Origin of the sequence: Halomonas qinghailakensis (assembly GCF_025820815.1) — a bacterium.
In the GTDB taxonomy this organism is placed as follows: domain Bacteria; phylum Pseudomonadota; class Gammaproteobacteria; order Pseudomonadales; family Halomonadaceae; genus Vreelandella; species Vreelandella qaidamensis.
In genome coordinates this window covers 1,838,332-1,896,002 of sequence record NZ_CP096973.1, presented here as the reverse complement: position 1 = coordinate 1,896,002, position 57,671 = coordinate 1,838,332, and the positions used below count along the sequence as shown (strand labels likewise).

General features: G+C 53.9%; 55 protein-coding genes (2 of these 55 only partly in view). 21 read left to right on the top strand and 34 right to left on the bottom strand.

Features of this window, described 5'->3' with window-relative positions; translation table 11 throughout:
* The 12 genes from ileS to fliD (M0220_RS08900) form a co-directional block, all read right to left on the bottom strand.
* Positions 1–2,091 carry the 5' portion of an isoleucine--tRNA ligase gene (gene ileS, locus M0220_RS08955; RefSeq protein WP_264019187.1) on the bottom strand. 741 nt of this gene lie to the left of the window's left edge, so the window shows 2,091 of its 2,832 coding nt (coding positions 1–2,091); its start codon is at positions 2,089–2,091; its stop codon lies off the left edge, out of view.
* Positions 2,092–2,098: 7 nt separating this feature from the next.
* Positions 2,099–3,136 carry a bifunctional riboflavin kinase/FAD synthetase gene (ribF, locus tag M0220_RS08950; protein ID WP_264019186.1) on the bottom strand — a complete coding sequence of 346 codons (1,038 nt, stop codon included), beginning with the start codon at positions 3,134–3,136 and terminating at the stop codon, positions 2,099–2,101.
* Positions 3,137–3,287: 151 nt separating this feature from the next.
* Positions 3,288–4,865: a murein biosynthesis integral membrane protein MurJ gene (murJ, locus tag M0220_RS08945; RefSeq protein WP_030071180.1), complete on the bottom strand. Its 1,578-nt coding sequence runs from the start codon at positions 4,863–4,865 to the stop codon at positions 3,288–3,290.
* Positions 4,866–4,959: 94 nt separating this feature from the next.
* Positions 4,960–5,226, bottom strand: a complete 267-nt coding sequence (gene rpsT, locus M0220_RS08940) for a 30S ribosomal protein S20 (RefSeq protein WP_009722795.1) — start codon at positions 5,224–5,226, stop codon at positions 4,960–4,962.
* A gap of 374 nt (positions 5,227–5,600) precedes the next feature.
* Entirely contained in the window at positions 5,601–6,293 is a 693-nt protein-coding gene (locus M0220_RS08935) for a P-loop NTPase family protein (RefSeq protein ID WP_264019185.1), read from the bottom strand.
* A 745-nt stretch (positions 6,294–7,038) separates the two neighbouring features.
* Positions 7,039–7,233: a hypothetical protein gene (locus tag M0220_RS08930; RefSeq protein WP_264019184.1), complete on the bottom strand. Its 195-nt coding sequence runs from the start codon at positions 7,231–7,233 to the stop codon at positions 7,039–7,041.
* A 90-nt stretch (positions 7,234–7,323) separates the two neighbouring features.
* Positions 7,324–7,374 carry a hypothetical protein gene (locus M0220_RS17400; protein ID WP_404813859.1) on the bottom strand — a complete coding sequence of 17 codons (51 nt, stop codon included), beginning with the start codon at positions 7,372–7,374 and terminating at the stop codon, positions 7,324–7,326.
* 83 nt (positions 7,375–7,457) lie between these two features.
* Positions 7,458–8,057, bottom strand: coding sequence for a hypothetical protein (locus tag M0220_RS08925; RefSeq protein ID WP_264019183.1), 600 nt, complete (start codon positions 8,055–8,057; stop codon positions 7,458–7,460).
* A 170-nt stretch (positions 8,058–8,227) separates the two neighbouring features.
* Positions 8,228–8,407, bottom strand: a complete 180-nt coding sequence (locus M0220_RS08920) for a hypothetical protein (protein WP_264019182.1) — start codon at positions 8,405–8,407, stop codon at positions 8,228–8,230.
* A gap of 93 nt (positions 8,408–8,500) precedes the next feature.
* Positions 8,501–10,216, bottom strand: a complete 1,716-nt coding sequence (locus M0220_RS17355) for a flagellin N-terminal helical domain-containing protein (protein WP_318784694.1) — start codon at positions 10,214–10,216, stop codon at positions 8,501–8,503.
* Positions 10,217–10,594: 378 nt separating this feature from the next.
* The gene (fliD, locus tag M0220_RS08905; RefSeq protein ID WP_264019181.1) at positions 10,595–12,013 is read right to left on the bottom strand and encodes a flagellar filament capping protein FliD; all 1,419 of its coding nucleotides are present in this window, start codon (positions 12,011–12,013) and stop codon (positions 10,595–10,597) included.
* Positions 12,014–12,251: 238 nt separating this feature from the next.
* Complete coding sequence (gene fliD / locus M0220_RS08900; protein ID WP_264019180.1) at positions 12,252–13,604, bottom strand: flagellar filament capping protein FliD; 1,353 nt, start codon at positions 13,602–13,604, stop codon at positions 12,252–12,254.
* A 304-nt stretch (positions 13,605–13,908) separates the two neighbouring features.
* On the opposite strand from fliD (M0220_RS08900), the gene M0220_RS08895 reads away from it, so the two are divergent.
* Together M0220_RS08895 and M0220_RS08890 are read left to right on the top strand one after the other, a co-directional pair.
* On the top strand, positions 13,909–14,238 hold the full coding sequence (locus M0220_RS08895; protein ID WP_264019179.1) for a hypothetical protein: 330 nt from the start codon (positions 13,909–13,911) through the stop codon (positions 14,236–14,238).
* A gap of 580 nt (positions 14,239–14,818) precedes the next feature.
* Positions 14,819–15,820, top strand: a complete 1,002-nt coding sequence (locus tag M0220_RS08890) for a serine hydrolase domain-containing protein (protein ID WP_264019178.1) — start codon at positions 14,819–14,821, stop codon at positions 15,818–15,820.
* 15 nt (positions 15,821–15,835) lie between these two features.
* Here the strand turns inward: M0220_RS08890 and M0220_RS08885 are convergent, their stop codons facing one another.
* The 13 genes from M0220_RS08885 to M0220_RS08825 all read right to left on the bottom strand — a co-directional run bounded on the left by M0220_RS08885 (position 15,836) and on the right by M0220_RS08825 (position 27,022).
* Positions 15,836–16,474 (bottom strand): YqhA family protein, encoded by a 639-nt coding sequence (locus M0220_RS08885; RefSeq protein ID WP_264019177.1) that lies wholly within the window; start codon positions 16,472–16,474, stop codon positions 15,836–15,838.
* Between the two features lie 65 nt (positions 16,475–16,539).
* A complete protein-coding gene (locus tag M0220_RS08880) occupies positions 16,540–17,133 on the bottom strand; it encodes an exopolysaccharide biosynthesis protein (protein ID WP_030071211.1) in 594 nt (197 codons plus the stop codon).
* Between the two features lie 50 nt (positions 17,134–17,183).
* Positions 17,184–17,639: a tellurite resistance TerB family protein gene (locus M0220_RS08875; protein WP_264019176.1), complete on the bottom strand. Its 456-nt coding sequence runs from the start codon at positions 17,637–17,639 to the stop codon at positions 17,184–17,186.
* Between the two features lie 130 nt (positions 17,640–17,769).
* A complete protein-coding gene (yejK, locus tag M0220_RS08870; protein WP_030071216.1) occupies positions 17,770–18,783 on the bottom strand; it encodes a nucleoid-associated protein YejK in 1,014 nt (337 codons plus the stop codon).
* Positions 18,784–18,979: 196 nt separating this feature from the next.
* Positions 18,980–19,741 (bottom strand): ABC transporter permease, encoded by a 762-nt coding sequence (locus M0220_RS08865; RefSeq protein WP_030071218.1) that lies wholly within the window; start codon positions 19,739–19,741, stop codon positions 18,980–18,982.
* The gene (locus tag M0220_RS08860; protein ID WP_030071220.1) at positions 19,738–20,673 is read right to left on the bottom strand and encodes an ABC transporter ATP-binding protein; all 936 of its coding nucleotides are present in this window, start codon (positions 20,671–20,673) and stop codon (positions 19,738–19,740) included. Before M0220_RS08860 ends, M0220_RS08865 begins: the two co-directional genes overlap by 4 nt.
* A gap of 58 nt (positions 20,674–20,731) precedes the next feature.
* Positions 20,732–21,010: a peptidylprolyl isomerase gene (locus M0220_RS08855; protein ID WP_030071222.1), complete on the bottom strand. Its 279-nt coding sequence runs from the start codon at positions 21,008–21,010 to the stop codon at positions 20,732–20,734.
* Between the two features lie 82 nt (positions 21,011–21,092).
* Positions 21,093–22,157: a serine hydrolase gene (locus M0220_RS08850; protein ID WP_404813858.1), complete on the bottom strand. Its 1,065-nt coding sequence runs from the start codon at positions 22,155–22,157 to the stop codon at positions 21,093–21,095.
* A gap of 61 nt (positions 22,158–22,218) precedes the next feature.
* The gene (locus tag M0220_RS08845) at positions 22,219–23,325 is read right to left on the bottom strand and encodes a heparan-alpha-glucosaminide N-acetyltransferase domain-containing protein (RefSeq protein WP_404813851.1); all 1,107 of its coding nucleotides are present in this window, start codon (positions 23,323–23,325) and stop codon (positions 22,219–22,221) included.
* Between the two features lie 169 nt (positions 23,326–23,494).
* A complete protein-coding gene (locus M0220_RS08840; RefSeq protein WP_264019174.1) occupies positions 23,495–23,809 on the bottom strand; it encodes a hypothetical protein in 315 nt (104 codons plus the stop codon).
* A 301-nt stretch (positions 23,810–24,110) separates the two neighbouring features.
* Positions 24,111–25,406, bottom strand: coding sequence for a TRAP transporter large permease (locus M0220_RS08835; RefSeq protein ID WP_030071229.1), 1,296 nt, complete (start codon positions 25,404–25,406; stop codon positions 24,111–24,113).
* Positions 25,403–25,933, bottom strand: coding sequence for a TRAP transporter small permease (locus M0220_RS08830; RefSeq protein ID WP_404813857.1), 531 nt, complete (start codon positions 25,931–25,933; stop codon positions 25,403–25,405). The genes M0220_RS08835 and M0220_RS08830 overlap by 4 nt, the downstream gene beginning before the upstream one ends.
* 108 nt (positions 25,934–26,041) lie before the next feature.
* Positions 26,042–27,022, bottom strand: coding sequence for a TRAP transporter substrate-binding protein (locus M0220_RS08825; protein WP_030071233.1), 981 nt, complete (start codon positions 27,020–27,022; stop codon positions 26,042–26,044).
* A 309-nt stretch (positions 27,023–27,331) separates the two neighbouring features.
* Between M0220_RS08825 and M0220_RS08820 the strand changes: the two genes are divergently transcribed.
* Positions 27,332–28,099: an SDR family NAD(P)-dependent oxidoreductase gene (locus tag M0220_RS08820; RefSeq protein WP_030071235.1), complete on the top strand. Its 768-nt coding sequence runs from the start codon at positions 27,332–27,334 to the stop codon at positions 28,097–28,099.
* An 18-nt stretch (positions 28,100–28,117) separates the two neighbouring features.
* Here the strand turns inward: M0220_RS08820 and M0220_RS08815 are convergent, their stop codons facing one another.
* Positions 28,118–29,020 (bottom strand): LysR family transcriptional regulator, encoded by a 903-nt coding sequence (locus M0220_RS08815; protein ID WP_264019173.1) that lies wholly within the window; start codon positions 29,018–29,020, stop codon positions 28,118–28,120.
* Between the two features lie 151 nt (positions 29,021–29,171).
* Here M0220_RS08815 and M0220_RS08810 point away from each other — a divergent pair, with 151 nt between their 5' ends.
* A complete protein-coding gene (locus tag M0220_RS08810) occupies positions 29,172–30,377 on the top strand; it encodes a CaiB/BaiF CoA transferase family protein (protein ID WP_264019172.1) in 1,206 nt (401 codons plus the stop codon).
* A gap of 10 nt (positions 30,378–30,387) precedes the next feature.
* Positions 30,388–31,350: a hydroxymethylglutaryl-CoA lyase gene (locus M0220_RS08805; RefSeq protein WP_264019171.1), complete on the top strand. Its 963-nt coding sequence runs from the start codon at positions 30,388–30,390 to the stop codon at positions 31,348–31,350.
* 2 nt (positions 31,351–31,352) lie between these two features.
* On the opposite strand, the gene M0220_RS08800 is transcribed toward M0220_RS08805, so the two are convergent.
* The 4 genes from M0220_RS08800 to speB all read right to left on the bottom strand — a co-directional run bounded on the left by M0220_RS08800 (position 31,353) and on the right by speB (position 36,944).
* On the bottom strand, positions 31,353–32,813 hold the full coding sequence (locus tag M0220_RS08800) for an aldehyde dehydrogenase family protein (protein ID WP_264019170.1): 1,461 nt from the start codon (positions 32,811–32,813) through the stop codon (positions 31,353–31,355).
* A complete protein-coding gene (locus tag M0220_RS08795) occupies positions 32,814–34,466 on the bottom strand; it encodes a 5-guanidino-2-oxopentanoate decarboxylase (RefSeq protein WP_264019169.1) in 1,653 nt (550 codons plus the stop codon).
* Between the two features lie 11 nt (positions 34,467–34,477).
* On the bottom strand, positions 34,478–35,860 hold the full coding sequence (locus M0220_RS08790) for a YjiH family protein (protein WP_030071247.1): 1,383 nt from the start codon (positions 35,858–35,860) through the stop codon (positions 34,478–34,480).
* Between the two features lie 133 nt (positions 35,861–35,993).
* Positions 35,994–36,944: an agmatinase gene (speB, locus tag M0220_RS08785; protein ID WP_030071249.1), complete on the bottom strand. Its 951-nt coding sequence runs from the start codon at positions 36,942–36,944 to the stop codon at positions 35,994–35,996.
* Positions 36,945–37,154: 210 nt separating this feature from the next.
* On the opposite strand from speB, the gene M0220_RS08780 reads away from it, so the two are divergent.
* From M0220_RS08780 to M0220_RS08750, 7 genes are all read left to right on the top strand, one after another.
* Positions 37,155–38,573, top strand: a complete 1,419-nt coding sequence (locus M0220_RS08780; protein WP_264019168.1) for a sigma-54 interaction domain-containing protein — start codon at positions 37,155–37,157, stop codon at positions 38,571–38,573.
* Between the two features lie 98 nt (positions 38,574–38,671).
* The gene (locus tag M0220_RS08775; protein WP_264019167.1) at positions 38,672–39,799 is read left to right on the top strand and encodes an ABC transporter ATP-binding protein; all 1,128 of its coding nucleotides are present in this window, start codon (positions 38,672–38,674) and stop codon (positions 39,797–39,799) included.
* Between the two features lie 29 nt (positions 39,800–39,828).
* The gene (locus M0220_RS08770; RefSeq protein ID WP_264019166.1) at positions 39,829–41,109 is read left to right on the top strand and encodes an ABC transporter substrate-binding protein; all 1,281 of its coding nucleotides are present in this window, start codon (positions 39,829–39,831) and stop codon (positions 41,107–41,109) included.
* Between the two features lie 62 nt (positions 41,110–41,171).
* Positions 41,172–42,056, top strand: coding sequence for a carbohydrate ABC transporter permease (locus tag M0220_RS08765; RefSeq protein ID WP_264019165.1), 885 nt, complete (start codon positions 41,172–41,174; stop codon positions 42,054–42,056).
* Complete coding sequence (locus tag M0220_RS08760) at positions 42,053–42,907, top strand: carbohydrate ABC transporter permease (RefSeq protein WP_264019164.1); 855 nt, start codon at positions 42,053–42,055, stop codon at positions 42,905–42,907. The genes M0220_RS08765 and M0220_RS08760 overlap by 4 nt, the downstream gene beginning before the upstream one ends.
* 71 nt (positions 42,908–42,978) lie before the next feature.
* Positions 42,979–43,380: an MbcA/ParS/Xre antitoxin family protein gene (locus M0220_RS08755; protein WP_030071259.1), complete on the top strand. Its 402-nt coding sequence runs from the start codon at positions 42,979–42,981 to the stop codon at positions 43,378–43,380.
* A complete protein-coding gene (locus M0220_RS08750) occupies positions 43,377–44,057 on the top strand; it encodes an RES family NAD+ phosphorylase (protein ID WP_030071261.1) in 681 nt (226 codons plus the stop codon). The genes M0220_RS08755 and M0220_RS08750 overlap by 4 nt, the downstream gene beginning before the upstream one ends.
* A 27-nt stretch (positions 44,058–44,084) precedes the next feature.
* Here M0220_RS08750 and mtnA read toward each other — a convergent pair whose 3' ends face one another.
* Positions 44,085–45,104 (bottom strand): S-methyl-5-thioribose-1-phosphate isomerase, encoded by a 1,020-nt coding sequence (mtnA, locus tag M0220_RS08745; RefSeq protein ID WP_264019163.1) that lies wholly within the window; start codon positions 45,102–45,104, stop codon positions 44,085–44,087.
* Positions 45,105–45,215: 111 nt separating this feature from the next.
* Between mtnA and mtnB the strand changes: the two genes are divergently transcribed.
* The 3 genes from mtnB to M0220_RS08730 are packed head-to-tail and all read left to right on the top strand — an operon-like array spanning position 45,216 to position 47,072.
* Entirely contained in the window at positions 45,216–45,806 is a 591-nt protein-coding gene (gene mtnB, locus M0220_RS08740; protein WP_264019162.1) for a methylthioribulose 1-phosphate dehydratase, read from the top strand.
* Positions 45,803–46,489: an acireductone synthase gene (gene mtnC / locus M0220_RS08735; protein WP_264019161.1), complete on the top strand. Its 687-nt coding sequence runs from the start codon at positions 45,803–45,805 to the stop codon at positions 46,487–46,489. The genes mtnB and mtnC overlap by 4 nt, the downstream gene beginning before the upstream one ends.
* Positions 46,490–46,523: 34 nt before the next feature.
* The gene (locus tag M0220_RS08730; protein WP_030071273.1) at positions 46,524–47,072 is read left to right on the top strand and encodes a 1,2-dihydroxy-3-keto-5-methylthiopentene dioxygenase; all 549 of its coding nucleotides are present in this window, start codon (positions 46,524–46,526) and stop codon (positions 47,070–47,072) included.
* 604 nt (positions 47,073–47,676) lie between these two features.
* On the opposite strand, the gene mtnK is transcribed toward M0220_RS08730, so the two are convergent.
* Positions 47,677–48,939 carry an S-methyl-5-thioribose kinase gene (gene mtnK, locus M0220_RS08725; RefSeq protein ID WP_264019160.1) on the bottom strand — a complete coding sequence of 421 codons (1,263 nt, stop codon included), beginning with the start codon at positions 48,937–48,939 and terminating at the stop codon, positions 47,677–47,679.
* A 139-nt stretch (positions 48,940–49,078) separates the two neighbouring features.
* Entirely contained in the window at positions 49,079–49,831 is a 753-nt protein-coding gene (locus M0220_RS08720; RefSeq protein WP_035536469.1) for a DeoR/GlpR family DNA-binding transcription regulator, read from the bottom strand.
* A 148-nt stretch (positions 49,832–49,979) separates the two neighbouring features.
* Here M0220_RS08720 and M0220_RS08715 point away from each other — a divergent pair, with 148 nt between their 5' ends.
* From M0220_RS08715 to M0220_RS08695, 5 genes are read left to right on the top strand one after another with little or no spacing between them, the layout of a single operon-like run.
* Positions 49,980–50,960 (top strand): ABC transporter substrate-binding protein, encoded by a 981-nt coding sequence (locus tag M0220_RS08715; RefSeq protein WP_264019159.1) that lies wholly within the window; start codon positions 49,980–49,982, stop codon positions 50,958–50,960.
* A 2-nt stretch (positions 50,961–50,962) separates the two neighbouring features.
* On the top strand, positions 50,963–52,663 hold the full coding sequence (locus M0220_RS08710; protein WP_264019158.1) for an ABC transporter permease: 1,701 nt from the start codon (positions 50,963–50,965) through the stop codon (positions 52,661–52,663).
* Positions 52,651–53,703 (top strand): ABC transporter ATP-binding protein, encoded by a 1,053-nt coding sequence (locus M0220_RS08705; RefSeq protein ID WP_264019157.1) that lies wholly within the window; start codon positions 52,651–52,653, stop codon positions 53,701–53,703. Before M0220_RS08710 ends, M0220_RS08705 begins: the two co-directional genes overlap by 13 nt.
* On the top strand, positions 53,700–54,782 hold the full coding sequence (locus M0220_RS08700) for an MBL fold metallo-hydrolase (protein WP_264019156.1): 1,083 nt from the start codon (positions 53,700–53,702) through the stop codon (positions 54,780–54,782). The genes M0220_RS08705 and M0220_RS08700 overlap by 4 nt, the downstream gene beginning before the upstream one ends.
* A 10-nt stretch (positions 54,783–54,792) precedes the next feature.
* Positions 54,793–55,239, top strand: coding sequence for a phosphatase domain-containing protein (locus M0220_RS08695; RefSeq protein ID WP_030071288.1), 447 nt, complete (start codon positions 54,793–54,795; stop codon positions 55,237–55,239).
* A gap of 71 nt (positions 55,240–55,310) precedes the next feature.
* Here M0220_RS08695 and M0220_RS08690 read toward each other — a convergent pair whose 3' ends face one another.
* A complete protein-coding gene (locus tag M0220_RS08690; protein WP_030071290.1) occupies positions 55,311–56,906 on the bottom strand; it encodes a solute:sodium symporter family transporter in 1,596 nt (531 codons plus the stop codon).
* A gap of 387 nt (positions 56,907–57,293) precedes the next feature.
* Between M0220_RS08690 and M0220_RS08685 the strand changes: the two genes are divergently transcribed.
* A protein-coding gene (locus M0220_RS08685) for a methyl-accepting chemotaxis protein (RefSeq protein ID WP_264019155.1) crosses the window boundary here: on the top strand, positions 57,294–57,671 show its beginning. Its footprint extends 1,650 nt past the window's final position; the window shows 378 of its 2,028 coding nt (coding positions 1–378); its start codon is at positions 57,294–57,296; its stop codon lies beyond the right edge, outside the window.

Genomic DNA, 57,671 nt, shown 5'->3' with positions numbered 1-57,671 from the left:
GCGGTCGACCACCCACTGATCCAGCGCCAGCATATCGCCAAAGGCCACCTGATCTTTAACCGGATCAAAACCGTTCAGGTTAGAAAGCAAGAAGCGCGCGGTGTTACGAATGCGGCGGTACACATCGGCGGTGCGCTTAAGAATTTCATCTGACACCGCCATTTCACCAGAGTAATCGGTAGACGCGACCCACAGGCGAAGAATATCGGCACCCAGCTTATCCATTACTGTTTGCGGCGCAACCACATTGCCGATGGACTTCGACATCTTGCGGCCCTGGGCATCGACCGTGAAACCGTGGGTCAGCAGCTGACGGTACGGCGGGTGGCCGTCAATCGCGGAGCCGGTCAGTAGCGACGAATGGAACCAACCACGGTGCTGATCCGAGCCTTCCAGGTACAGGTCAGCACGCGGGCCGCTTTCATGGCCATGGGGGTGCGAGCCGCGCAGTACGTGACGGTGCGTGGTGCCGGAATCAAACCAAACATCCAAGGTATCGGTGACTTTATCGTACTCAGACGCTTCAGCACCTAATAGCTCTGCAGGGTCGAGTTTAAACCACGCCTCAATGCCCTCTTGCTCCACGCGCTTAGCGGCTTCTTCCATTAGCTCAACCGTATTCGGGTGAAGCTCGCCGGTTTGCTTATGCAGGAAGAACGGAATCGGCACGCCCCAGTTACGCTGGCGAGAGATACACCAATCAGGGCGATTAGCGATCATGCTATGCAAGCGCGCCTGCCCCCATGCGGGAGTAAACTCAGTGGCTTCAATACCTTCTAGCGCCCGCTCGCGCAGGGTTTTGCCGTCTTTACCTTGAATATCCATGCCCACAAACCACTGGGCAGTAGCGCGGTAAATCACCGGTGACTTATGCCGCCAGCAGTGCATATAGCTGTGCTTGATGGGCGTATGCGCCATCAGCGCGTTCACTTCGCGCAATTTCTCAACGATATTCGGGTTGGCTTTCCAAATCATCTGGCCGCCGAAGAACGGCAGATCATCGGCATAAACACCGTTGCCCTGCACCGGGTTGAGCATGTCGTCAAAGCTCATGTCATGCTCACGACAGGTGATAAAGTCATCCATGCCGTAGGAAGGGGCAGAGTGAACAATACCCGTGCTGCCCACTTCCGACTCAACGTAATCCGCTAGATACACCGGCGAAAGACGATCATAGAACGGGTGACGGAAGTTGATCAGGTCCAGCGCTTTACCTTGCGCAGTAGCCATCACGCTACCGGTCAATCCATAGCGCTCTAAACAGCTTTCTACCAGCTCTTCCGCGAGCAGCAGCAGGCGTTCGCCGGTATCCACTAGCGCGTAGGTAAACTCAGGATGAACGTTCAGTGCCTGGTTGGCAGGAATTGTCCAAGGCGTGGTGGTCCAGATCACCACTGCCGCTGGCTTGGGCAATTCGCTTAAACCAAAGGCCGCTGCCAGCTTGTCGGCATCTTCTACCGGAAAAGCCACATCGATAGCATCGGATTTCTTATCAGCGTACTCAACTTCCGCTTCGGCCAGCGCCGAGCCACAATCAAAGCACCAGTTAACTGGTTTTAAGCCTTTGAACACGTAGCCCGCATCGACCATATCGGCCAACGCACGGATTTCCCCCGCCTCGTTGGCGTAGTCCATCGAACGGTACGGGTGGTCCCAGTCACCAATAATACCCAGACGCACAAAGTCCGCTAGCTGGGTTTCGATCTGTGCACCAGCGTACTCACGGCATAGCTCACGGGCTTTATCGGCAGCCAAATGTTTACCGTGGGTAGTTTCTACCTTGTGCTCAATAGGCAGACCGTGGCAATCCCAACCCGGCACGTAAGGGGCATCAAAACCCGCCAGGTTTTTTGATTTAACGATAATATCTTTAAGAATTTTATTAACGGCGTGACCGATATGAATGCTGCCGTTGGCGTAGGGAGGGCCATCGTGCAACACAAACAGCGGCGCGCCCGCGCGGGTGTCGCGCAAGCGCTGGTACAGGTCCATATCCTGCCATTTAGAAACGCGCCCTGGCTCCTGCTTCGGCAGCATGCCGCGCATGGGAAAGTCGGTTTCTGGCAAGTTTAGCGTGTGCTTATAATCCATAGTCCGGTCAGCCGTCGTTAGCATCGGCGGCGTTATCCGCCGAAGAGAAATCAGAAGAAGCGGTCTCACGCCCAAGCGGGGCCGAGGCCAGCGGAAGAGCATTCATGCAGCCAGTACCCGCTGTCGCAAAGTAGCGGCGCGCTCTGGCTTGATCGTGTTCAATTTGCGTTTTCAACGCATCAAAATCATCAAACTTCACTTCCCCGCGTAGCCGCGCGCAGGGGTAAACCGTCAGCCGCTGACCATAAAGGTCGCCTGAAAATTCCAATAAATGAACTTCCAGCGTCGGGCGCTTAGACCCCACCGTTGGCCGAAAGCCAACATTTGCTACTGCAGGGTAACGCTGGCCATTAGCCAGTTCAGCCACCACGGCAAACACACCGCGCAGCGTTAACGGCTGGGGCAATAGCGGCAAGTTAGCAGTAGGCACACCAATGGTGCGCCCTAGCTGTTGGTCACGCACCACGCGGCCATGCAGTGAATAAGGCCGACCTAGCAGGCGCGCCGCAACCTCGAAATTGCCGCTGGCAAGTAAGGTGCGCACCCGCGTGCTGGATACCCGCTCGTCATCGACCTTAAAGGTGCGGGTGTGCTCTACACCAAACCCTTCCACCAGCCCGACGGTTTCCAGCAGATTGAAGTCGCCACGGCGGTCACAGCCAAAGCGGAAGTCGTCGCCCACCACCAAATGCTTTACCCCTAGACCATCAATCAGCACCTGATCGATAAACTCGCGCCCGGTCAGGCTGCGCAAGGCATCGTTGAAGGGTAGGCATAGCACCTGCTCGGCCCCATGATCGCGCAGCAGGCGCACTTTTTCGCGCAGGCGGGTTAGCCGTGGCGGCGCTTGCTCACCGGCAAAAAACTCCCGCGGCTGAGGTTCAAACACCACCACCGTCAACGGCACATTCAAGCGCGCCGAATGCTCACGGCACTGCTGCAGGATCGCCTGATGGCCGCGATGCACACCATCAAAATTACCGATGGTAGCAACGCAGCCACGATGAGCCGCTGTCAGATTGTGCAGACCTCGTATGACGTGCATGGCACCTCTTTTTTAAAAGCGTTTGCCGTTTTAAAAGCGTTTACCGTTTAAAAGCCTTCGATTATAACGAACGCGCTGTTCCGGTGCAGGGGAAGATTACCTTCGTCCTGGCATTAGCTACTCGTTCACCTTAATGCTGGCTGTTTGCGCATTAGCTATTCATCTTAAAGTGGCGCAGCCGCAGGCCAAATGCGGTCAGCCAAGCGAAATAAAGCCCGCCGCCCAGCACGACTAATCCTGCCACCCAGTAAATACGTTGCCACAGCTCAAACTCAAGCCATGCCTGCCAATCAGGGGCTACCAGATAAAGCGCACTGCTCATTAACGCGCTGCCGCCCACTAATTGAACGGCGTAACGTCCCCACCCTGGCTGAAAGATCAACACCTTCTGGCGATAGAGCAGATACCCCAGCAACCCAGCATTTAAAAATGCCGACAGTGCGGTCGCCAGCGCCAAACCCGCGTGGGCAAGCGGCCAAATCAACAGCAGGTTGAACACCATGTTAGCCACCATGGCGATAATGCCCACTTTCACCGGCGTTTTAGTATCCTGGCGAGCAAAGAAACCCGGCGCTAACACTTTAATCAACATAAACGCCACCAGCCCAAACGCGTAGGCACGTAGGCTCATGGCAGCCATTTGAATATCGTTATCGGTCATTGCCCCGTAGTGGAACAGGGTAATCAAAAACGGTTCCGCCAACACGGCCAACGCCAGCGCAGCGGGCACTCCTAACAACAGCACCACACGAATGGCCCAGTCCAGCATGGCCGAAAAGTGTTCGGTGGACTGCTCCGCATGGCGCTTAGAAAGCGCTGGCAAAATGATCGTACCAATCGCCACACCAAACACCCCAAGCGGCAGCTCGACCAACCTATCCGAATAGTACAGCCATGACACGCTACCCGCCGTTAATAACGACGCCAATACGGTGTCCAGCAGCAGATTAATCTGCGAGACCGACACCCCAAACAGCGCGGGGGCCATCAGCTTCAGAATGCGCTTCACCCCTTCATGGGCAAAATTTGGCCACGGGGTTGGCAACAGCCCCAGGCGCAGCAAAAACGGCACCTGAAACACTAATTGGGCAGCCCCGGCAATCAACACCCCCCAAGCCAGCGCCATGGCGGGCTCTTCCATTAACGGCATGAGCAGCAGCGCCGCGCCAATCAGCGAAAGATTCAGCAGCACCGGGGTAAAGGCGGGCACCGCAAAGCGGTTCCAGGTGTTCAGCACGCTACCCGAAAACGCCGTTAACGAAATCAACAGCAAATAGGGAAACGTCAGCCGCAGCATATCGGCAGTCATCGCTAACTTTTCGGGGTCACGCCCGAAGCCAGGGGCAAACACCCACACCAGCCACGGGGCACCCAACATCGCCAACGCGGTTATTAGCGCTAAAATGGCCGTTAGGCTGCCCGCCACCGCATTTAGTAACTCACGAATTTCCTGCTTACTGCGCTGGGTAGAGTACTCGGAAAGCACCGGCACAAAGGCTTGGTTAAACGCCCCTTCAGCAAACAAACGGCGCAGAAAGTTAGGAATTTTAAACGCGACAAAAAACGCATCGGCCCCGCTTCCCGCCCCCAAAAAGGTCGCCACCACCACATCGCGCACCAGCCCCATCACTCGCGACAGCATGGTCATCGCGCTGACCACTAACCCAGAGCGCATCAACCCGCGGCGCGGGGGAGACATATTGGCTTGCGGAGGCGTGTTCGTGGTCATGACTCAATCCATAAGCTCACAGTGCATCGCTACAGGCGATGTTCAGACACAAAAAAACCGGCCGCAGCCGGTTTTTTTTATGGCGCCTGCCGGCTTACGCCGCCAGAGCCTTAATGCGCTTGTTCAAGCGGCTTTTCAGACGTGCAGCTTTCTTCTTAGAAAGAACGTCTTTATCAGCGATGCGGTCGACAACCGGCTGCATAGCCCGGAACTCTTCCATCGCTTTGCCATGATCGCCAGTGCTGATCGCTTTGATCACACGCTTGATGTAGGTGCGGACCATGCTGCGCTGGCTGGCTTTCAGGACGCGACGAGTCTCGGCCTGGCGGGCGCGCTTGCGTGCTTGCTTGCTGTTCGCCACAGGTATCTCCTTGGAGAATAAAGGTTGCCAATCAACGGCAACGAATTAACTATGTATTTGTCGGTCGGCTTTTATCTCTAGGTTTTCACCTCTAGGTTTTCGCCACGACACGACCTTTCCGTCAGTATCTTTCCACAACAACCAATTGATTTGGAAGCAATTAAAATGCTGCCAAATAGTGTAACGAGCAGTTCAAAATCTGCCCGCCCACGGGTCTTGTCTGAGAGGATGGCATAGTCTATCACGCGTTAAGCGGGCTTGCCAGCGCTTGTCAATGCTTTTCTACCTGCAGCATCACGCTTAATTCAGCACCTCTTTCGCTCTACAGGCTGTATCAAACGCTATTTCTTCAAAGACTATTTCTTCTTCAAACGCTATTTCTTCGAGTCCAAGAAATCAACCTGCGCATACGCGTTGCGTAGCCATACCTTCATGCGCTGACGCTCGGCAATATTCATAAGGCTACGGTCGTTGGCCACCGCCCAAAAGCTGCTGTTGTTGAAGTCAATTTTCTGGGTCAGTTTGGCATGTAGCTTGGGCAGCTCTATCAACGTAGCGCCCTGGGCGCTGGCCTGTTGATAAACATCAGAGCGCTGGAAGCGCGTGAAATTCTCACCCCGCCCCAAGTTTTGCACCACCACTAGCTCAACCGGCTGGGCACTGTAACGTTCCAGCACCTCGGCAAGCAGTGCAACAGAATCCGCTCCATCATCCATCACGTGCCACCACACCACCTGCATGCCTAGCTCATTCAACAGCCCAAACACATCGGTATCTTCAATCCAGCGGTTAATCGGCTGGGCAGACTGTGCCGCCAAATCAATAATTAAGTCCCGCTCGGGGTGCTCTTCCAGCGCCGTCAGTATGCCGTCTAGGCTATCGTCGTCGCCCACCACCACGGGGGAGGCATAATCCTGATAAAAGCGCGAAAACGTCCCGTGGGAAGCATCGCAATCAAACCCCAAGAATGGCATCTCGTGATCGATGTAATACTGCGCCAACACCCGCGCCGTCATCGACTTACCCACCCCACCTTTCTCACCGCCAATAAAGTGCACCCTGCCCATACCTGTTTCTCCAGTGTGGTAAATACCCAGCCCTTAGCGAATTTAGCAGGAAATGGCAAAAGCGGAAGACATAACAAGAGTGTTAATACGCAGGCAAAACCATGGATTCCTGCTAAGGGCATGCGGAAATGACGAACCTGGGGCGTCATCTCTGTGAGTGGCGGGTGTCATCTACCCCAACATCACTCCCGAATGCACCACACCGTCATGCCCGAGTGGGGTCATCGGGAATCCATTTCGACCGTTGCCCGATACGACTCAACTGCCCGCCTCACCATGGATTCCCGCTAAGGGCATGCGGGAATGACGGACCTGGGGCGTCACCTCAGTAAGTGGCGGGTGTCAGCCGCCCCACGATCACTCCCGAGTAAACCACCGCACCGTCATTCCCGAGTGGGGTTATCGGGAATCCATTTCGACCGTTGCCCGATACGACTCAACTGCCCGCCTCACCATGGATTCCCGCTAAGGGCATGCGGGAATGACGGACCTGGGGCGTCACCTCAGTAAGTGGCGGGTGTTAGCTACCCCAACATCACTCCCGAATGCACCGCATCGTCATTCCCGAGCTAACCACCACACCGCTATGCCCGAGTAAACCACCGCACCGTCATTCCCGAGTGGGGTTATCGGGAATCCATTTTGACCTTTGCCCGATGATACTCAACTACCTGCCTCACCATGGATTCCCGCTAAGGGCATGCGAATTACAGACTTGGGGCGTAACCTCTGTGAGTGGCGGGTGTCAGTCGCCCAACATCACCTTGGTATGCTCACGCTGCTGTTTCACCGCATCATCTAGCAGATCCAGCAGCTTTTCATAGTCCGCAGGCATCTCTTTATCCATGCCGGTGTCTTCAAAGCGTTGTAGTGTAGCTTGAGTGTCCGCTATGACTGTTTGTAGCTCGTCGATAACGTGTTGTTGTTCTTCATTGGTCATATTGCCCCTCATAAAAAAACCGACCCCAAAGGGAGTCGGTTGAGTGTACCGCTTAGCTATCAAGAATTCGCTGTATCGTGAAGCTCTAGATTAACCCAGCAGAGAAAGCACGTTCTGCGGGATCTGTTTAGCCTGTACCAGTACGGAAGTACCTGTCTGTTAAGAAAACACCCAGTCCTTAGCAAAGTGAACGACAAAGCGAGCAACAATGATGCTTTGAATAACTAAATCTTTGCCTTACCAGAAATAACGGCTTTAAAACCAGCTTTAGTGATCGGCTGTTGATTAGCATCAACTACCTTACCGCCTAAACGGGCCAACGATTTCGCAAGAGAAACCAGCCGCGCAAGCTGGAGCTTACTAGGTGAAAGAGAACGGCTATTTTCATTCACTTTAATAGCGATACCCTTAATCAAGTACTGGCTATTATCGTCTGTAAACGAAGGAAGCTGCCCAGGAGGAAAAGCGTTTTCAATAACGATTGGGTTAAGGGAAGACTCCCCCGTCACCGTAAAAGCTTTTGTATTAGGTTCATACACCGCGCCAGCAGATGCCAGCGCCACACTTAAGCGCTCGTTTAGCCCAGGGGAAGGGGTTTCAAACACCACCTGCACACCCCAAGACGTACTGCCTTCATTTGCCAACGTGGGGACATCTTCTACTTGCGCTTTTGTACCCATCGAAAGCTTTCGGGGTTTATTAGCCGGTTGGAGAGCGCCTCTAGCCCCATCGCTAAGAATTAAATACATAGCGACAAAACCACAGGTCAGGCTGACCCACATCGTAACAATCGCCACCATCAACGTAAGCGTATAAGTATCCATACTAGTTTCTCATCCCTGGCACCCACCGCGCCTTCACGCCCTCGCCTTATAAAAGTACTCTATTGTCAGAAGCATAGCCAACAAATAAGCATGCTAATAGATTATGGCAAAAAAGTCCGCAATCGCCAGCAAACCTTGGTCTAAAGCAACGGCTCTTCACCCCTCCAACATCACCTAGTATGCTCACGCTGCTGTTTCACCGCGCCGTCTAAAATATCCAGCAGCTTTTCATAGTCCTCCGGCATCTCTTTATCCATGCCGGTGTCTTCAAAGCGTTGTAGCGTGGCTTGAGTGTCCGCTATGACTGTTTGCAGCTCGTCGATAACGTGTTGTTGTTCTTCATTGGTCATATTACCCCCAACAAAAAACCGACCCCCAATGGGAGCCGGTTCATTGTGCTGCTTAGTGATAGAGAAAGTTTCCTATCGAAGCTAAGCCTCAGATTAACCCAGCAGAGAAAGAACGGACTGCGGGATCTGGTTGGCCTGTGCTAATACAGACGTACCGGCCTGCTGCAGGATCTGCGCGCGGGTCATGTTGGCTACTTCTGTTGCGTAGTCGGCATCTTCGATGCGCGAACGGGCAGAAGACAGGTTGGTTTCGTTGGTGCTTAAGTTCTCGATGGCAGACTCAAAACGGTTCTGCACGGCACCCAACTCGGAACGTAGGCTGTCAACTTGCTTCAGTGCGTCATCAAGCTGAGCCAACGGATCAGTGGTCTGAGCCAAAGATACCTGAGCAACATTTTCAGCTGTTTGGAGGTCTTCACCATTCAATGCTTCAGATGAATAGTTGGTGTCATTACCTTCAGCGTCAGTCACTGTGACATAACCAGTAACACCATCAATACCACCCAGCTGAACAGCAGAAGTCTGCTCAACGCCCGCTTCGTCAGTGTAGGTCACGGACTGTGCAGTTACTACACCGGTTGTTTCATCAACATCAGCCGCAAAGCGATCGCCATTCGCGTCTTGGATAGCATAAACCTCTGTTCCATCTTCTGCTGTTAGTTGAACTAGCTCTGGTGTATCAATGCCAGCAGTAATAGCATCTGTTGCAAAGCTAGGGGTGCTAGCACCTGGGCCAGGCACTTCAGTAACTGCAGTAAACTGAGATGCAGCTGTTGTGATATTGGTGACAGTTGAAGGTGTACCAGTCGCTGCATCAGTAGAAGTAGGTGTAGTCGTACCAGCTAAGCTAACAGTTCCATCATCAGCAATAGTTGCAGCATAGGTACCATCGTTAGCAGGTGTTGTACCATCAGTGACATCTACAAAATAGTCGCCATTATCATCTTCGACAACGGTAAACGTAGCAGCTGCACTGAACCCAGCAGCTTCAAGATCAATGCCTGAATCATCAATAGCAGTAGTGTCTGGAGTAGTTCCAGTTGTAGTTACAGTACCATCAGTATTGTCGATAGTCGCTGCGTAAAAACCATCATCAGCAGGATCAGTGTTACCTGTAATCTGAACAAAGTAATTGCCATTTCCGTCGTCAAAGACCCCTTGAGCCGTACCATCTGCTCCTGCACCAGTGGCAGTTGTAATGTCAAAATCAGCAGCAGCTTGAACAGGTACTGCATCACCACCTACCGCGTTAACAGTTTCAACCTCAACAGACTGTGCTTGACGCACATCAAAGTTAGCTAAGCCAAGGGAGTTTGCGTTAGTAGTTTTAATGTTAACGTCAATAGTCTGACCATCTTCAGCACCCACTTGAATGGTTAGCGGGCTGGCAGCTTCAGAAAGCACACGGGTACCGTTGAAATCTGTTTCTTCAGAAATACGGTTAATTTCATTCAAACGCTGAGTCACTTCGTCCTGAATGGACTGCAGGTCATTCTGGCTGTTGGTGCCGTTCTGTGCTTGGACAGTTAGCTCACGAATACGCTGCAGGTTATCGTTGATCTGGTTCAGACCGCCTTCAGTAGTCTGTGCGATGGAGATACCATCGTTAGCATTACGCTGTGCCTGAGCCAGGCCGCTGATTTGTGCGGTCATACGGTTGGCGATGGCTTGACCAGCTGCATCATCTTTGGCGCTGTTGATACGCAGGCCAGAGCTCAAGCGCTCCATAGACGTGGTCAACGCGTTTTGCGACTTGTTCAGGTTCTGCTGGCCGATCATCGATGTGATGTTGGTATTGATCACTGACATGGTGTGATTCTCCTTGCTTGGACACTGGCCTAGTAGGCCTGCTTTTCGGCCACTGTGTGTGCCGTTATGTTAATTAACGGCACGGCGGGGGGAATCTTTAGGGCGGCTGGTAAAAAAAGATGTAATTTTTGGTAACTGAAGGAGGAGGGAAGCAGCACTTTTAGGGAAGTTGAGGTTTATTCACTGTCTTCGCAGCTGAGATCGCGAGCTAAAGCTTCCTCCTACAAGATAACGTGCCACTGTTCTATTGTAGGAGGCCACTTCCAGTGGGCGATGGCGGCGTAGCCGCCCTTAGTCAGCATAAACTGCAAAGCCTAAATCATCGTCGAAGTGTCGAACCAGAGCTAACGCTGCTGCCTACAATGCACAGCACCGTGATTATTTCTTGCGGCCTAACTGATTATCCAGGGCATCGAATTGCTGGGTGAGGTAGCTGCTCATGCTGTTCATCTGGGCGATCATTGAATCTAGCTGGCTGAACTGTTTACGGTAGCGGGAGATGGTGCCTTCAATGGTTTTTTCCATGCGTTCGAAGCGGTCGTCTAGGCTTTTGACGCGGTTTTCTGCGCCGCTAATCGCTAGTTTTACTACGCCGTTGTTGCCGAGCATCTGTTCGATGGTGGTGTTCAGCCTGCCTGCCATGCCGTTTTCTGCTGCATCCCCGGCAAAAAAGGCGTTTAACGCCTGGGGGTTGTTGGCGACTAAGTTATCTAACGTTTCTTCATCGACTTTTAGCTTGCCATCCCGTTGCAGGGTGATGCCTAGCTGGTTAAGGGTCGATAACTCGCCGCCTTCTACGCCGCCGGTTAGCACGCTGCGCAGCCGGGATTCGATGGTGCGCACGGTGTTGTCGCCCACTAGCTCACCGGCAGTTTCGCTGTCGCCGGTAAAGCTGGTCAGTTTGCCAATGGTGCCTTTTAGGTCGTTAAACGCTTTTACAAAACCGTTAATTGCTTCGCGCTGTTTTAGCGTGTCGCGCTCTACGTTAACGGTGCTGGTGGCGGTTTCGCCCTCGGCAATGTTGAGTTCTGCAAGGTTTAGCGTTACGCCTTGAATCGCGCCTTCGATTTTATTGTCAGCGCTGCTAATCGCAATGCCGTTCACCGTTAACGCAGCGTTTTCACCAGGGCGCTTGGTGAGTGCATCTTCAGCAAAGGGGCCTGTCACTACGGCAGCATCGGCGTCAACAAAATTGAAGCTTTCAATAGAAGCCTCTGCACCGGTGGTTTTAGAGCTAAGCGCCAGCCGATAGCCGGTGCCGTCGTTAATAATGGTCGCGTTAACCCCGGCTTCTTTGTCGGCGTTTATAGCATCACGAATATCAGCGAGGCTGCTGCCTTCCGCAATATTGATATCAACGGTGTTGGTTGCGGCCCCTTCCCCACTGCCAAAGGTGAGCTGCAGCGCGGTCGCCCCTTGCAGGTCAAGCGCCTGGTCTTTGGTATCGACGCGGCTAGAGGCCAGCGTGCCAGAGGTCGCCAGTTGGCTGACTTCAACCCGATAGCTGCCTGGCAGCGCATCAGCGGCGGCAGTGGCTTTAATAGCTTCTCCACTACCAGTGCCACGCACATTGGCGGAAAGGCTTTGGTAGAGTTTGGGGTCGTTAATTTTGGCGACCGCATCTTGAAACGAGTTCAGCGACGTTTGCAGCTGCCCGAAAGCAGAAATTTTCGCCTGCTGCTGCTTCTTTTGAAGCGTAATCGGCGCGAGTTTACCCCGCTCGGCGGCCTGCAGCTGATCAAGCAAGCCAGTAAGGTCAAGGCCAGAACCAACGCCAAGAGAGGTTATCGTCGCCATGCGGGGTGTTCCTCAGTGCAAAAGGCTAAACCAACAAGTAAGTTAGGCGCATTGCGAGCGCCCTGTTAATAGATATTAACGTTATCGGCAGAAAAGCGCGCAACTTTAGCGCTTTTTCATGGGTTTGATATTTTCTTTTGGTGTTTTTTTTTATGCTGAGCGCCAAAAAGGGGCGTCTAATAAAAACGCCTGGGCAGTCAATGCCCAGGCGTTTAGCAACGACTTAACCGCTTAGCGTTTAGTTGCGGCCCAGCTGGGCATCAAGGGCATCAAACTGCTGGGTAAGGTAATCGCTGGTTTGGTTCATCTGAGCGATCATGCTATCTAACTGGCCGAATTGGGTGCGGTAGCGGGAAATGGTCTGCTCGATGGTTTGTTCCGTGCGGAGGTAGCGTTCACCCAGAGACTCCACGCGGTTTTCCGCGCCGCTAATAGCCCCTTTTACCGCGCCGTTGGTACCTAGCAGCTGTTCCAGGGTTTGGTTAACTTGCCCAGCCATGCCTGAATCATCCGCATCGCCTGCGAAAAACGCCGACAGCGCATCCTGATTATTGGCAATAGCGTTATCAAGTTCGCCTTCATCAATAGACAGCGTGCCGTCACGCTGTAGCGAAATACCGATATCGCTAAGCATTGAAAACTCGCCTTCAATACCGCCACTTAATACGCTGCGCATACGCGATTCGACGGTGCGCACTGCGCTGTCGCCAAGCAGTTCGCCAGCGGCACCGGTTTCCGCATTGAAGCTGGTTAACTCGCCAATGGTGCCTTTTAGGTCGTTGTAAGCATCAACAAAACCGGTAATCGCTTCACGAACAGCGCGTGTATCCTGCTCGACTGCCACGGTGCTATCACCCTCTTCTTGAAGATTAAGCGTAACGCCTTGAATTGCCCCTTCCACTTGGTTGGTGGGGCTGGTAATGGCGATGCCGTTAACGGTCAGGGCGGCATCGGTGCCTGCTTGCAGGGTGTTATCGGTGTCGGCGGCGAACGGTGCCGTGCCAGCATCGGAAAAGCTAAAGCCGGTAATAGAAGCGTCTGCACCGGTTTCGCTGGAGCTAAGCGCCAGCCGATAGTTCGTGCCGTCGTTGACGATGGTGGCGTTAACGCCGGAATCTTCGCTGGCGTTAATCGCATCGCGCATAGCTTCTAAGCTGCTATCTGCGCCAATGGTGACCTCTTTGCTGGTGCCATCACCGAACGTAAACGTTAACGTTTGCTCGGCGGTGGTCAACGGCTGATCCACCGTTCCCACCCCTTCAGAGGCTAGCGTGCCACGGGTAGCCAGTGTTTCAACGCTGACATTGTAACTGCCGGGCTGCGCTTCGCCATCGGCGGTGGCGGTAATGGCGCTGCCCCCCACATTGGTGGAAAGGCTTTCGTATAGCGCGCTGTCGTTTAGCCCAGCAGAAGCTGTTTGAAACTGGGAGAGTGCACTTTGCAGCTGACCATAGGCGGAAATTTTGGTCTGCTGGGTTTCCAGTTGACGCTCAATTGGCGCAAGCTTTCCCCGCTCTGCATCTTGCAACTGATCTAACAAGCCGTTGAGATCGAGCCCTGAGCCAATACCGAGTGATGAAATGGAAGCCATAAGTTACTGCCCTTTTTTTAAAAAACGCCCATCACGCTGGCGCTGCTCATGCGTATGAATGTGATTTATTAATAAGCATTATCGGCCATTTATTCTCTAACTTGAATCTAGATGGCTTTTTCTACTGGCCAAAAGGTAAATAATTGTAAAAGATTTGGCAATTTGATCCTTCGCCAGTGAAATAGCGGGCGAACACGCTTACTAAACCTCCTTCCTAAAATCATAGACCTTGGTCTAACAGACTAATGACTGTATAATGCACTGCAACACGTCCATTTTGGCACTGTTTGCAGGAGAATGACCTATGACTCCCGAGGTGTCACACCCAGCCTCTACCGTCGCGTCTGCCACGTATCATGTGCAGCGTAGCCTACGTCACTGCCTTTCTACCGTTGCCGAGCTGCTTTATGACAACGGCCATGTACTCGAAACCGTAACGCTGCCCCAGAGTGGCCTTACTCGGCGCGAATTGATGGATTTAAATAGCCACTGCGCCAGCTGGAAAACCTGTCAGCGAGTGCTTGAAGAGAGCGGCGCCGCTGAACTTAACGACTATGGCCGCTTTGTGCTAACCCCCATGGGGCGCGAGATGATGTTTGATATGTTCGGCCAGGGTGCCGCTGACTGCGCTTGATCGCGCTCGCGTTACCAACGTTCTATCGATAAACACCTCTTATCGTTAAAACCAAATCGTTAAAACCAAGACGCCCGCACACCGTAAGGATGTGCGGGCGCCTTGCGTTTGGCGTGCTGGCCTCACATTCAGCCGTTTATTAGCGCAGTCCAAGCAACGAAAGAATAAAAAGCACGACAACGATTAGGCCAATAATATAGATAATGTTACGCATAACGGCACTCCTTGCTTTTTGCGTTTGAGGCTTTCACTTTTCAAGCTTTAGGTTTCAAAGAAGGCAACAGAATGCTTACCTTTGAAATAACACCCCAAGCCTAGCAGTGATTGGTTATGTTTGCGTACTTTAGCCACAGCTGGCGTTTACTGAGATTTATTGAACCTACCGCCGCTTGTTTCCTCAAACGTTACTCCTGTAAGAAAGTTGCAAGAGATACAGGCCTTAGACATGCACTTTAGGCATAGACCTTAGAAATAGTCCTTAGACATGGTCCTTGTAAAAAGCCTGTTTACTTATCTTTTCTCTATCTACCCTCTCTTCTCCGCCAAATTCAAGGCCAAGCTTGATGCCAAAGGGGCTGCAATGCGCGCTACTGCTTTTCCTTTACTGTTTGTTTTTACGATGGTTCCGTTGCTGCCTGCACTTGCTGCTGCAAGCCAGCCATCAGCCAGCACACTGCAAGCGCTTGACCAAAAAGCGGGTGAGCTACGCCGTGTGCATACGGTGGTGGTGGCTTATCAGGGCGATATTGTTCACGAGCGTCATCAAGGCGGGCCTGGGCCTTCCACCCCCGCTAACATCAAATCGCTTTCAAAAACCGTATTGGCAGCCATTACCGGTGCGGCCATTGAAGACGGCATTATTGCATCTACCGAGCAGCCGTTAGCGGAGCTGTTAGGCCAACTGCCTAGCGGCGTTGACCCACGGGTGAATGATATTACCGTGGCGCATCTGCTTGCTTTACAAGCAGGCCTAGAGCGGACATCGGGCAGCAACTATGGTGCCTGGGTCGCCAGTAACCACTGGGTAAACGATGCGCTCACCCGCCCGTTTGTGGATGAACCCGGTGGGCGCATGCTCTACTCCACTGGCACTAGCCATTTGCTCTCTGCCGCGCTTACCCAGGCGAGTGGTGAAAGTACCTACGCCCTTGCCCAGCGCTTGCTTGGCGAGCCGCTAGACATTGCGATTCCTACCTGGCCACAAGACCCGCAAGGTATTTACTTCGGCGGCAACGATATGCAGCTTTCCCCAAGAGCGCTCGTCGAAATCGGCGAGCTTTATCGCAATGACGGCATGGTAGATGGCAGGCGAGTATTACCGGAAGGCTGGGTAGAGGCATCGTGGACGCCAAGAGGCCAATCGCCCTGGACAGGCGATGGATACGGCTACGGCTGGTTTGTCACCAGCTTGGCGCAGGAGCCGGTTATGTACGGGCGTGGATACGGCGGGCAAGCGCTTTATGTAATTCCTGAGCGGGAGATGACCGTTGTGATCACCTCCGACCCAACGCCGCCTTCGCCCGGCGGGCAGTTTCAGCAGCAGCTCAACCAGTTAGTGGTGGGCTTGCTGGAAGGTGAATAGTGAGATGCCGCGCCTCTACTCTCCCTTATGCCCTAGGCTCATAAGATAAAGCGCTGCGGCAAGCGCCAGCACCGAAAGCGCGAGGTAAATGGCTTCCAGCGGCGTACTAAAACGGATATCTACCACGGCGCGGAAAAACTCAATAATCACCGCCAGTATCACCACGCGGGCAATTTTATCCTTGAGCTGATCCAGCGAGCCGACGTTAAACGGGTGTGTGGGATAGCGCACTTCCGCTTGGTCGATACGGGAAACAAACAGCCGGTAGATACCTAGCCCGAAGATTAGCAGCACAATCGCGATTAAATACACATCAACGGCGATGATGATGTCTGGCACCAGGGTGTCGTGGATATCTATAGAGCTATCAACGAGGTAGTAGCGCAGTACGTCGCCTACCACGGTTAAAATATCCAGCGTGCCGACGATAAACAGCATCAGTGAGCCTAGTAGGCTTGGCACTACCGCCAACATTACTAAAAAGCGCGAATTCCAAAGCGCTGTTTCAATTCGCCGCTCCCAAGGTGACTGTTCATGCGGCGCTTTAGGTGCTGGTGGCGAAGCTGAATGTGTCTGGGATGAATGTGTCTGGGATGAATGCACCTGGGATGAGTGTGGCGATGATGACGATTCAGACGGTACTGGATCAGACATAGTGCGTGCTTACTCCTGCAAAAAAGTCGCCGATTTAGGCGACATTAGGATGATAGTATTCACACTTATAGCACGTTGATCAGCACCACCGTAAACGTCACCCCAGTCAGTAGAAAACCCAGCGAGAGCATGATGCCGTCGCGGGCCACTAAGCCTAAACCAAACAGGGTAAGCGCCAGGCCTGCGCCGTTGGCACTAAACGGAATAAACTCCATCGGCGGCATGGCTAACGCAATGAGTAAACACATCACCGCGGTCACGCGTATGCCGATATAGCCGGTCATCCACGCTAAACGTACACCTAACAAGCTATCGACCCATTTGGCGGGCTTTTTCATATAGCGAATGGCTTTATCGAATTTTTCCCGTGAAATCGAGCGTTTTGTCAGCCATTTAGGTAACCAAAAAGTTTCTCTGCCGATTAATAGCTGAACAGACGTGAGCACTACCAACACCGCCATCAGTGTTGGCATACCAGGAATATCACCGATGATGGGCGCGAGCGTAATTAGCCCGGCGACCAGCAACAGTGGCCCAAATGAACGCCTGCCTACCGCGTGAACCACGTCGTCTACGCTTACCTTGGCTTTTTCACGCTCCATTCGTTCCATGGTATTAATCAATTCGGTTAAGTTCGATGCATCCTGCATATCACTCATTGGCGTCTCGGCGCTCCCTTCCTGTGGTTTAGCGTCTGTCCTGTGGGGCATTAGTCATCGTGGGGCGTGCTTTCAAGCTTGCTGCGAATAAAGTCGCTGTGGCTAACGTGTAAAAGGTCTGCCAGCCGCCGGATACGATGCTCTTCGAGCGGGTCGACGCTGCCATCGGCCCAAGCAAGCTGCCACATTAGCGCGACTAGCTCATAACGCTGCTCATAACCGTAGTGCTCTTTTATCAAGCTGACAAACTGGTAATGATCGACGGCATCATCCACTTCGGCTTCCGCTAACGTCATTAACTCGTTAACGTCACTTTCACTTAAGTGGTAGCGGTTGATAAGCATTTGCTTAAGTGCGGCGCGTTCAGCATCGCTTTTATCGTAGTCAGCACGCATGATTTCACACAGCAACGCCGCCGTTGCGAGTTCTAGCGTCAGGGTTTGGTTATCGCGCTGTTCAGGTTCTGCCAGCGCGCGTTGGAAGAAATTGCTAATGGCATCCAGCACGTTAAGCTCTCCTGCTATTGAGTCTTGCTGTTCGACTGCAGTTACCGCACTAAGTGCCTAGATACTGGCTGAAAACTGGAAGCACTTCTTACTCCTCACTCCTCATTCCTCATTCCTCACTCCTAGCTCCTCACTCTTTGCGCTTCGCCAGCTGCTCTTTTAGCTGCTTGGGCACTTGCTTGATAATCAGGCGATCCTGGTGTTCATCGTACTCGATGCTGGAACCAAGCAAGTGGGAATCAAAACTGATCGACACTCCCCCAGCGCGCCCGGTAAAACGGCGAAATTGACTGATGGTGCGCTTATCTGGCGGGATCTCCGGTGAAAGGCCGTAGTCTGCATTGCGGATATGGTCGTAAAACGCTTTGGGCTGTTTTTCGTCTACCAAGCCTGAAAGCTCTTCTAGCGTCATTGGCTCGCCACGGCGCAGCTGCTCGTTGGCGTAATCAACCAGGGTATCGGTTTTTTCTCGGCTGGCTTCGTCGTCGTAATCCTCTTTTTCGACGTAATCACTGAAGGCTTTCAGCAGCGTACGGGTTTCGGCGGGGGCATCAATGCCCTCTTCCATTCCCAACAGCGCTATCAAGCCATCGGCGAGCTTTTTGCCGCCGCGATCTTTTAAAAACGATACGTACTGCGCGCTTTCAGAATCGCTCTGCCACTGAGTCAGGTTTACCCGTGCCGCCAAGGTAAGCTGGCTGGTATTCAGCTGCGCGGCGGGCACTGCTTGGTGCTCTGCGTTAATGCCAATCCCTTCCCGCTGATGAACTAAGCCTAGAAACAGCGTCTCAGTATCGCCTTGGCGCAAGTGAGCAAACACCAAGTAGCCGCTCACCGAAAGCTGCTCTTGCAGCGTTTGCGCAAGACGTTCGGCAATGGCAATCGAAAGCTGGGTGAAATCCTGCTCTTCGGCCATGTACGCCCGCAGCCAAGCCACCAGCGGCCCAGCCTGCTCGCCCTGCTCAGCAAACCGCCCCCACCCTTTGGCTTTGGTGTTGTAGGTATCGTTTAACGAATTCACCAGGCTTGCCATCACGGGGTCTTCGTTGGCCGCAGGCGTTGACGCCGGTGCCGCCGTGACGGTTAAGCGCTCGCCATCTAGCGATGGATCAAGGCGGTGCACAATACTTTGCAGTAGCGGCATAAGCAGGAGTTACCTTTTTTCTAAAAACGATTTATCTAAGAACGAATTATCTAAAAACGCGGTTTAGCTAGGAAAGCGATTTAGCCAAGAACGCGATTTAGCTAAGAGCGCGGTTTAACCAAGAACGGTTGCTTAAAAAACAATTCATCATCAGCGCGGTGTGGCCAAAGAACCGCTCAACAGGCAATCGGCAAATTCAGGGCTTTAAGCGATAACCGGTGCGGAAAATCCAGGCGATAGTGGCAAGGCTGGCGGCTAGGAAGAGCAGGATCATCGCCACGCTGGCCGCTAAGCTGACATCGCTAATGCCGTAAAAGCTCCAACGAAACCCGCTGACCAAATAGACCACTGGGTTGGCCAGAGTGACGGTTTGCCAGAACGGCGGCAGCATATCGATGGAGTAAAAGCTGCCGCCCAAAAACGTCAGCGGGGTGATGATTAACAGTGGCACCAGCTGCAGCTTGTCGAAACCATCCGCCCAGATACCGATGATAAAGCCTAGCAGGCTGAAGGTGACGGCAGTAAGCACCAGGAAGGTCAGCATCCAAATCGGATGGGCAATCTCTAACGGCACAAAAAAGTTAGAGGTCAGCAGGATAATCAGCCCCAGCAGGATCGACTTCGAAGCAGCCGCGCCCACATAGCCCACCACCACTTCTAAATAAGAGATAGGCGCGGATAGGATTTCGTAAATGCTGCCGGAAAACTTCGGGAAGAAAATTCCAAACGAGGCGTTAGAGACACTCTGGGTCAGCAGCATCAGCATAATCAGGCCGGGCACAATAAAGGCACCGTAGCTGACCCCGTTAATCTCGCTGATGCGTGAACCAATCGCCGCGCCAAACACCACAAAGTAGAGCGAGGTAGAAATTACCGGCGACACAATGCTTTGCAGCAAGGTGCGGCGGGTGCGCGCCATTTCCGCCATATAAATGGCGCGAACGGGATAGAGGTTCATGAGCGCTCCTTTACCAAGTCAACGAAGATATCTTCCAGCGAGCTTTGTCGGGTATGCAGGTCTTTAAAGCCAATGCCGGCCTTTTCCAACTGTGTGAGCAGCGCAGAAATACCGCGCCCCTCCTCTTCCTGGCGACCGTCGTAGGTGTACACCAGCTCATAGCCGTCGGCGGTTAGGCTCAGCTCGTCTTGCTCAAGCGCGGCGGGAAGTACGGTAAGCGGCGTGTGCAGCTGAAGCGTCAGTTGTTTGCTGCCAAGCTTGTTCATCAGCGCTGCTTTCTCTTCTACCAATACAATCTCACCGCGATTGATGACGCCAATGCGGTCAGCCATCTCTTCGGCTTCTTCAATGTAATGGGTGGTGAGAATAATCGTGACACCGTTATCGCGCAGCCCGCGTACCACGTTCCACATATCACGGCGTAGCTCGACATCTACCCCAGCGGTGGGCTCATCCAAAAATAGAATGCGCGGCTCATGAGAGAGCGCTTTGGCAATCAAGACGCGGCGCTTCATACCGCCTGAAAGCGTCATCAAACGATTGTTGCGTTTATCCCACAAGGCTAGCGACTTAAGCACTTTCTCAATATGCGCTGGGTTCGGCGACTTGCCAAACAAACCTCGGCTAAAACTGACGGTGTTCCATACTGTTTCAAAGGCTTCGTTGGTCAGTTCTTGCGGCACAAGGCCAATAAGCTCACGGGCCTGGCGATAGTGGCTAACGTTATCGTAGCCATCGACGACCACATGGCCTTGGGATGGGTTTACCAGCCCGCACACCACGCTGATTAAGGTGGTTTTACCCGCCCCGTTGGGGCCAAGCAGGGCAAAAATCTCACCTCGTTGAATAGTTAAATCCACACGGGTAAGGGCTTGAAAGCCACCTTCGTAGGTTTTGTTCAAGCCTTCAATAGTAATAATGGGATCGTTCAAGGCGTGCTCCTCACACCGCGACAGTTGTGCCGCGGTGCTTAACGGATGTTCGGCGCCATTAACTGCGGCTGGTGATTTCCAACAGGTGGTAACCAAACTGGGTTTGTACTGGGCCGTGTACTTTGTTCAGGTCACCGCTGAAAACGACCTTGTCGAATTCCGGTACCATTTGGCCGGGGCCAAAGCTACCCAGGTCGCCGCCTTGACGGCCAGATGGGCAGCTAGAGTGCTGCTTAGCCACTTCTGCGAAGTCACGACCGTTTTCGATCTCTTGTTTCAGTGCGTTGCACTGCTCTTCACTGCTTACCAAAATATGACGGGCGCTGGCGCGTGCCATAACAAGCTCCTTATTAAAAAGCCCCAAAGCGGCGTATCAGTTTATCATGCTGGTACAGAGTTAGGCGCTAGCGTTAGCTTGATTAAGGGCCAGCGAGCGCGCCGCTAACACGCAGCGCGTTGCCTACACTTGCCAGGGCGCGTTCGTGGGCGCTTACCGGCAGCGGGCCTCGGCTACAGGCGACAACTACCCAAGGCCCCTGGGCTGAAGAAATACGTGAGGCAATACCCGCATCGCAGCTGCGACGGTGCTGGGTACCGGTTTTATGAGCAAAATGAACGTCACTGCCCATCCCTTGTTTCAAGCGGCGCTCACCAGAAGACGTGCGGCTCATTACCGTCAGCAGCGTTTGGCGCTGCTCGGTATTCAAATCCGTCATGCCGCCATGGTGAAGCGAGGCCAGCACATCCCCGAAGGCGCGCAGCGTGCCTACGTTCTCACCCGTGGCTTCATAGGCATCAAAGGCGCGATCGTAGTCCGGTTGCTTGAAGGCATCTTGGCGCACGTTAAGGGTTTGGGCTAACGCTACCGGCCGCTGGTTAATACTGTGCTTGCGCAATTCCATAAAGTCTAAACCACCTAAGCCCTGAGCAGCGGGATGAAGCTGGCTATAAACGCCTTGGCGTACTCCCACAAGCTTGCTAATCGGCCCTAGTGAGCTGGGCCTTCCACCGCTCGCGGCCACCATGGCCTTCGCACGTTCATTCACTGCCGGAAGCCCAACACGGTCAATCAGCATATCCGAGGCGGTGTTATCGCTAACGGTGATCATCTGTTCCAACAAATAACCAATAGAAATAGGCGTGCCTGGATCATGCCAGTTAACCGGGCCTGCGCCATCTACATAGTCGCTGCGCGCTAAGGTAATCCGCTCATCAAGCGATAGCCTGCCAGCCTGGCGCTCGGCCAACACCTGAGCAGCCACCGGTATTTTTATCAGCGATGCCAAATACCACGGCTCACCGGCTTTCCAGGAATAGGCTTCGCCACTGGCCAAATTATGCACATACACGCCTAACTGCCCGCCAAATACCTCTTCGATAGCGGCCATGCGAGCATTTAAGTCGCCCTGCCAGCGGCTCTGTTTATCGACTTCATAATACCAATCTGCATGAACAGGCAGCGCTATTAACAGCGCTACTACCATTAGCCCGCGCTGTATCCAGTGTCGCAAATCGTCAACTCCCGTCAGTTTAATCGCGCTTACCTTACCTATGAGCCGCCATCCAGCGGGTCAGCCAAATCCACAGCGCAGCACCCAGAATTAACAAGCCGCCAACGCCAAGCGCCTGTGGGTAGCTGTAGGCCCCATCGCCTTCCAATAAAAAACGCAGCACCAGAAAAATCATCACGATATGAAAAATAAACGCTTTAAGCGCATCACTACCAACGAGGGTAAGGGGCAGCAGTACTTTCGCAGCGGCTTTTCCACCGGCCAGGGCTAACCCCAGCAGCACCAGCGCGCCGCCCAAGCTAAACAGCATAAAGTTCATTCCTGGCGGGTGTTTCCCCACATTGCGTGCCACCGCCAGCATCGCACCATGAACATCGCCCTCGGCGATAGCTATGCCATAAAAAGCGGCTACCATCAGCGCACCCACCCCTACCAGCCAAAGAATTAAGCGGCGGCGTAAGGCGGCATCGAAATAGCAGCGTAGCAGCGCCTCACCGATCAATAAGCCAGACAGTATGAGTGGGGCGCGGCTAAGCTGCCCCCAGGCATAGTGCTCGTCATGGTCGACCAAAAACGCTTTTAAGAGGTCATAGCCCCCAAAGGAAAAGCCTTGTAACCACGCTGAAAGCGCCGTTAATCCTACGATGGTTATTAAACGCCCCCACAGTGGCGTTTTTGCCCACAGCGGCAATATTAACGGCACCCAAAGCAAGGCAACGGCATAGAAACCTAGAATCTCTACCCAGATAGCAAATCGCCCATAGAGCAGCGTATCAACAATATCGCTAGGCGAGCTAAAGGGCAGCATTTCTATAACAATCAGCGCCTTATACCAAAACCAAACCTCAATGGCCCTTACCCATAGCTTTAACCGCCGCTTGGGCCAATCGTCACGTTGGGTGTGCGATAAGAAGGCCACCGCCAGCGCAATACCAAACACTAAAATAAACAGCGAGGACGAGAATTTCGTCAAAAAATGGATAGGTACCATGCCCCAATCAGGCACATTACGAATACCTACTAAACCACTAACAGCATGGCTAATAATCATCAGCCCAATGGCGATACCGCGAGCGAGATCAATCGCCTCGATACGGCCTTGCGCCTTAGGAAGCTGCGGCATCTCCATCCAGTTCAACACGTCGGTAACGTCCTTGTGGCTGATGTTAATAATAGGGCTTTAACCATAGCCTATTCATTGCCCGCCCCCTACTTAACATCTTTTAACGCAAAAATGCCCCGCAACTGGCGGGGCATTTCATGGTTCATCCGTGAACCGGAATAGAAGTTAATCCTTTAGCAGTCATGAGTTACCTACCGGAATCATCTTCCTCTTCAGTTTCCCATGTGTCTTGCTCTTCTTCTTCCTCTTCATAGGTAAATTCTTGCTCTTCCTCTTCGTACTCGGTCGTTACACCTTCATTAGTAGCGCCTTCAGTGGTGGCACCTTGCTCTTGATCAGAGTCGAAAGAGTTGTAAGCGCCCTGCTCATCCTGGGTGGTTTCTTCCTGAGGAGCGGGCTCATAATCATCGTTGCCTTCCATGCCAGCAAAGGCCAGCGGGCTAGCGATCAAACCAAACGATACGCCTAAAATGCCAAGTTTCTTGAGAGCTTCCTTTTTCATGGTCATGCCTCCTGATATGGCTTCACTTTTACGTCAGTTTTCAGTAATCAAAAAAATTCGGTGATTTGAAAACGTTGGTTAGTGGCAAGAACGTTATGTCTTCCTAACATTTCGCTCTTGCCCAGACTATTGCAGCCGCCATACCAGAAAATGCCAATAAAAATAAAAACTCTATAAATACAATATCTTAAATAAAAATTACGCATGCCAACCGAATGACAAAACGATTTTTAATTAGCGATTTATTGTTTATCAATGACACATGAGCCCTGCTGTAGCATGTCAATCGAGATTTGGGTATTTAATACCCCATCACCCTGGGCAGCCACGTGGCAAGTTCAGGTATAGCGATCAACAATAAAATTGTAGCGAGAATAGGTAACAAGAACGGCAATACCGCCTTGACCACCTGCCCGTAGCGTAGTCGCGTGATTCCCACCATCAGAAACAACACTGTGCCAAAGGGCGGTGTGATAACCCCAACTGAAAGCGTAATGACCATCACAATACCGAAATGAACAGGGTCTAACCCCGCACTTAATGCGGCAGGCACAACAATCGGGGTGAAGATCAAAATGCTTTCAATCACCGACATAAAACAGCCGATCAGCAGGAAGAACAACGCAAAGCAGAGCAACAGCGCAATCGTCGGCATCTCAATGCTGGCCACCTGCCCCGCCAACGCCTGAGGAATGCCCATACGTACCAAAATCCAGCCATAAAAGCTGGAAACAGCAATAATCAGCAGGATCACGGCACTGAACATCAGGGTACGCTGGAAGGCATTAAACAAGTCGCGCAGACTTAAGTCGCGATAGATCAGGCCACCTAAAATAATCGCATAGAGCGAGGCAATAGCACCCGCTTCCGTTGGTGTAAAGAAGCCACCCCAAATACCACCGACAATAATGGCAGGCATCATGAGAGGTAAAATAGCGCGCTTGCCGGTTCGTATAACTTCGCAGGCATCAAACGGCGTAGGCTTAGGCATCACTACTTTGCCTGTTGCTCCGAGCACTACCGTCATACCCATTAGCAGGAGTGCCATCAAAATGCCGGGCAACAGCCCCGCCATAAACAGCCCACCGATACTCACATTGGCTAGCCAGCCATATACTACTAGCGCAATGCTTGGCGGCAGAATCGGCCCAATAACGCTTGACGCTGCGGTAACACCAGTCGAGTAACCCAGCTCATAGCCACGCTCTTTCATGGCTTTAATTTCAATGCTGCCAAGACCCGCCGCATCGGCCACGGCAGTACCCGACATAGTGGCAAAAATAGAGCTGGCAACCACATTGGCGTGACCAAGCCCACCCTTGGTAAAGCCTACTAATGCCGTGGCGAAATCAAAAATCCGTGTGGTCGTTGAGCCAATATTCATAATATTGGCAGCCAAAATAAACAGCGGGATGGCTAGCAAGGTAAAGTTGTTGAGTGTTTGCACCATACGCAGTGGCAGTAGCTCAACGGGCAACCCTCCCGTACCGGTGAATACCAAGGCTATAAACGAGGTGACACCGATGGCCACCACAACAGGCAACCCAATGGCCATTAGCACCAGCAGGCCGCCAACGAAAATCAGTAATTCAGTCATGGGGCCATCACCTCTTCTTCACGGGGCGCTTCAAGCCAGAAAACGGGGCCGCGCAGCGTTTTCCAAAGTGCAATGACCGCCATGCCCGCGAAGCTAAAGAAGATACCGTAGTAGAGGTAGCTGAAACTAATACTTAACGAAACGGTTTTATTGTTGGCACTCATATCCGACATAATCCATGCGCCCCATGCCGCTAGTACAAAAAAACCGCAAGAAATAAGAGAAGTAAGCCGGTACTGACTATTTTTACCGAAGCGAGAAAGCTTGTGGCTGAACAGGTCAACCACTAAATGCTCACTGCGTATCCACGCAGAAATAGAACCAAAGCCAATGGCATAAATGGCCAGCAGTGACGCAACTTCTTCTGTCCATGGCATCCCCAACCCAAGCAGGTCTCGGGCTACCACTGCTGAAACAATGAGCAGCAATATCGCGGCCATTAACGTCACTCCCACCCCATCGCAAAGACGGGTGGTGTAACGCAACACATAAAAAGCGATTCTATCCGGCCCGTTTCTGGGCGGCATAGCTGAGTCCACGGGAACGCTCCTGAGGCTTAATAAGGCTTAAATAGGTATCTTTTAAAACTACAACGACGGCCCGATAGGCCGCCGTTGATCATTTAGCACAAACAATTACTGGCTTTCATTACCTAACGCATCTTCACGCACACCATCAGCCATATCGGCCATGACACGATCAATTGCTGGCAACGCCGCTTCGCGGAAAGCGTCAATATCGGGCTCGATAATCGTCATGCCCTCTTCCTGTAGCGCCGTCAGGTAGTACTCATCAAGCTCACGCTCACGCTCTGAACCATGCTCCCTGGCGACATGAATAGCTTCCTCGATCAACGCTTGATCTTCCGCCTCTAGCCCATCCCACCAACGTGAACTGGCTACCCAGTTCCAAGGGAACTGCACGTGGCTGGTCATAATGATGTGATCCTGCACTTCCCACAGGCGGCGGGTATAGGGCGATGACAATGAATTCTCATGGCCATCGACTTGACCTGTTTGCATGGCCAAGTAAATTTCCGGCGCGGGAACGTTAACTACTTGGGCGCCGATCTCTTCCCACACCTCAAGCCATACGGGAAGCGATGGCAGACGCAAACGGAAGCCATCTAAATCTTCAGGGCTATTGATCGCCTTATTGGCGGTCATATGGCGTGGACCACGGTGTTGGGTGCCGAAATATTTAAGACCGCCCTGATTTTCAGCCTGCTCAATCAAAGCTTGGCCAGAAGGACTTTCCATGTAGGCATCTACTTCGTCCCACGTTGAGAACACAAACGGAACGGTAATAGCGTCATACTCTGGCGCATACTGCTGGCGCCAGTTGCCTCCGGTGATAGAAAGCTGGGTTTGGCCTAAATTGAGCAATTCCAGCACCGCGTTTTCACCACCGAGGGAACCTGCTAGAAAAGGACGCACGTCAAAGCGGCCCGGTGCTTGCTCTTCTAGGTATTCGGCAAAACGCTCGACTGCTGCGCTTTCAGAGCCGCCTTCACTCATAGTGTTATTAACTTGAATTTCGATCGGGTTTGCTAAGGCAAAGGGAGCCGCCGTTAGCATACCCAGGGTGGCCAGCGTGGTAAGCAATGTTGTCCGCATGGGATGACTCTCTACGGTTGTCGTTATTGGATGTGGTTACCGATATTAAGTGTGATGCTTAACACAGCATTTTTGCTGTTTGATTGATCTTGAAACAAGCAGCCAAACGGCTCAAATCGACGTTTATGAAGGCTGACTTCGTCAAATACGATGGCTAGAAACGCTGCTATAGCGCGCTAAACTGCTCACCCCATTATCACCGTACGACCAAAGATGAATATCTACTGCACTCTTAGGCTATCTCAATGGAGGTTGCTTGCTGCTTTTTAGCAGTGATTTAAAACGCCATTTTCACCAGGAGCTTTCATCATGCACGAAGCCGCACCCGTCGTGTTTATTACCGGCGCCACTTCTGGAATCGGCCTTGCTTGTGCCCACCGTTTTGCCCAAGCGGGCTGGGCACTGGTATTAACAGGACGACGTCAAACACGCTTAGAGGGGCTCTATAACTCACTGAAAAACAGCGTACCTGTGCATATCGCTCAACTGGACGTCAGCAACCCACAAGACGTAGCTAACGTGGTTGCAGCGTTGCCAGAACGTTTTAAGCACGTGCATGCACTGATCAATAATGCAGGGCTAGCGCTGGGTAAGGGACCAGCACAAAACGCTGAGCTTGATGACTGGCATCGAATGATTGATACCAATGTGAAAGGATTAGTGACTGTTACGCGCCACCTATTGCCAAAACTCATTGCCGCTGGCCCTGGCTCAACGGTAATAAATCTGGGTTCTATCGCCGCTCATACGCCTTACCCAGGCGGACATGTGTATGGTGCCACCAAAGCTTTTGTAGAACAGTTTAGTTACAACCTTCGCTGCGATGTTGGTCCACAGGGCGTTAGGGTGACCGACCTCGCTCCTGGGATGACAGCGAGTGAGTTTACGCTGGTTCGTATGAAGGGTGATCAGCAAGTAGCAGATAGCTACTACGAAGGCACGGCACCACTCCAGCCTGAAGATATCGCCGACCAAGCCCTCCATATAGCCTCACTTCCACCGCATATCAATATCACGCGCTTAGAAGTGATGCCGCTTTGTCAGCAGTGGTCGGCTCCCACGATACTGCGAGATTAAACGCCGATTCGATGAACCTTATAGCGCTGAATGCACTTCTTCAGTCAGAAGGTCCACCATGTGCCTTGCCGTGACAGGAAGCGTCGCATAGCGGCGTACGCCAATAACAAGCTCCCGCTGGGCCCAGCCGTCGTTCAACGGGATGCTTTTAAGCTGCAGATCACCTAGCTCGCGATATATCGTTTGCTCTGGCAGCACGCCTACCCCCATGCCATGGTGAATCATGCGACAAATGGCATCAAAACTGCGTACCTGAATGCGCATTCTCAGCGCTTTTCCCGCTAGGTTAGCCTGCTCAAGCAACAGCGCTTGCAGCGAAGCATCTTGCTGCAAGCCAATAAAATCGAAAGCCAGTGCTTCGTTGAAGGCAATACTGCTTCGCTCCGCTAATGGATGTTCATCAGGTGTTACTAACACTAAGCGATCACGCCGATAGGGAATTATCTGCAAGTCTGGCGCAGCCACATGCCCAGCAAAAATGCCAATATCGGTTAAGCCATCCCTTACAGCGGCAATAATTTCACTACTGACACGCTCTTGCAGGTCGATTTTTATTTCAGGATAGTGGCGAGAAAACGCACTAAGGTCTTGGGGGAGAAACGCGATGATTGCTGAGGTATTGGAATGAATACGCACATGCCCACGCACGCCTTCACCATATTCGCTAAGCTCTGCCTGTAAGCGTTCAACGTTGTCGAGGATACGCCGCGCATGATGTAAAAACGCATGCCCTGCAGGGGTTAGCTCCACACCACGGGGTTTACGGTAAAGCAGCGTTGTTCCTACCAAGCTTTCAAGATCGCTCATACGCTTGCTGACGGCGGCAAGGGCTAAGTGTTCGCGTTCGGCAGCCGCGGTCAAGCGGCCTTCGTCTGCAACAGAGATAAACAGCTTGAGCGTAAAGAAATCAAAGCGGCGCATCTCGGCAAACTCCTGAAAAGTAACCTGACTATGCTAGCGCATACCTTCGCCAGTCACGAAACCTTTGTTACCCATTGCCTAATTGTCGCCCCTAGGCGGCTCACGCATGCTGGTAGGCAACAATATTAACGACACGACCAGGAGAGCCTTAATGCATGCTCCCGAAGCGCGCCAGCTTCCTTTAGAAGGCTTGAAAGTCCTTGAACTTGGGCAGCTCATTGCAGGCCCCTTTGCGACCAAGCTGTTGGGTGAATTTGGTGCCGATGTCATTAAAGTAGAGCCGCCTGGTACCGGCGACCCCCTTCGCAAATGGCGAATGCTTGAGGAAGGCACCTCGCTTTGGTGGCACGTACAGAGCCGTAACAAGCGCTCAGTGGCGCTGGACTTGCGCAGTGAAGAGGGCCAAGCGCTGGTGCGCAAGCTCGCTGCCGAGGCTGATGTGGTGGTGGAAAATTTCCGCCCTGGCACTTTAGATAGTTGGGGGTTGGGCTGGGAAGCGCTGTCAAAACTCAACCCAAGGCTGATCATGGTGCATATTTCCGGCTACGGACAAACGGGGCCTTACCGCGACAAGCCCGGTTTTGGTGTGGTGGGTGAAGCCATGGGCGGGCTGCGTTATCTTACTGGCCAGCCAGGAGAGCCCTCTGTGCGCGTGGGTGTAAGTATTGGTGATTCACTTTCAGCGCTTTACGCTGTCATAGGTACCTTGCTAGCACTTCAAGAGCGCAACCGTAGCGGCCTGGGGCAAGAGATCGACGTGGCGCTTTATGAATCGGTATTTGCCATGATGGAGAGCCTGCTGCCGGAATTCGATGCCAGCGGCCAGGTGCGTGAACCCAGCGGCAGCGCCCTGCCCGGTATTACGCCTTCTAACGCCTACCGCTGCCAGGGTGGCGATTACGTGCTCATTGCCGGTAACGGCGACAGTATTTTTAAACGCTTGATGGGGGTCATTGGCCGTGATGATCTGGCCAACGACCCCGCGCTAGCCCACAACGATGGCCGCAGTCAGCAGGCTGAAATGATCGACGCTGCTATACAAGCGTGGTCTGAAGAGCGCCCAAGAGAGGCGATTCTTAAAGCGCTGGATGAGGCACGTGTGCCAGCAGGCTATCCGTACACCGCCGAAGATATTGCCTTTGACCCCCACTACTTGGCGCGGGAAATGATTCAAACCTTCACTCGCCCCAACGGCAAACCATTAAAAGTACCCGGTGTACTGCCCAAACTTAGCGCTACCCCAGGACGGCTCGGCGATGGCGGCCCTGCGCTTGGCCAGCATACCGATGACGTGCTGGATGAGCTGGGAATCGACCAGGAAACCCGCGCCAAGCTGCGTCAAGCGGGCATTATTTAAGGAGAGCGCTATGCACAAGTCAACGAGTCAACCCATGCCCTGTCCGACAGCACCCTATCCTAAAAAAATAGAAATTAATGAAGTCGCCCCGCGTGACGGTCTGCAAATTGAAGCGCGCTTTGTCCCCACCGACGATAAAATCCGCTGGATCGACGCGCTCTCCACTACCGGTCTGCGGCGCATCGAGGCGACTTCGTTCACATCGCCCAAAGCGATTCCTAATCTGCACGATGCTGCGGACGTTGTCACAGGTATTCAACGCCGGGCTGGGGTCGATATCAGCGTCTTAGTGCCTAACCTTAAGGGCACGGAGCGCGCGCTTGCCTGCCAAGTGGATGAGATTAATTTGGTGATGTCGGCAAGCGATAGCCATGGCCTGGCAAACCTTCGCATGACGCCAGAGCAGTCGCTTGGGCAATTTGCCGCGATTGTGGAGGCCTGCCAAGGCAGCGACGTGTTTATCAACGCCTCACTGTCAACCGCCTTTGGCTGCCCGTTTGAAGGCGAGGTGCCTGAAACGCGGGTTCTCGCTCTGGTGGAACAGCTGATCGCGCTGGGCATTCAGGGCGTCACGCTATGCGACACCACAGGCATGGCCAACCCAGCCCAAGTGAAGCGCCTGTGTGATGCCGTGCTTGAGCGCTGGCCAAAAACGCCATTCACGCTGCACTTTCACAACACCCGCGGCATGGGCTTAGCCAACGCCCTGGCGGCGTGGCAGGCGGGCATTAGCCGCTTTGATGCGTCGCTCGGTGGGCTGGGGGGCTGCCCCTTTGCTCCAGGCGCTAGCGGTAATGTATGCACCGAAGACTTAGTGCATATGTTTGCAGCGATGGGGGTCGATACTGGCGTCGATCTAGATGCGCTGCTTGACGTTGCCGCCACCCTACCGACGCTTATCGGCCACGACGTGCCCGGGCAAGTGGTAAAAGCCGGGAAATCATCCCGGCGTTATGCGATGCCCGAGCGTTAACCTTACGCGGGCCCAACCACATGTTTCACTTCGAGGTAAGCGCTTAAGCCATAGGGGCCAAGTTCACGACCAATGCCGCTACGCTTGAAGCCGCCCCAGGCGGTTTCAGGCAGCACCAGCTGCTCGCTGTTGTACCAAATGCTACCGGCTTTTAGCTGGCGACCAATGCGTTTTGCCCGCTCGGGGTCACCGCTAATCACCGTCGCCGCTAATCCATAAGCGCTATCGTTGGCGAGTGTAATCGCCTCTTCTTCGCTGGTAACGCTGCGCGCGCAAAGTACTGGGCCGAAGATTTCTTCTTGCCACAGGCGACTTTCCAACGGCACATCGCGGTAAAGCGTCGGCGCTAAAAAGTAGCCATGCGTGGGCAGCGTGCGATGGGTAATATCGCGCACGGCCGTCAGGCCTTCTTGTTCAGCCAAGTCTAAATAGCGCTGTACCGCATCGCGCTGCTTAGCGCTGGTCATTGGCCCTAAGTCAGTGCCTTCAGCAAGTGGGTCGCCTAAGGTTAGCGCATCCATACGCTCCGCCAGGGCGATATAGAGTGCTTCTGCCACGTTTTCATGCACCAGTAAGCGCGAAGTCGCTGAACAGATTTGCCCAGCATTAAAGTAGATACCCGCCATTACCCAGTCGGCAGCTTGGGCTGGGTCGGCATCTTCCATTACCAGAATCGGCGATTTTCCACCTAGCTCTAAAGAGACACTGGCGGTGCGAGCAGCAGCGGCTTGCATAACAGCTTCGCCGACTCGATTACTGCCGGTAAAAGAGATTTTATCAACACCTGGGTGATTGGTTAGCGGTGCGCCAATGCCCTCGCCGTCACCATTAAGCAGGTTCAACACACCCGCAGGCAGGCCAATTTCCAGGGCAATTTCTGCCAGCGCCAACTCGGGGAGCGGCGTTACCTCTGACGGCTTGAGCACTGCGGTACAGCCTGCCGCCAACGCGGGCGCCAGTTTCCAGGCGCTTGTCACCAGCGGGAAGTTCCAAGGCGCAATCAGCCCAACGACGCCCACCGGATCATGATACGTACGCGCCTCAACGCCCTCCATTTCCACACTGACCAGTTCACCCTGGCGAGCATCTAACGCCCTGGCCTGCTGGGCGTAATAGCGGTGACAGGCAATCGCATCGTCCAGGTCAATGCCTGCTTCAGCGAGGGGTTTGCCATTATTAGTGGCTGACAGAGTGATAAGCGCTTCTCGGCGAGCCTCCAACGCATCGGCAAAGCTATCTAGGTACTTTGCACGCGCAGCTCCACCCAGCGCTTGCCAAGCAGGTAGCGCTTGCTGAGCGGCTTTAACGGCAGCGTCGACATCTGCCGCGTCCCCCGCTGTGACCTGAGCAATACGTTCTTCGCGATAAGGGTTCATCACATCAAGCAGGCGCGTGCCTGCCGAGGCAACCCATTGGTTGTTGATGAACTGCTGATTGATCAATTGCTGGTTGGGTAACGACATCTACGTATCCTGGTCGGAAATGCTGCACGCACGCTGCCAAGCAGCCGCGTCTATTTCAATGAGTAACGGGCCATTTGAGGCACGCTTAGCGAGTGAGTCTGCAAGTTCCTCAGGGCTTTCTACCCGTACGCTTTGGCAACCAAACCCTTCGGCCAAGGTAAGAAAGTTGGGGGCTTGAATGTCCACGCCCAACCGCGCCACACCATTGGCATCCATATAGCGGCGAATTTCTTCATAGCCTGCGTTATGCCACAGCACAATCACCACCGGCAGGCGTTCCTCTACTGCGGTAGCAAGCTCAGAAAGGGTGAACATCACCCCACCATCACCGACGAGCGCCACCACAGGTAAATCAGCACGAGCTAACTGTGCACCTAATGCAGCCGGTAACCCATAGCCCAAAGTGCCGTAGCCGGTAGAGGCATTGAAGTAGCGCCTTGGCGCTGGCTGGCTGACTAAGTGGTTGCCTGCATACACCGGCGCGGTGGAGTCACCCACCAAAATCGCCTCAGGCAAGTAGTCTGCTAGGGTTTTATAAAGCGGTACGAAGTCGCTAAAAGCCGGATCATTAACCAAATTCAGCGCACCCAAAGCCGCCGACGTTCGCTCAATACCGCTGCGTTTCAATGGGTCGGGAAAGTGAGCGAGTAGAAGCTCTAAGCTACGCCCAGCATCGCCGACTAGCCCTAGCGTTACACGCTGGTTACGCACCAGTTGTTCGGGATCAAGGTCAATACGAATCAGCTTGCCGTTGAGGTGAAAGCCACCGTCAAACACAACGTCGTAGTCGGTCTCGCCAAGCTCGGTACCCACCGCCAAAATCACATCTGCGTTGGCCGCCAGTTCGCGCACCGCTGGCAGGGCGGCATTAGCACCCAAATCCAGCGGGTGGTCGCGGCCTAGTAGCCCTTTGGCGTTGATAGTCGTCACCGTGGGGGCATCAAGTTTTTCCACTAATGCTCGCGCTGCGTCTGGCGCTGCAACGCAGCCACCACCCAGAAGCACCAAGGGTTGCTTGGCTGATTTTAATAAACGAGCCGCTTCCGCAAGCCCCATTGGGTCAGGTGCTGCTCGGTAAAGCGTTGGCGCTTGCCAACTGGCCGGCACCTTCACCGGCGCATTGAACAGATCAATCGGAATTTCAAGATGCACTGGGCCTGGGCGCGCACCATTGAAGATGGCAAAGGCGCGGGCCAGCACGTCGGGTAGCGTATTGGCATCTAATAGCGTATGGCTAAACCGCGCTACGCCACTGATCATCTGCTGCTGGCTGGGAAGCTCATGCAGCCGACCTTGGCCTAGCCCCAGCGTATCCCGACGGCTAACACTAGAGATCACCAACATGGGGATAGAGTCTGCTAATGCTTGGCCCATGGCAGTGGCAATATTGGTCATCCCTGGGCCAGTGATAATCAGGCATACCCCAGGCTGACCGCTGGCACGAGCATAGCCGTCAGCCATAAACCCTGCGCCCTGCTCATGGCGCGGGGTTATATGCTGCACATTGCTATCTTCAAGCCCACGATAGAGCTCTACGGTATGCACGCCGGGGATGCCAAACACCGCCTGCACGCCATAAGTATCGCGCAGTAAGCGTATCAACAGTTCCGCGCAGGTCATGGTTGATTGATTGCGCATTGCGTCATTGCTCATTCTGGGCCCTCTCAGAAGAAAAATGTATGGGCCATAAAGGCGATAATAGGCAACGTAATGGCTGTGCGAAGTAAGAAAACGGCGGCTAGTTCCCAAAGCTTAATAGGGATTTTTGATTTAAGTAGCAGTGCGCCAATTTCTGACATATACACCAGCTGCGTCATCGACAAGCAAGCGATCACAAAGCGGGTCAGCTCGCTTTCAATGTTTGTCGCGAGTACCGCCGGTAAGAACATATCGGCAAACCCGACCAGCGTGGCAGGGGCAGCCGCTTGCGCTTCAGGAATACGCAGCAACTCAAGCACAGGCACCATGGGGTAGGAAAGCCAGGTAAACAGCGGAGTAAACTCGGCTAAAATTAGCGCGACAGTGCCGATGGCAAATACCAGAGGCAGCAGTGTCAGAAAGATATCAATCACGTTGAGTAGCGCTAAACGCACCAACTCTTTTGGCCCTGGGGCATCCGCTGCCCGGCGAGTTGCCTGTAGCAAGCTGTAACGAAGCAGCCCTACATTTTCTGTGCGCTTCTCGCTTAACTGGCAGCCGACTGGCTCATAGTAGTCGTTAGATTTTAGCGATAGCGGCGGAATCCGCGCCACAATAATGGCAGCGATCAACCCTGATACCACTACCGTAAAGTAGAACTGCACGAAGAGATGATTGATATCAACAAAGTTCGTAACCAGTAGACTGAATGCGATGGAAGCCACTGAAAAGTTAGTTGCAATGACCGATGCCTCGCGGCCATTGTAATACCCCTGCTCATACTGCTGAGCGGTGATCAATACACCCACAGTGCCTGACCCCATCCAAGAAGCCGTCGCATCGATAGCACTGCGCCCCGGGAGATTAAAAATTACCCGAAACGGCTTACGCACCATGGTGCCGATAAACTCCATAAAGCCGAATTCGACCAAAAACGGTAGGAGAATCGCCGCAAAGAAGAAGAACGTCAGTAGCACCGGTGCCAAATCATTGAGCATTACGCCGCCAGTAAACGGCGCCGTTACAAATTCGGGGCCGACCTGGAAAAACGTCATGACGACAAAAATCGCACCTAATATGCGCATCACTACCCAGATAGTGTCTACGTCAAACATATCGTGAAAGTGACCTCGTTGTGCCCAGTTAGGCTTCGCCACTTTTACATAAAGCGTTATCACTACGGATAAACATAGTACTAGCATGGCAATGGCGGGTAGTGCAGAGCCAAGCAGGGACTGCAGTCCATCGGCCATCAATCCCATACCAATATTAATCGATCCTCCTACTTGAAAAGGCACCAAAAACAAAAGGACGCCAATCAACGATGGAATTAGAAACTTCAGCAAATGAGCGCGATGGATTGGAGCCGATGGATCGGCGTCATCCAATTTTACTTGGGAGTAAGACATTTCTTTCACCTATTGGAAGTGATTATTAGAGGTGGGCTGGTGGCGTCCGAGGGGAAGCAGTGCTTCCCTGTAAGCTCTTATAATTAGCGCCTTGTTAGACCGACGCTTTGGTAACTAGCGTTAGCTTGCTTGGTTAATCACTGTGCTTTACGCCCGGCAGCACGCAGAGCATTTCGTACAGCAGTGTGGCGCCCATCAATGCGGTATTACCGCTGGGATCATAAGGAGGCGATACTTCCACTAAGTCACAGCCGACGATGTTCAAGCCTGCCGCACCGCGCACAATTTCCAGCCCTTGGGCTGAGGTCAGTCCGCCCATCTCTACCGTTCCCGTTCCTGGTGCAACGGAAGGATCCAAACCATCGATATCGAAGCTGATATAAACAGGCACATCGCCCATCTGCTCGCGCACTTCTTCCATCAAGGGAGCCAGCGAGCGATACCAGCACTCTTCAGCGGGAACAACGCGGAAACCCTGATTTCGGCACCAATCAAAATCTTCAGCGGCGTAACCGGTACCACGAAGGCCGATTTGCACCACTTTGCCGTGGGCTAACAGGCCTTCTTCCTGGGCGCGGCGAAACGGCGTGCCATGGGCAATCGGCTCACCAAACATGTGCTCGTTCACATCGGCATGGGCATCAATATGGATCAGCCCCACCGGCCCATGCTTTTTGGCAATGGCGCGTAAAATGGGCAGTGTCAGGGTGTGTTCGCCACCCAGCGTTAACGGAATGCAGTTGTGTTTAAGCACGTCATCATAAAAGGCGGTGATGATGTCGACGCTTTTGGGCAGGTGAAACGTGTTGATGGGCACGTCGCCTATATCAGCCACTTGTAAACTTTCAAACGGCGCGGCGCGGGTCGCCATGTTATAGGGCCGAAGCATACGAGATTCATCACGAATCTGGCGGGGGCCAAGACGCGTACCAGGACGGTTAGACGTACCAATATCCATTGGAATACCAATAAACGCAGCATCTAAACCAGCAGCGCTTTCCTGAGCGGGTAAACGCATCATGGTGGCAGGGCCACCAAAGCGCGGCATGCTATTGCCCCCGAGCGGCTGATTAAAGTCAGACATACAGATCTCCTTGGCGTTGTTCATGTTGTAGCGCTGTCGTGCGTACTGATAACGACTACGTTGCACAGACCATGCCAAGTCCCTGAACGCCCTAATAATAGGGCATTCAGGCATTATCGATGCAGTAATGAATTAAAATCACGTACACTTAAGTCATCTATGCATCATCGATGCAAAAATGCATTAAAGGTTATTCGAGAGACAATCGCTGTGAGTGAAATCGATAAGTGCGTGCTAAAAACCATTGTGGAAACCGCTAACGACCACTTCTTTATCGTCAGCGGAGAGGGCCAAGTACTTGATATCAGTCCCGGCGCTGAAGCCGTTTACGGCGCGCCCCGGGAAGAGCTGCTAGGCAGTAGCGTTTACCAGCTTCAGCAAAAAGGCATCTTGAAGCCATCCATCACCTTAGAAGTGATGCGCACCCAACAGCCAGCGCAACTAATGCAGGTAACGGGCACCGGTCGCCGTGTGATTGCTGAAGCCTACCCTGTCTTTGTGAATGGAAAATTAGAGCGTGTTATTAGCCGTTCCAGAGACTTAACTGATCTACAGCTCCTGCAAGATGAATACGCACTACTCCAGAAGCGCTTTAGTGAACACTTAAAGCGCAGCCAAGCAGCCCCCGATGCCGAGGAACAAGCGCTGGACGATGCGTTGGATAACCTGCAGGCGAGAAGCCACGTTATGCGTGAAGTCGCCTTGCTTCTCAAGCGAGTTGCACCTTCAGATGCCAATGTATTGATGCTGGGAGAGTCGGGCGTGGGGAAAACCGCGTTTGCCAAACAGCTGCACCGCTGGAGTCAACGCAGTAATAGCCCCTTTATTGAGGTTAACTGTGCGGCCATTCCCGAAAATTTATTTGAGTCTGAGATGTTTGGCTATCAGCCAGGCGCATTCAGCGGCGCAGCTCGCCAAGGAAAAGCTGGCTTACTAGAACAAGCGGAAGGCGGCACGCTGTTTCTGGATGAAATTGGTGAGCTTCCCTTATTAATGCAAACCAAACTGCTAAAAGTCATCCAGGACGGAAGCCTTACCCGGCTAGGTGATACGAGGCCACGCAAAGTGGACTTTCGCTTAGTCGTCGCCACGAATCAGAATTTAGCTAAACAAGTAGAAGCGGGGCTATTTCGTCTGGACCTTTACTACCGTCTCAACGTCATACCGGTCACGCTTCCCCCTTTGCGCGACCGCCGAGAAGATATCCCCGACCTCGTGGAAGCCTGCTTGGAACGCCTTAACCAACGCTACGGGCGGCAAAAAATTCTGGGTAATCAAGTATGGTCAACGTTGATGGGAAGCGACTGGCCAGGCAACGTTCGCGAGCTTGAAAACTGGCTAGAGAGAGCTTGGCTATCCAGCCCTACCGATCAAATTGAAGCACCTAATCTCCATCCCTATAAGGAGCAGCCTCAAGCTCATCTGCCGAATATCCCAGCATCCTCATCGGCAGCACCTTTAGCGCCGGATGAAACCCTAAAGCAGTACCTCGCCAGGCTGGAGCGCGACACACTGGAGGCATTGAGCAAAACGCTCCCCAGCACGTATGCCATCGCTGAGCGGCTGGGGATTAGCCAATCCAGCGTGGTGCGCAGGCTGCAGCGTTATGGCATTAAAATCACCGCCTAACGCTTGGGTTGACACATCCCCGCCATATAAGCGTCATACAACCGCAACACCTTCCTCGCACTCTTAAACGTCGTTACTGATTGCGAGTGAAGGGGTTTATGAACCAATCGCGTATCCGCCTGGAGCGCGTCTCCAAACGTTGGGGCGCGACCACCGCTGTCGATGACATCTCATTCGATGTCACACCAGGGCAGTTTGTTATTTTGCTGGGGCCATCGGGCTGCGGCAAATCTACCACGCTGCGTATGGTTGCTGGCCTGGAAGAAGCCAGCAGCGGGCAAATTCATATTGGCGAGTGCGATGTTACCCGCCTTCCCCCCGGTGACCGCGGGCTGAGCATGGTATTTCAGTCTTATGCGCTGTTCCCGCATTTGAGCGTTGCCGACAATATCGTTTTTGGCCTACGCAGCCGCAAGGTACCTAAAGCCGAACAGCGCCAACGGTTAGCGAACGTCGCAGAACTGGTTGACCTGGCTGACTACTTAAACCGCAAACCTGCCCAGCTTTCTGGTGGCCAACGCCAGCGTGTGGCGTTGGCCCGCGCGATCATTTCTGAACACCCGATCTGCTTGATGGATGAGCCACTTTCCAACCTGGATGCACGGCTGCGTAGTGATATGCGTCGGGAAATTAAAGCGCTGCAAAGCCGCTTAACTATGACGGTGATTTACGTTACTCACGACCAAGTGGAGGCCATGAGCATGGGCGATCGTGTGATTTTGATGCAGCAAGGAAAAATCGTTCAAGACGGCACACCTGATGAGCTCTACAACCGTCCAGCCAGCACTTTCGCCGCTAGTTTCATTGGTAGCCCAGCGATGAATCTACTGCCACTGGTACAAGGTGAACAAGGCGCCGTCATTGAGGGCGAGCCAACGACGCCGATCGCTCCCTTAGAAGCTGCGGGCGGACAGTTGGGCGTGCGGCCAGAAGATATCGAGCTACGCCCCGCCACTGAACCCGGCGTTCCCGCGACAGTGGTGAGCAAAGAGTACCTAGGTGCGGACACTATTGCCCATGTGGCGGTGGGGGCGCACACCTTACGCGTTCGGATTAGCGGCAAACACGCTTTATCCGACTCGACCTGCCGTCTTTACTGGCCAGTAGCAAGCGCACACTTTTTCGATGCTCACGGTACACGGCGAGACGACCTCATGATGAGCCCGCTTACGTCGACACACCGAACCGTTCCTCGTCCACCTGCGGTGGGCTCTTTCCAACACTGACAGCAGTATTGACACTTGTGGAGCCGTTTATGCGTTTACGTATTCCTTTCGCTATGACCACCCTGGCAGCAGGTCTATTAAGTGCTGCTCACGTTAATGCGAACAGCGTTGATCTCACTATGTATTACCCCGTTTCGGTGGGCGGTGCACTCACCGACGTGGTAGATAATTTAGTGGCGGAGTTTGAAAGCGAGCATCCGGATATCAACGTAGAAGCGATCTATGCCGGCAACTATGACGACACTCGCGTGCGCGCGATGTCTGCCATTGAAGCAGGCGATACACCGCAACTATCCGTACTGTTTTCTATCGATCTTTACGAGTTAATTGAGCAAAACGCCATTGTTGCTTTCGACGACTTGGTCGAAACCGATGAAGAGCGCGAATGGCTCAATAGCTTCTACCCAGGGCTGATGGAAAACGGCCAGTTGGATGGCAAAACCTACGGCATCCCCTTCCAGCGCTCCACCATAGTGCTGTTCTGGAACAAAGACGCCTTTGAAGCGGCAGGCCTTGACCCTGAAACACCTCCAGAAAACTGGCAAGAGATGGCCGACATGGCCACTACCGTGCGCGAAGCCTCTAATGGTGAGCAGTGGGGCGTGATGGTGCCGTCGACTGGCTACCCCTACTGGATGTTCCAGGCTTTCGCTTTTCAAAATGGTCACCGATTAATGAGTGACGATGGCACCGAGGTATATTTTAACGACCCCGCCGCCATTGAAGCACTTGAGTATTGGGTGTCGCTGTCCACGGAACACGAAGCGATGCCAAGCGGCACCATTGAGTGGGGCACTCTACGTCAGAACTTCCTTGAACAGTCTACCGCGATGATGTGGCACACCACCGGTAACCTAACCGCTGTGCGCAGTGACGCAACGTTTGATTTTGGTGTCGCCATGCTGCCAATGAGCACCCAGCGCGGCAGCCCTACCGGCGGTGGCAACTTCTACATTTTTGAAGATACAAGCGAAGAAGAGCAGCGCGCAGCGATGACCTTTATTCGCTGGATGACCGCTCCCGAGCGCGCTGCCGCCTGGTCGATTGAAACCGGCTACATGGGCGTTAGCCCCGCCGCTTACGAAACTGACGCACTACAACGTTATGTGGAAGAGTTTCCACCGGCAGCGGTCGCCCGCGACCAGTTGGAACATGGCACGGCGGAACTTTCTACTTACCAGGGTGGCCGTATTCGCCGCGCACTGGATAACGCTGTTCAAGCGGCACTCACTGGCCAACTATCTCCAGAAGAAGCGCTGAACCAAGCGCAGCAAGAAGCCGATAGCGTGCTGCGCCGCTACGCCCGCTAACGCACTTCATCGTTCCGTTCGCCGGGGTTTGCCCCGGCGCTTCCAACGTGCGGTATTTCATTATGTCTTTTACCGACCACCGCAAAATGCAGCTTTATGGCGCTCTGTTGCTGTTACCCGCCGCCATCCTGCTAGCCACTTTTGCTTACCTGCCCACCATCGCCACGGTGGTCAACAGCTTATTTTTACCCGGTTTTCGCGGTGCGCCTACGCAATTTGTAGGGCTAGAAAACTACCACGTATTGTTTGACGACCCGACGTTTTGGAAGGTCGCCCGTAACAACCTACTCTATGCGCTAGGTACAATTCCTACGTCCATCGCGCTGGCGTTGGCGATGGCACTGTTTGTAAATGGTAAATTGCGCGGGCGTGGCTTTGTGAGGATGGCTTATTTTACCCCCACCATTTTGCCAATGATCGCCGCCGCCAATATCTGGATGTTCTTCTACGCGCCGCAGATTGGCCTGTTCAACACGTTGCTCGGCGCACTAGGGTTTTCCAGCGTGAACTGGCTTGGCGACCCAAGCGTGGCGCTTGGGTCTGTGATTGTAATGTCGATATGGAAGGAAGCCGGCTTTTTTATGATTTTTTATCTGGCGGCGTTACAGGGGATTCCGCCAGAACTGAAGGAGGCTTCTGACCTGGAAGGCACCAGTCGCTGGAGTTTTTTCTGGCGGGTGACATTTCCACTGTTAATGCCCACCACGCTGTTTGTATTGATCAACGCCCTGATTAATGCGGTACGGGTCGTCGATCACCTGTTTATTTTGACCAAGGGCGGCCCGAACAACGCCACTAACCTGCTGCTTTATTACGTCTACGAGAACGCGTTCTCCTTCTTCGATCGCACCATGGCGGCCACCATCACCGTGGTCATTTTGCTGGTGCTTGCGGTGGTGGCCACGCTGAAGTTCACGGTTCTCGACCGCAGGACACACTACCAATGAGCTCAACCTCATCGCCTTCAACACCATACCTGACACGCGCGCGCTTTTTTTCAGTGCCATCGCTTGAAACCATAGCGGCTTGGCTGCTGGCGCTCATTTGGATTTTTCCGTTGCTGTACGCATGTTGGGCGGCGTTTCATCCGACCGCCTACATGGTGCGCTTTGATTTATTTGCGCCGCTAACGCTAGATAACTTTAAAAACGCCTGGGCCCAGGCCCCTTTTGCTCGCTATTACCTAAACACCTTCATGCTGGTCACCGGGGTGGTGCTCGCTCAGTTTATCGTGTGTACCTTGGCAGCATTTGCCTTTGCGCGTTTTCCAATTCCCGGCAAGAACCTGCTGTTTATGCTGGTGCTGATTCAACTCTTCGTGTTTCCCGAAGTGCTAATTGTCGAGAACTACCGCATCGCTAGTGAACTTGGGTTGATCAATACCATTACTGGTATCGGCTTGCCCTACGTGGCCAGTGCCTTTGGTATTTTCTTGCTGCGCCAAACCTTTAAAACGATTCCCCGAGAGCTAGAAGACGCAGCACGTATTGAGGGCTGCAACTGGCTCGAAATTCTTTGGAAAGTATACGTTCCCCTGGCCAAGCCTACTTACCTTGCTTACGGATTGGTCTCCATCAGCCACCACTGGAACAACTTCCTGTGGCCACTGGTTGTGACCAATTCGGTAGAGAGCCGCCCGCTAACGGTAGGATTAGGGGTGTTTTCCGCGCCAGAAACCGGCGTGAACTGGGCTACCGTGAGCGCCGCCACGCTATTAAGCATCGCCCCGCTGCTCATCGCCTTTCTGCTCTTCCAACGCCAGTTCGTGCAGTCGTTCTTAAGGGCCGGTATTCGTTAAGCTCAAATGGTCGCTATTTTAAAAAATCGCTCACTTGGCGTAATCTATAGGCAAGCGAGGAGGAAAAATAGATGGCTATTCAGCAAAAAACAGCCGATAAACGCCGCAATATGGGGGCCGCAGCGATGCGTACTTACCCCAATATTTCACGAGCATGGGGGCTGAAAGAGAGTCAGGCAGCGTTGCTACTAGGAGTTCCTGACTCTACCTACCGCCGTTGGAAACAGTCACCTGAGCAGGCGCGGCTTGATGCAAATCATCTGGAGCGCATGTCGTTGATCCTCGGCATATATAAAGCGCTGCATATCCTCCTCCCTAATACAGAAGCTGCTAATAGCTGGCTTCAGAGAGCTAACAACAATCCTCTGTTTTCAGGTCACTCGCCAATGGAGCGCCTGCTCAGCGGGCAAGTGTCTGATCTTTATGTTGTTCGCCAGCATTTGGATGCAGCGCGCGGAGGAAGCCATGCATGACCTATTCATTGAGCGAGGTTATATGGCGACCCAGTTACCGCGTCATTCCTTCACGCTTTCCACCAATTGATTTATTTGAGGGGGTAAACACTAGCACCGATGACTGGGAGCTACTCAACGAGTTAGAGGGTGAAACCTCGGCACGGCTGCGAGAGGAAGCTGGTGCTATTCACCTAGTCCGTGATGAAGATCGCCGCTATGGTCAAGGCTGGACACCCGTCATGGCCGCCTTCTGCCACTTCCCCGCCACCGGCTCGCGGTTTAGCGATGGCACCTTTGGCGCCTACTACTGCGCGCTAACGGAAGCCACCGCCATTGCCGAGACCTGTCATCACGCCGAGCGTTTTATGCGTGAGTCAAATGAACCACCCATGATGCTTCAGCAGCGTGTTTATCTGTCGGATTTAACGGGTGAATTGATTGATTTACGTGGTCACAACACTGCCCAGACGCTTCTCATGCCGGATAGCTGGGAAGCCGGGCAACGCTTTGGCCGAGAAGCATGGGGAAACCAAGTCGATGGCATTGTTTACCCCAGCGTGCGTGATCCTGAAGGCGAGTGTGCGGCGGTTTTGCGGCCACCCGTACTTGCCGCAACACGCCAAGGGAAACACCTTGGCTACGACTGGGATGGGCAGCAAATCCGCCATGTTTATGAGCTAACGCTGCTGGGTTAGCAACGAACGTAACGGCTACCACTACTGCTAACCGCGCCCCTGGCAGTGTTCCCCTCGCGCTATCGCGGCAGCATCGAAGGTGCCCGTGTCTAACACCCAGGCGGTGACAAGCGCGGCGGGTGTCACGTCAAAGGCAGGGTTCCACACGGGAGCATTTTCGGGCGCCCAGACGACATCACCAAAAGCGCCGGAAGCGCCACGGATTTCTGCCGCATCGCGCTGTTCAATTGGAATATCGCCGCCTGACGCGCAGGCGGGATCGACGGTGGTGTAGGGTGCGACCACGTAAAACGGCACGTTATGGTAGTGAGCGGCAACGGCGAGCATGTAGGTGCCCACTTTGTTGGCGAAGTCACCATTGGCGCAAATCCTGTCGGCACCGACCATGACTTTATCGACTTTCCCTGCCGCCATTAAGCTCGCGGCCATGCTGTCAGCAATCAATTGATAGGGAATACCTAAGTCGGCCATTTCCCAAGCGGTTAAGCGGCCACCCTGGAGCAATGGACGTGTTTCATCCACATACACATGCAGCTCCACACCGCGCTGCTGGGCAACTGCCAGCGCGCCAATGGCGGTGCCAACGCCTGCGGTGGCAAGCGCCCCGGTATTGCAGTGGGTCAAAACACGATCACCCGATTGCAAAAGGTCTGCCCCCCGCCCGGCCATGCGTTGGCAAAGCGCACGGTCTTCTGCAAACAATTCAGCGGCGCGCTCAGCCAGGGCGGCAGCCCCTTGCTCGAAGCAGGCTTCCATGGCATCCAGGCAATACATCAGGTTCACTGCGGTGGGTCGCGTGGCACGTAAGCGGTCACTGACGGATTGCCAGCTACCTTGCGGATGGCGCGCAGCAGTCTGCGCCAGCACAAAGGCAGCGCTCAAGCCAATCAGTGGCGCACCGCGAATCGCTAGATTTTTCACCGCATGCTGCCACTCTTCTGGCGAGTCACAGCGCACCCACTGCTCCGCCTGGGGCAGCTGGGTTTGATCCAAATACTCAAGGTAGTCGACATAGACCCGTAAACTGCGTGACTGTAAGTGTGGCATTGATGGACTCCTTGAGCACTTGAACTTGACTTGCAGAACAACGGCGCGGCTTATCAGGCGCGAAGCTTATCATATAGAATGGCTGCCACTAGAAGAGGCGACGCAGATCCTATGATGACGCTACAAACTGAACTGCTGGCCGCCATTTCATGGGCGGCGCAGCAAGGCTGGACACCCGCCACCGGCGGAAACTTTTCCGCCCGTACCGAAGCGGGCTATTTGGTCACCGCTTCCGGGCGCGATAAGACCCGTATTCAGGCCGATGACCTGCTGCTGTGCGACCTGGATGGCAAAGTGCTATCAGGCGATGGTAAGCCAAGTGCAGAAAGTGATCTCCATGCTGCGCTCTATCGCTTAGACGCATCGATTAACTGCGTGCTGCATACCCATACCCTAGCCAGCACCGTGCTGTCGCGGCGCTTTCCAAACGGCATTGAGCTAAGCGGCTTCGAGATGCAAAAAGCCCTGCAGGGCAACGTGACCCATGATGCGACTATTCGCCTACCTGTAGTGCCAAATTCCCAAAATATGGACGAGCTAGCGGAGCATGTACGCAGCGGCTGGCCGATGCCCTGGGGCTTTTTGGTAGCAGGGCACGGTATCTACGCCGTGGGCGATAGCATCGCTAGTTGCCGCCGGCACTTGGAAGCCATTGAATTTTTACTGTCCTGTGTACTTGAAGAGAGCCGGTGGTCTAAATGAGTAACCCAGCTGTTCGCGCCGTTGTAACCGATATTGAAGGCACCACCACGGATATTAACTTCGTGCATAAGGTGCTGTTTCCCTACGCCCAGGCCAAGCTACCCGACTTTCTACGCGCGAATGCAGGCACACCTGCGGTTGCCGAGCAGATTAACGCGGTACGCCGTGACATGGGTGACGCTGATGCCACGCTGGATGCTGTCATTGCTCAGTTACTGCACTGGATCGAGACCGACCAAAAGGTCACGCCGCTGAAAGCACTGCAAGGCATGGTGTGGGCGGACGGCTATCAGCGTGGCGATTTTAAAGGCCACCTGTATAGTGACGTCGCCCCGGCGCTGCGCCAGTGGCAGCAGGCAGGCAAAGCGCTCTACGTGTATTCGTCAGGTTCTGTGCAGGCGCAGAAGCTGCTGTTTGGCTACAGCGATGAAGGCGACTTAACCCCCCTGTTTAGCGGCTACTTCGACACCCATATTGGCCATAAGCGCGAAGCCACGGCCTATCAGCGTATTATCGCTGAGCTTGATCTACCGCCCGAGGCAGTGCTGTTTCTGTCTGACGTGGTAGAAGAGCTGGACGCCGCCAAGCAAGCGGGCATGCAAACCCTGCAGTTAGTTCGCGAAGGCACCCAGGCGGGCAACACCCACGCTTGCGTTACTCGCTTTGATGAAATCGCTGTTTAGCCTTTACTGCCGCCACCTTTAAGGAGAGCCTAGAATGTCGCAACTGAAAGTATTTGCAGATCAAAATCCTAACGACGCCCTACTGGACATCACTGACGGCGAACAGATAACTGCTGAGCTGAGCAAGGTGGGTGTACTGTTTGAGCGCTGGGCAACGCCGGGCGAGATTGCCGACGATGCCACCCAGGAAGACATTTTGGCGCTCTACCAAGACGATATCGACCGCGTAAAGGCCATGGGCGGCTACCAAACCGTTGATGTACTGCACATGGTGCCCACGCACCCAGACAAAGAGGCCATGCGCCAGAAGTTCTTAAACGAACACCGCCATCACGAAGACGAAGTGCGCTTCTTCGTTAAAGGCCAAGGGCTTTTCTGCCTGCATATTGAAGACAAGGTGTATCAGGTGCTGTGTACCCGCAATGACCTGATCAGCGTACCCGCGAATACGCCCCATTGGTTCGATATGGGCCCAGCGCCAGAATTTACTGCGCTGCGCTTCTTCGATAACGTTGAAGGCTGGGTGCCTCACTGGACAGAGAGCGATATCGCCGGGAAGTTTGACCGCCTGGATCAGCTGTAAGCTGTGAAGAACGCCGCCCGCGGGTGCCTCATACGCTCGTCCCTCGCGAGATTCGTTACACCGCGCTACGGGGCTTAACGATAATTGAGTTGGGCTCATTATGTAGCGCGGCGTAAGCGTCAGCGCACCCGCGGAAGCAGCGCGCTAGCGGTGCCGAAGGTGGCACCGAGGCCGGATCAGGCGCGGGGGCATTATCCAGGCGGCTGGCGCCGCCGTCGCGGGTGCCTCATACGCTCGTCCCTCGCGAGATTCGTTACATCGCGCTACGGGGCTTAACGATAATTGAGTTGGGCTCATTATGTAGCGCGGCGTAAGCGTCAGCGCACCCGCGGAAGCAGCGCGCTAGCGGTGCCGAAGGTGGCACCGAGGCCGGATCAAGGCGGCTGGCGCCGCCGTCGCGGGTGCCTCATACGCTCGTCCCTCGCGAGATTCGTTACACCGCGCTACGGGGCTTAACGATAGTTGAGTTGGCTCATTATGTAGCGCGGCGTAAGCGTCAGCGCACCCGCGAAGCAACGCGCCAGCGTTGCCGAAGTTGGCACTGTGGCCAAATCAGCCACGGTGCCATTATCGCGCAGTCCGTTATACCGAGAGGGGTAAGCGCTTATAACACCTCTTGCTGGTTATACGTCTTGGCAAGCTCCGCCAGCGCGGCAAGATCACAGTAAGCCTCAGGCTCCATTATTAGCGTTTGGCCCATCAGCACATTGCGTGCTTCAAGCTTAGCGCGAAGGGCGGTGTCTTCGATCTCTTCAAAGTCAGCGTTATGGGCCAACGATAAAACGCGACGGTGCATTTCAATACCGCAGTAGGCCAGCGCATCCAGACGGATCTCTTCCAGTAAGGCATCACAGGCGTCATCGGCACTATTGCCCTGGGCTTCAAACAGCGCCTTCGGAAACAGAATGCCGGTGCGCTCGGTTTGCCACAGGTGGCGGAACTCCGCGTCAAAGTGGGTAAAGCACGCTTCAATCACATCAAGAATCCACGCCTGATACTCATCAAGTTCACTTGCTTGGCGGTGAGCAGGCTGGCTGAAATAGGCCATTAGGAAGTTGGCAACGGCCATGCCTAGGTCAAAAGCCATGGGGCCATACTGGGAAAACTCGGGATCAATCACCCGCACATCTGACTCGGTGGCCATAATTGACCCAGAGTGCAAATCACCGTGCAGCATGGTTTCGGTATTCGCGGTGAACTTCATCAACAACCGCTGCACCTTAGCTTTTAAGCGCGTATTACGGCGCAGCTCATCCACAACCGGCGAAAGTTCCGGCGTATGACGGTTCATTTCGGCGCCATAATAAGGATCGGTAAACACCAGGGATTCGGTAATCGCAGGAATCGCCACGTTGCCTGAAAAAAGCCCCACATCGGCTTTCTTCTCAGGGCTGTTTAACGAGAGCTCCGAGCCACGAAACGCCATGCGCGCACAGAATTCACCGATGGTTTCGCCAAGCTGTGTAACCCGCTCACCGCTGATCAGCTTGCGGCGCAAAATCGTGTGCGGATAAAGGTACTCCATGACAATCAGCGCTTGGGGCTTATCGAAATAAAACACCTCTGGCGCGATGCCAGGCGCACGCTGAGCTTGGCGTACCAGAGCGTAGTATTCAAAGTGGGCACGGTAAAGCGGCAGCGGCCAGCTCTCGCCTACCATACGAACATAAGGCAGCGCTTGTTTTACCACCACGCTGCCCACACTCCCCGAAACAATAAAGACCAAATTTAGGTTGCCATCCCCTACTTCGCGAATCTGCCACTGCCCAGGGTTGCCGCCCACTCGGCTTGCCACTTCTTCTACCTCACCTAGCCGCTGCGCCAGGGTATCGACATCCAGTGCTTGATAGGGCTGCTCGTGTGCCACTATTTGATTCCTCACGAAAAATGATGCTTGTTTGTCATACCCCAGCAGGGTTGTCAAATGCCCTTATTTAAAAGACATCAACTTCATTAGTAAGCTTTAAACCACGGCCTAATAACAACGAACATGCCTTGAAAGGGAGTTAACACAAAAATCTCACCCCCTGGGCGGCCAAAGGGCTGCGCAGTCTATCGGGTAGTGGGCTATCGGTAATCACTGCATGGTAGTCAGCAAGCTCGCCAGCGGCACAGCGCAGCGGCAGGTCGAATTTGGTTTTATCCAGCACCAGGATGCGGTATGCGGCATGGGATAGCAGCGCTTCACGGGCCATGACCTCGTCATCATTGTAGTCATATAAATGGCCATGACTGTCCATACCGCCAACTGAGACAATACCGACATCCACTCGGTAGCGCTGAAAAAAGCGACAGGCATCGCCGCCAATCACATCTTGATCACGGCGCCGTACACGCCCACCCGCCACCACCAGCTCACACTCCATGGTGCATAATTTGATGAGTGCATGCAGATTATTGGTCATAATCTGCAGACCTTGTTTATCGCGCAAGGCGTCGGCCAGCTGCTCTACCGTGGTGCCCGTACCTAAAAATAGCGATTGATGATGCTGAACCAGCGAAGCGGCCTGTCGGGCAATCTGGCGCTTACCCGCTTGATTAACGATTTGGCGCTGATCGTAGCCAATATTTTCCTGATCAGGAAATGGCAGCACTTCCCCGTGGCGACGCAATACCAGCCCTTGCTCCGCCAAGACACGAACATCCCCGCGTAATGTTTGTACCGACACATCAAACTGGCTAGCCAGCGATTCCAGGGGCTGGCGTCCTTGCTGGCGAACCTGCGCCAACACGGCACGGCGGCGCTCGTTTAAGCCCAATATTTTCTTCACGTTAGCGACCACCTGAGTAACGAAAGCGTTTTTTTGACAGGCGAAAGCCTATCGCTATCAAACGAAAGCGTAGTGTCACGATGTTGTAAGCCGATGACAGTAGTGTGATCAGTGTTCACCTACTGGAGGTTTTACGATGTTGAAGCGCTCACTGTGCACTGCCGTTACGCTTGCAAGCTTTGCTCTATCGTCGTCGCTGCTTGCTGATGACAAACTGGTGCTTTATACCAGCCAACCGAATAGCGACGCCCAGCAAACCGTGGATGCCTTTCAGGCAGCCTATCCTGATATTGAGGTGGAGTGGGTCCGCGATGGCACCACTCGCCTGATGACGCGCCTACGCTCCGAGCTTTCCGCTGGCGTTAGTAACCCAGACGTACTGTTAATTGCTGACAGCATGACCATGACCTCACTCAAGCAAGAGGGCCATTTACAGTCTTACCTCAGCCCAGAGCGGGAGGCTTATGATGAGGCGCTATACGATCCCGAAGGCTACTTCTACGGCACCAAACTGATCACCACCGGGATTGTGTATAACACCGCTGCCGAGCATCAGCCGCAGCGTTGGCAAGATCTGACGGGGCCTGACTATGAAGGCCTTGTAACAATGCCAAGTCCGCTCTATTCCGGCGCAGCGCTTATTCATATGGCAGCGCTGAGCGACCACCCCGATCTTGGAATGGGCTACTACGAGGCGCTGCAAGCTAATCGTGCAGAAGCTCAGGGCGGTAATGGCGGCGTTTTCAATGCCGTTGCCTCAGGCACGAAGCCCTACGGCATCGTGGTCGATTTCCTGCCGATTCGTGAGGCCGCTAAGGGCTCGCCGGTTGAATTTGTTTTCCCCGAAGAGGGCGTGAGCGCGGTCACCGAGCCCGTCGCGATTATGCAGGGTGCCAACAATCTGGACGCCGCACATAAATTTGTCGATTTCGTACTTTCCCAACAAGGCCAAGAACTTGTTAGCCAGCAAGGCTACCTGCCCGCCCACCCGGCTGTTACGCCGCCTGAAGGCTTTCCTGCTCGTGACGCTATTCAGCTAATGCCGATCAATATTGAGCAAGCGCTGGAACAGGAAGAAACATTGAAACAGCGCTTTAGCGACCTGTTTGGCGGCTAATCATGACACCGTCGCTTAACGTTGGCAGCCAGCACCGCTGGCTGCTCAGCCTAATCACGCTCACGGTGGTGCTGTTAAGCCTAGCGCCCAGTTTGCGGCTACTCGTCGAGGCGCTTAGCGACCTTGGCCAAGGTAGCGAATCACCGCTATGGAAGGTGCTCAACGCGGCGAGTACTTGGCGAGCGTTGTGGCACAGTGTGTATACCTCGGGCCTTGGCATGTTGATTGCCTTGGTGTTGGGCAGCCTGTTCGCCTTCGTGATTACGCTGACCGATATCCGTGGCAAAGCGTGGCTCGTGTTCTGCTTTATGCTGCCGATGATGATTCCACCACAAGTGACGGCGCTGAGCTGGCTACAGCTGTTCGGCCCCGCCAGCCCGTTGCTGAAAAGCATTGGTATGGCACCACCGCTGGGCAGCCCCCAGCCACTCTACTCGGCGGAAGGCATTGCTCTGTTGTTGGGGATTCAAAGCGCACCGCTGGTCTTTTTAGCGCTGCGCACCTCTCTGATCTCGCTGCCCCGCGAGCTTATCGAAGCGGCCCGCATCAGTGGCGCACGCCAAGCCCAAGTTTGGGGGCAGATTATTTTGCCAGTCACTCGGCACGGCTTAATTGCCGGGGCTGCGATGGCGTTTATTTCTAGCCTGGGTAACTTCGGCATTCCTGCCATGCTGGGAATTCCAGCGGGCTACTATGTTTTGCCGACGCTGATCTACCAGCGTATGGCTAGCTTTGGTACTGGCGTGCTGGCGGAAATGGCGGCGCTCTCGTTACTGATTGGTGTGCTGGCACTGGCAGGGGTTGCCTTGCAGCAATACTGGATGAACCGCAGCCGCTTTGGCTTAGGCGGCCACAGTGGCCGCTCACATGACTTTACGCTGGGCCGTTTTCGGCCAGTGGTGACGACCGTACTCGTCGGCGTTTTATTGGTGATTCTCGTCGCGCCACTCGCAGCGCTGGTGGTCAGTTCCTTGGTGCCCGCCATGGGCGTTCCTCTTAGCGTCGATAGCGTGACATTAAACGCCTATCACGAAGTGATTGGCCGCCAAGGAGCCACCTGGCGCGCCGTGCGCAACAGCCTATGGCTAGCAGGCGGTGCCGCGCTGGTGCTTATGCTGTGCAGCCTGCCGCTAGCATATCGCCTGCAGCGGCTCCCTCCCCGACTCCAGCAGCTCACGCTCAGCGCTATTGAGCTGCCCTACGCACTGCCCGGCGTGGTGCTGGCGATCGCCTGCATTTTGCTGTTCGTGCGCCCGTTGCCGCTGATCAACGTAGCGCTCTACGGCACGCTCGGGCTGATCTTTGTGGCCTATCTGGCGCGTTTTTTAGTGGTATGCCTCAAACCCGTTAGTGCCAGCCTGGCACAGATTGATCCCTCCTTGGAAGAAGCTGCACAACTGGCGGGGGCAGGCCCTTGGCGGCGGCTAACCACGATCGTACTGCCGCTAATTGCACCATCGCTCTTTGCAGGCGGGCTGTTGGTTTTTTTGCTGGCGGTGAACGAGCTAACGGTATCGGCACTGCTTTGGAGCGCCGGTAACGAAACGCTGGGCGTATTGATTTTTAACCTTGATGAGGGCGGTGAAAGCGTACTGGCGTCTGCGGTATCGGTACTGGTGGTCGTCATGGTCGCCTCGCTAATGCTGTCGCTCAGCCTGCTTGCCCCTCGTTTACCCAAAGGAGTCGTGCCATGGCAGGGCTAGCGATTCAACAGGTCACCAAACAGTTTGGCGACCATAGCGCGGTCAATGATCTCTCGCTAGAGATTGCACCAGGGGAGTTTGTGGCACTGCTGGGCCCTAGCGGCTGCGGTAAAACCACCATGTTGCGTATGCTAGCGGGGTTCGAAAACGTGACGGGTGGCGAAATACGCCTGAACGATACGCTGCTAGCCAGTCGCCATCACCATGTGCCCCCAGAACAGCGCAACATGGCGATGGTCTTTCAGTCATACGCGCTTTGGCCGCATATGAACGTGGCCGACAACGTCGGTTACCCACTCAAACTGCGCCGCATTCAGGGCAGTGAGTATCAACGCCGAGTTGCTCATGCGCTGGCACAGGTAGCCTTGGAACCCTATGCACAGCGTTCGCCACAGGAGCTTAGCGGTGGTCAGCGCCAACGGGTCGCGCTAGCCCGCTGCCTAGTGACTGACCCTGCGGTTGTGTTATTGGATGAACCGCTGGCCAATCTAGACCGTAATCTACGTGCCTCTATGGAACACAGCTTTGTGGATTTCCACCGCCGTACCCACGCAACAATGGTGTACGTCACCCACGACCAAAGTGAAGCCATGGCGATGGCGGACCGCATTGCCGTAATGCGCGACGGTGAGCTAGTCCAGTGGGCAACGCCTGAAACGCTTTATCGCGAACCGCGCAGCGAGTGGGTGGCAAGCTTTATCGGCCAAGGTAGCCAGTTGGCCATTGCCAACGGTGCGCCAGGGCAGCGGTTGACGGAAAGCGCCCTAATGCAAGGGCTGGCCGCAGCACACAGCACCCAGCCTGCACGCCAACCTGTATTAGTTCGCCCCGAGCATATTCGCGTAGACACCCAAGCCCCCAATCAACACGACCTTACCGGGCGCGTCGAGCGGCTAACCTTTCGTGGTGAACGCTATGAGTTGCACCTGCGCCTACCCAGCGGTGAAGCCTTGCTGGCTTACCACCACTGTGCGCTTGAAGAGGGCCAGCAAGTCGCTCTGCGACTACTAGAAGGCTGGTGCCTGGAGCCTGACCAATGAGCACCCATATTCATCTATTAAGCGGGTTGGGTGATAAAGGCCCTGCGGCTATCGTGGTCGAAACCAACGGAAAGCGGCTGCTGCTGGACGCCGGTGGAGCGCTGCACCCTGGGGAATCTATCACCTGGGCAGGTGGCTTAGACGTAGACGCTATGCTGATTAGTCACGACCATATTGACCATATCGGCGGCGTTGCCGAACTGCCCGAGACCATCCCGCTCTACTGCACGCCCTTAGTCGCTAACGCACTGCCTAAGCACCGCGCTTGGCAGCCTTTGCCAGCACGCGGAAGCCTGATGGTCGAAGGTATCAAAGTGACCACCGGCCAAGCGGGGCACTCGCTGGGTGGCGTTTGGCTGCACTTAGACGTGGATGGCGGCATTTTCTACAGCGGCGATGCCTGTTTTGAATCCCGCTTGTTTCCCTTTGATACGCCGCCAGCAGCTCACACTGCGCTACTAGATGGTTCCTACGGCAATTACGACCAGCCCCAGGAAAACTGTCTGCAGGCGATTTGCCAGCAGCTTGAACAGCCGTTGGTATTACCGGTGCCTGAAACGGGGCGCGCTCTGGAAATGGCGCTGTGGCTGTCGGAAGAGGCCGACCGCCGTCAGCTCCCTTTCGCCATTGACCCGATTATTCGCGACAACCTCGCCGCACTGCTAGCACTGCCAAGCGACTTACGTCGCCCTGGTCTCGACAGTGCGATTAGCGCACTGCTAAAACGACAGAGTGCTTCGCAGCCAGTGCTGCGGCTGGTCAGCGATCGCAATGATACGCCCGACCAATGGCCCAATTACCAGCTACTGCACACCGGCTATTTAACGCCTGAACGTCAAGCCCAGCTTGCCGCAGGCGAGGTGCGCTGGCAGCGCTGGAATGTGCACCTGCGTGCATCGCATCTAGTAGCGCTTGCCGACCAGCTAAGGGCCACTCAGGTAGTCCCGCTCTTTACCCCGCTCACTGGTAACTGCTTAAGCGATTGGCAACAACGCCTGGGGCAGCGGCTGTGTACCCACCGCTCCCTAGAGATTCATCCGCATACGGCCGGACGCTCTACCGCCCATTTAACCGTTTAGGAAATTAACGATGTCCACAGTGATTGTTGATGTTGACGGCACGCTTGCCGAATTTCACCCCACCGACGTACACGAGTGGGTTCTTGGCCCCGCCAAGCAGTGGGATCCTTTTTTTGCCCATATGGCCGAAGCGCCAGTCATTGAGCCAGTGGCGCGGCTAGTCAAGCTGCTGAAAGCTCAAGGCCAACAGATCGTGATCTGCAGCGGCCGGCCTGACAGCCACCGTGAGCATACCCAGCGCTGGTTAGAGCGCCACACCATTCCCTTTGATGCCATGTACCTGCGCCCGCAAGGTGATGACCATATCGATGATGAAGAGGTGAAAGCCGCACTGCTCAATCAAATGCGTAGCGACGGCTTTGCGCCTTGGCTGGTGCTGGATGACCGTGACGCAGTAGTCGCCCAATGGCGCGCGCTCGGCCTCACCTGCTTGCAGTGCGCACCGGGAGATTTTTAAGGAGACGGCAACACACTGACGCCCCGCTAAACGGGGCGCCGTTGTTAATAAAGCGGTGATGTCAGACGTTATCAGCCTGCGAACGAGGCGTACATAATCACCACAAGTACCACAAGCACAATGCCGGTTGGCACAGCGCCCTTCCAAGGCGTAAGGTCCACATCGCCCGAATCTTCTTGCACCCACGCGGTGGCGCGGGGGCGCAGCTTACCAATAATCAGCATTACGGCGACCAACAGCACGAACACAGCAGCGACAAAGTGGAACTCATGCATCACCATCGGTAGCTTGTTAAACGGCGGAACAAAGTAGCCAGCCGCGATCAGCAAACAGCCCCCTACCAGCGCTACTTTAGCCGCCATGGGAGGCACGCGTTTCGTCAGAAGCCCCACCAGAACAACCGCTAAAATAGGGATAAAGTAAATGGCGTTCATCTTCTGCAGATAGCCAAATAGGCTATCCTGGCCTGCTAACAGCGGCGCAATAACCATGGTTGTAACAGCCATGATCCAGCCAAACACCTTGCCTGATTTCACGACTTCTTCTTCAGTGGCATCTTTTTTAAGCACACCTTTATAGATTCCCAGGCTGAAAATCGTGGTGGTGCTGTTTAGCGCCGAGTTAAATGAGGAGAGAATCGCCCCCACCATTACCGCAGCAAAAAAACCTGTTAGGTACGGCGGTAGAACGTTAAATACCAAGTGGCCATAGGCTTCGTCTGCGCGAACGCCTTGGTCGGCATAGAGGTGGTAAGCAATGATACCAGGCAGCACCAGATAGAGCGGACCTAACAGCTTAAAGAAGCCGGTTAGCAGCACGCCCTTCTGACCTTCAGCCAGGTTTTTAGCCGCAAAAGTGCGCTGGATAATCTGCTGATTCGTTGTCCAATAAAACAGATGCAGTAATAAAACACCGGTGAAGATAGTCGAAAACGGTACCTGCTGATCAGGGCCACCTACCGAGTTAAATTTACTCGGGTCGCTCTCTTTCAGAATGCTCCAGCCTTCCATGACACCGCTGCCATTGCTCACTGCCTGAAGGCCGAAATAAACAATCACAAATCCCCCGATCAACAGACCGACGCCATTCAATGTATCTGAGACCGCCACCGTGCGCAGACCGCCAAATAGCGCATACACCGCGCCGATGATGCCAACCGTCCAGACGGTAGCCCACAGCAGCGCTGTACTCGACTCAATGCCGGTCAATCCTTGAAGATCCAGCATGCCCTGTAAACCAATCGCCCCTGAATAGAGAATGATGGGCAACAGCACCACGGCGTAAGCAATCAAGAAAATAACGTTGGCAATCAGTTGGGTACCATTATCAAAACGTATCGCTAACAGCTGGGGGAGCGTCGCGATCCCACTTTTTAGAAAGCGCGGCAGGAAAAACAGAGCCAGTGCTACTAAAGCAATCACCGCGATCACTTCCCAAGCCATGACACTTAGGCCATCGGTAAACGCCGAACCGTTCAGCCCAACCATCTGCTCGGTTGAGAGATTAGTCATCAACATTGAGGCGGCAATTAACGGAAAGGTTAGTGTCCTGCCGGCGAGAAAGTAGCCACTGGTGCTTCGGTGATCATCTTGACGTGTGATACGCCATGTCACAAAGGCCACTAAGCCCGTAAAAAAGATGAACGATGCCAGCGTAAGGGCATGCATGAAAAAATCCTTAGAAGAAGTCGCTAAACAACAAACGACATAGTGAATTTAGGTAAAATTACCAATATGCGCGGGATTCTAAGCAGGTGAAACGATTCATCCATTATGCTTTAGTAGCAATAAAGAATAAATAAGGCGGTTTTTTACTAATTACTCTCTATTTTGGCAAGACGTTAACGAAAAAGAAGAAATACTGATGCAATATCTGTGCGACAGTATCCAACCGCAGGGCGGGGCGGTATAGCGCTAAGGAGAAAACTGGACAGCTCTCATAAAAGCCGCTGAAATCATCTTATGATGTATGAGTAACTTTTTTTAATATCATACGATTGGCTCAGGCACTATCTCTCTATTGGCGACAACAGTTAACTTGGAGCACAAGCGATAATGACAGCGCGTTGGAAATCCTTGCCTTTACGGTTACGACTATTTATTTCGTTTGGAACGGTATTGGCATTGGCCATGTTGCTAGCGCTCTATTTACAGGCTCGCTCACACAGCCAAGCGCGCTTGACGAACTTGCTAAACGAAGAGTTACCTGCCCAGGTAGAGGGCCTTGCTACACGGTTAACCCTACGGCTAAGCCCGGCGTTGGCACTGTCAGAAAGCCTAGCCGACAGCTACTTTATTGAAGAGTGGGTACGCGATGGGCTGCCCGATACGTCACAACCCGCGATCATGCGTTATTTATCGCGGTTGATGACCCAACTAGACACTGAACTTCTCTTTATCGCTGCTCAATATCAAGGACGTGGTTACTATTTT

What these genes read in the sequence shown, in the direction of transcription:
- ribF (WP_264019186.1), bottom strand. Translation starts at nt 3,136, where the DNA reads ATGCACGTCATACGAGGTCTGCACAATCTGACAGCGGCTCATCGTGGC.
- murJ (WP_030071180.1), bottom strand. Translation starts at nt 4,865, where the DNA reads ATGACCACGAACACGCCTCCGCAAGCCAATATGTCTCCCCCGCGCCGC.
- M0220_RS08935 (WP_264019185.1), bottom strand. Translation starts at nt 6,293, where the DNA reads ATGGGCAGGGTGCACTTTATTGGCGGTGAGAAAGGTGGGGTGGGTAAG.
- M0220_RS08930 (WP_264019184.1), bottom strand. Translation starts at nt 7,233, where the DNA reads ATGACCAATGAAGAACAACAACACGTTATCGACGAGCTACAAACAGTC.
- M0220_RS08925 (WP_264019183.1), bottom strand. Translation starts at nt 8,057, where the DNA reads ATGGATACTTATACGCTTACGTTGATGGTGGCGATTGTTACGATGTGG.
- M0220_RS08920 (WP_264019182.1), bottom strand. Translation starts at nt 8,407, where the DNA reads ATGACCAATGAAGAACAACAACACGTTATCGACGAGCTGCAAACAGTC.
- M0220_RS17355 (WP_318784694.1), bottom strand. Translation starts at nt 10,216, where the DNA reads ATGTCAGTGATCAATACCAACATCACATCGATGATCGGCCAGCAGAAC.
- fliD (WP_264019181.1), bottom strand. Translation starts at nt 12,013, where the DNA reads ATGGCGACGATAACCTCTCTTGGCGTTGGTTCTGGCCTTGACCTTACT.
- fliD (WP_264019180.1), bottom strand. Translation starts at nt 13,604, where the DNA reads ATGGCTTCCATTTCATCACTCGGTATTGGCTCAGGGCTCGATCTCAAC.
- M0220_RS08895 (WP_264019179.1), top strand. Translation starts at nt 13,909, where the DNA reads ATGACTCCCGAGGTGTCACACCCAGCCTCTACCGTCGCGTCTGCCACG.
- M0220_RS08890 (WP_264019178.1), top strand. Translation starts at nt 14,819, where the DNA reads ATGCGCGCTACTGCTTTTCCTTTACTGTTTGTTTTTACGATGGTTCCG.
- M0220_RS08885 (WP_264019177.1), bottom strand. Translation starts at nt 16,474, where the DNA reads ATGTCTGATCCAGTACCGTCTGAATCGTCATCATCGCCACACTCATCC.
- M0220_RS08880 (WP_030071211.1), bottom strand. Translation starts at nt 17,133, where the DNA reads ATGAGTGATATGCAGGATGCATCGAACTTAACCGAATTGATTAATACC.
- yejK (WP_030071216.1), bottom strand. Translation starts at nt 18,783, where the DNA reads ATGCCGCTACTGCAAAGTATTGTGCACCGCCTTGATCCATCGCTAGAT.
- M0220_RS08865 (WP_030071218.1), bottom strand. Translation starts at nt 19,741, where the DNA reads ATGAACCTCTATCCCGTTCGCGCCATTTATATGGCGGAAATGGCGCGC.
- M0220_RS08855 (WP_030071222.1), bottom strand. Translation starts at nt 21,010, where the DNA reads ATGGCACGCGCCAGCGCCCGTCATATTTTGGTAAGCAGTGAAGAGCAG.
- M0220_RS08850 (WP_404813858.1), bottom strand. Translation starts at nt 22,157, where the DNA reads ATGGTAGTAGCGCTGTTAATAGCGCTGCCTGTTCATGCAGATTGGTAT.
- M0220_RS08840 (WP_264019174.1), bottom strand. Translation starts at nt 23,809, where the DNA reads ATGAAAAAGGAAGCTCTCAAGAAACTTGGCATTTTAGGCGTATCGTTT.
- M0220_RS08835 (WP_030071229.1), bottom strand. Translation starts at nt 25,406, where the DNA reads ATGACTGAATTACTGATTTTCGTTGGCGGCCTGCTGGTGCTAATGGCC.
- M0220_RS08830 (WP_404813857.1), bottom strand. Translation starts at nt 25,933, where the DNA reads ATGCCGCCCAGAAACGGGCCGGATAGAATCGCTTTTTATGTGTTGCGT.
- M0220_RS08825 (WP_030071233.1), bottom strand. Translation starts at nt 27,022, where the DNA reads ATGCGGACAACATTGCTTACCACGCTGGCCACCCTGGGTATGCTAACG.
- M0220_RS08820 (WP_030071235.1), top strand. Translation starts at nt 27,332, where the DNA reads ATGCACGAAGCCGCACCCGTCGTGTTTATTACCGGCGCCACTTCTGGA.
- M0220_RS08815 (WP_264019173.1), bottom strand. Translation starts at nt 29,020, where the DNA reads ATGCGCCGCTTTGATTTCTTTACGCTCAAGCTGTTTATCTCTGTTGCA.
- M0220_RS08810 (WP_264019172.1), top strand. Translation starts at nt 29,172, where the DNA reads ATGCATGCTCCCGAAGCGCGCCAGCTTCCTTTAGAAGGCTTGAAAGTC.
- M0220_RS08805 (WP_264019171.1), top strand. Translation starts at nt 30,388, where the DNA reads ATGCACAAGTCAACGAGTCAACCCATGCCCTGTCCGACAGCACCCTAT.
- M0220_RS08800 (WP_264019170.1), bottom strand. Translation starts at nt 32,813, where the DNA reads ATGTCGTTACCCAACCAGCAATTGATCAATCAGCAGTTCATCAACAAC.
- M0220_RS08795 (WP_264019169.1), bottom strand. Translation starts at nt 34,466, where the DNA reads ATGAGCAATGACGCAATGCGCAATCAATCAACCATGACCTGCGCGGAA.
- M0220_RS08790 (WP_030071247.1), bottom strand. Translation starts at nt 35,860, where the DNA reads ATGTCTTACTCCCAAGTAAAATTGGATGACGCCGATCCATCGGCTCCA.
- speB (WP_030071249.1), bottom strand. Translation starts at nt 36,944, where the DNA reads ATGTCTGACTTTAATCAGCCGCTCGGGGGCAATAGCATGCCGCGCTTT.
- M0220_RS08775 (WP_264019167.1), top strand. Translation starts at nt 38,672, where the DNA reads ATGAACCAATCGCGTATCCGCCTGGAGCGCGTCTCCAAACGTTGGGGC.
- M0220_RS08770 (WP_264019166.1), top strand. Translation starts at nt 39,829, where the DNA reads ATGCGTTTACGTATTCCTTTCGCTATGACCACCCTGGCAGCAGGTCTA.
- M0220_RS08765 (WP_264019165.1), top strand. Translation starts at nt 41,172, where the DNA reads ATGTCTTTTACCGACCACCGCAAAATGCAGCTTTATGGCGCTCTGTTG.
- M0220_RS08760 (WP_264019164.1), top strand. Translation starts at nt 42,053, where the DNA reads ATGAGCTCAACCTCATCGCCTTCAACACCATACCTGACACGCGCGCGC.
- M0220_RS08755 (WP_030071259.1), top strand. Translation starts at nt 42,979, where the DNA reads ATGGCTATTCAGCAAAAAACAGCCGATAAACGCCGCAATATGGGGGCC.
- M0220_RS08750 (WP_030071261.1), top strand. Translation starts at nt 43,377, where the DNA reads ATGACCTATTCATTGAGCGAGGTTATATGGCGACCCAGTTACCGCGTC.
- mtnA (WP_264019163.1), bottom strand. Translation starts at nt 45,104, where the DNA reads ATGCCACACTTACAGTCACGCAGTTTACGGGTCTATGTCGACTACCTT.
- mtnB (WP_264019162.1), top strand. Translation starts at nt 45,216, where the DNA reads ATGATGACGCTACAAACTGAACTGCTGGCCGCCATTTCATGGGCGGCG.
- mtnC (WP_264019161.1), top strand. Translation starts at nt 45,803, where the DNA reads ATGAGTAACCCAGCTGTTCGCGCCGTTGTAACCGATATTGAAGGCACC.
- M0220_RS08730 (WP_030071273.1), top strand. Translation starts at nt 46,524, where the DNA reads ATGTCGCAACTGAAAGTATTTGCAGATCAAAATCCTAACGACGCCCTA.
- M0220_RS08715 (WP_264019159.1), top strand. Translation starts at nt 49,980, where the DNA reads ATGTTGAAGCGCTCACTGTGCACTGCCGTTACGCTTGCAAGCTTTGCT.
- M0220_RS08710 (WP_264019158.1), top strand. Translation starts at nt 50,963, where the DNA reads ATGACACCGTCGCTTAACGTTGGCAGCCAGCACCGCTGGCTGCTCAGC.
- M0220_RS08705 (WP_264019157.1), top strand. Translation starts at nt 52,651, where the DNA reads ATGGCAGGGCTAGCGATTCAACAGGTCACCAAACAGTTTGGCGACCAT.
- M0220_RS08700 (WP_264019156.1), top strand. Translation starts at nt 53,700, where the DNA reads ATGAGCACCCATATTCATCTATTAAGCGGGTTGGGTGATAAAGGCCCT.
- M0220_RS08695 (WP_030071288.1), top strand. Translation starts at nt 54,793, where the DNA reads ATGTCCACAGTGATTGTTGATGTTGACGGCACGCTTGCCGAATTTCAC.
- M0220_RS08690 (WP_030071290.1), bottom strand. Translation starts at nt 56,906, where the DNA reads ATGCATGCCCTTACGCTGGCATCGTTCATCTTTTTTACGGGCTTAGTG.